Here is a 57,671-nt window from a genome sequence, read left to right on the forward strand (position 1 = left end):
AGTCTGCAAATAAAAAGTCAAGCAGAAATTGATGAACTTTGAAAATTTTATACAGGTTGAAATTAGGGCATAAACGTTAAGCCACCGGTTTACGCTGGCTTAAGAAAAAAGGAAGCCATATATTGTGCCACCTATAAGGGATGTTCACATTTTAATTTTTGAACATAGCCTACAGAACATCGGAATTCCCGGGCAATACGACGCATGGGAATTCCTTGTGCGATACATTCTCTGATAGCATCTTTCTCGCGGTCAGAGAATTTCGGTATCCTTCCGGCATTGCGTGGATTTTCGTTCGCTTTTATGACGGTTCCTCCAATGGACAGGGCATAATCCGCCGCGTCTTTCTCGGAGAAAAAACCAGCCACAACAGGCACGCCTTTGAGGACGAGATATCTGAAATTTACCTCGCAGGGATATGTTTTATATTCCATCCTTCTCCGCCTCCGTGTCGGATGTCTGGGGCAGTGAGGCAAGATATTCCTTTACCCGCCCGTAATAAATACGGAGAAATTTGTTCGCACCAGCGGTCATGTAGACGTAATAAGGTTTGCCCTGCGCCCGTTTTTTATCCATAAAGGCGTAAACGGGATCGTCAGCAGGGGAACGTTTGATGAGCCCGTCCATGATCTGGAACAGGGTTTTGCGCAGATACGGCGAGCCTTTCTTTGTGGTAGGCACACTTTTACGGATGCGCTGCCCGGAATCATCCTTTCCGGGGTCAACGCCGGCAAAAGCAGTCAGAGCCCCGCGGTGTGTAAACCGTGTCACATCCCCGATCTCAGACATGAGCTGGGGACCGAGGGTAGGCCCGACACCATCCATAGCCAGAACAACCGGATATTCCGGCAGCGCGGAAGCAGCCTTATCCATTTCCAGACGGAGGGATTCTACTGTCCGGGAAGCAGTATTAAGCATTGCCACAGCCTGCCAGATGAGCATTTTTGTGTTGTCATCTTTTGGAAATACGGCGATCAGGTCAGAAGAGGCATGGTAGATATTTTCCGCTTTCTGTGCGCTGAAATTATAACCTTTGCGTTTGCACCAGTTCTGGTAATGCTTTTTGAAGGCTTCCGGCGACCTGGAGCGGACACAGTCCACATGCCAGTAGGTATGGACAAAATCCACCCATTTCTGGCTGCCATCGCTGCGCGCAGGGCTGTCAAAGAAGTCATTAGCACCCGGATAAGTCTGGTCAAGCAGGGCAATAAGATTGTTTTTCATGGCAGTTTTCTGTGCCATATAGAAGCCGAACTGTCGGTTCATGGTTTTTAATTGGTTGCGTGTTTTATCCATGATTCCATATTGCTTCAGTTTTGCCCAGCGGTCAAGAGTATAGCGTGCGATTTTTTTGGAATCCGCTTTGTCGGTCTTTGGAGTGCGCAGGGAATCATCCCCGAAGTTCCTGATGAGAATGGGGTTTACGGCGCTAACAAAGATACCGGCGTCAGAAAGCCACATGGCGACCGGCTCGTAGTACCTTCCGGTGTGCTCCATGCAGACCTTCGTCTCCCCGTCAAGCTCCTTTATCTGCCCGATCAGTCCGTTGATAGCGGACTGTGTATGGGGAATGTCGCGGGGAGGCATCAGGACAACGTCGCCAGGCCTGCGGATGGTAACAGTGCTCTTGCCTTTGGAAACATCAATACCAACAGCGTTCATAATGGATACTCCTTTACAATGAATCAGCAATGGTCAATACCAGATTTACTCATTGCCTGTTCAATCTACTGGGTATCACACGAACGCCTGTGGGTTCAACCTGCGTAAAACGAATGCTGCGAATGAGGGCTGGTTGGCTGACTAAATTACGGACGTAAAGTCCTAGTAGAAGGTGGCCAGACCTATTGCCTTACTCATTCTAACAGCTTAAGCAACAAGATGGGTAATTCCTTACTGGCTGTAAGGGGTATTAACCATAAATACATTGTAGTAGTAGAAGGAGGAGACAGACATGAGCAAATTTCAGAAAGGGTTTTTGACAGGTGCGGCGACGGCGGCGCACCAGGTAGAGGGAAACAATATCCACAGCGATTATTGGGCAATGGAGCATATGCAGTACTCCAGCTTTGCAGAGCCGTCTCTGGAGGCGGTGGACCATTATCACCGCTACGAGGAGGATATCAAAATGATGGCGGAGGCGGGGCTGAATGCCTATCGTTTTTCTATCGAGTGGGCGCGGATTGAGCCGGTGCAGGGGCAGTATGACGAGGCGGAGATCGGACATTACCGCAGGGTGCTGGAGTGCTGCAGGGAAAATGGCATCGAGCCGTTTGTGACGCTCATGCATTTCACCTCCCCCAAATGGCTGATCGAAAAAGGCGGTTGGGAAAATGAGGAGACGATCGGGCTGTTTGCCAACTACTGCCGTTATGTAGTAGAAAAGCTCGGCAGTTATATGCATTATGTCTGCACCATCAACGAGGCGAATATGGGACTGCAGATCGCGGCGATCTCCGATCGCTTCAAAAAGCAGATGATGGCAAGAATGCAGCAGGCAAATTCCGTTAAGGAGGCTGCTAAAGATGTAGAGGGCAGCGTGCAGGTTGGCCTGAACATGCAGAAGATGATGGAAAATATGCAGAAGCAGAGCACGGAAAATATGGAGGTGTTCGGCACGGCGACGCCGCAGGTGTTTGTGAGCGCGAGAACGCCGGAGGGCGATCTGCTGGTGGTGCGGGCGCACCAGGCGGCCAAAAAAGCGATCAAGGAAGTCAATCCGAAGCTGCAGGTCGGCATTACGCTTTCCCTGCATGATATCCAGGCAAAGGAGGGCGGCGAGAAAAACGCTGCGAAAGAGTGGGAATCGGAATTTTCGCACTATGTTCCGTACATAAAAGACGATGATTTCTTTGGGCTGCAGAATTACACGCGCTCCGTTTATGACGCCGACGGCATCTGCGCGGCGCCGGAGGGCGCTCCTCTTACGCAGATGGATTATGAGATATATCCGCAGGCGCTGGAAAACTGCATCCGCAGGGTGGCAAAGGAGCTGGATATTCCGATCATCGTAACGGAAAACGGAATTGCGGTGGAGGACGATGCGCTGCGCGTGGATTTTATCGGAAAAGCGACCGACGGCGTGGCGGCGTGCATCCGCGACGGCATCCCTGTAAAGGGCTATATGTACTGGTCTTTGATGGATAATTTTGAGTGGCAGAAGGGCTACAGCATGACGTTCGGGCTGATCTCTGTGAACCGTGAAACACAGGAGAGAATGGCGAAGCCAAGCCTTGCATATCTGGGAAGCCTGCAGGAGGAAGCGCGATGAAATATTATTGTAATCCAATCAATGTGCCTTACCGCTATCAGTTTAATATGGATCCGCGCCAGCACGGAAAGCTTCAGATCGACCGCGAGGGTGCCGATCCGACCATGATCGCGTTTAAGGGGAAATATTATATCTTTGCGTCCATGAATTTAAGCGTGTGGGTGTCGGAGGATATGGTAAACTGGCAGGCGCACAGACTGCCGGAGAACCTGCCGCTTTACGATTATGCGCCGGATGCGCGCGTGTGCGGGGAATATGTGTATTTCTGCGCATCGAAAAAGGGCGAGAACTGTAATTATTACCGGACGAGGGATATCTTAAACGGACCTTATGAGGAAATAAAGGGAACCTTTGATTTCTGGGATCCGAATCTGTTTTTTGACGACGACGGAAAAATTTATTTTTACTGGGGCTGCTCGAATATCACGCCCGTCTGGGGCGTCGAGCTGGAGCCGGAGACGATGCTTCCGAAAACAGAGCACGTAGAATTGCTGTCCGGGGACGGTTTTGCGCGCGGCTATGAGCGGATGGGCGTGGACAACTGCGAGTTTCCGCGCAGCGAGGAAGAGGTGGAGCAGATGTTCCGGGGCTTTGTGAAGCAGGGTGGTATACCAGTGGAACAGCTTCCGCAGCAGTATCTTCCGCAGATACGCGGGATGTTTACCAGACGTCCGTTTATCGAGGGACCATGGATGGACAGGCATGACGGAAAATATTATCTGCAGTACGCCTGCCCGGGCACGGAGTACAATGTGTACGCGGATGGCGTTTATGTGGCGGATTCGCCTCTCGGTCCGTTTAAGCTGGCGAAAAATAATCCGTTTTCCTATCATCCGGGCGGCTATATGCCTGGCGCGGGACATGGCTCCACGATGCGGGACCTGCAGGGAAACCTCTGGCACGCTTCTACTATGCGCATCAGCGTGAACCATCAGTTTGAGCGCCGCGTGGGTATCTGGCGTGCTGGTTTTGACGCGGACGGCGAGCTGTTCTGCAATCAGAATTACGGGGACTGGCCGGTTGCCGTGGACGAGGGCTGTACCGATCCATGGCAGGAGCCGCAGTGGTACCTGCTCAATTATGGATGTCCGGCAATGGCTTCTTCGGAGGCGGAGGGAAAGGGTGCGGATAAGGCGGTCAACGAGGATGCAAAAAGCTGGTGGCGTGCAGGCAGCGCTGACAGCGGACAGTGGCTGCAGATTGATCTGACAAGGGTGATGGACGTGCGTGCGATCCAGATTAATTTTGCTGACGATGCGCTCCCAATCGATCCGCCGGGAGAAATTCGCGGAACGCTCACGCAGCCGCGCTATATCGAGGAGCGCGACCTGCGCACGCGCTGGCTGCTGGAGGGCTCCGCAGACGGAAAGGAATACTTTGTGATTGAGGATAAGTCGCAGGCGGTAAGCGACCTTCCGCACGACTTTATTGTCCGCGAGGAGGGAATCGCCGTAAGATACATCCGCCTGACGATCCTGGAAATCCCTTATCATGTGACGCCGTGCATTTCCGGGCTGCGCGTATTTGGCACTGGCGGCGGGGAAAAGCCGCAGGCGCCGGAATTTTCGGTAAAAAGAAGCGCGGACGGTCTGGATATCCTCGCAAAGATCGAAGGCAGGGCGGACGCTGTCGGCTACAATATTCTCTGGGGACATCAAAAAGAAAAGCTGTATCACAGTTATCAGATTTACCGGGAGGCAGCAGACGTGCAGGAAAAACGCGACGCGGTCATCGAGAAGCGGATCGGCGCGCTGGTAAAGGAGCAGGAGTATTTTGTCCGCGTGGATGCCTACAATGAAAACGGCATTACGAGAGGGGAGACGGTGAAGCTATGAGAGCGGTAAACCTGCGAACGGAGCATATGGTAAATCCGATCGGCATTGATATTGTGCGCCCGTATCTGTCGTGGAACTGCGAGGGCGGCAGAAAGCAAACGGCGTATGAGATCGAGGCGGTCTGCGGCGGACGGCTTCTGTGGAGCAGCGGGAGGGTGCCTTCGGACGTCATGCATGTACTGCCGGACATTGGAGCGAAAAGCCGGCAGCGCGTTTTCTGGCGGGTGCGCCTCTGGGATGAGACGGAAACCGCAGGAGAATGGAGCGACACGGCGTATTTTGAGATGGGATTGCTTGAGAAAACGGATTTTGTTGCAAAGTGGATCAATCCGGAGCTTACCTGCGATCCGCAGGCGCACAAACCGGCGAGCTATCTGAAAACCACGTTCACAGCGCCGAAGGGGGAAAGCGCGCGGCTCTATATTACCTGCCACGGTTTGTATGAGGCGTATATCAATGGAAGCCGGGCGGGAGCGTTTGTGCTGGCGCCGGGCACATATAATTATGAAAAAAGGCTGGCGTACCAGACCATCGACGTGACGGAGCTTGTAAAAGAGGGCGTCAACGAAGTGCAGGTGATCCTGGGAGACGGCTGGTACCGCAGCGTGTCTGGCGTGGACGGCGACCGCAATCTGTACGGCGAGGATATTGCGCTGTATTTTCAGCTTGAGGTAGATGGGAAGGCGGTCTGCATTTCCGACGAAAGCTGGCAGGCGTCTCAGTGCGGACCGATCCGCGAGAACGATATGCAGCAGGGCGAGGTGGTGGACGCCTCCATAGAGGTGATCGACGGGTATCATGCGGTAAAGGTTGAGGATTTTGGCGTGGAGAAGCTGGCCTGCTCAAACTGTGTGCCGATCGTGGAGCGGGAGCGCTTCGAAGGAAAAATCATCAAAACACCGAACGGCGAGACGGTGATCGACTACGGACAAAATCTGGCAGGTTATGTGGAGTTTACGCTGGACGCCCATGCAGGGGATAAAATCGTTCTGACACACGGCGAGACGCTGGATGAAAACGGAAATTTCACACAGGAAAATTTCCAGGACCGGAAGCGCCACAAGGAGGGCGGCACGCATCAGCGCGTCACGTTTATCTGCCGCGAGGGAAAAAATCATTATAAGTCAAAATTCACCATCTGGGGCTTTCGCTATGCCAGGGTGGATACGAAGATTGATCTGAGCTGCGCAAAATTTACCTCGATAGCGGTGTACTCGCAGATGGAGCAGCTTGGCACCTTTACCTGCTCCAATGAGGCGGTCAATCAGCTTGTAAAAAACAGTATCTGGAGTCAGAAATCCAATTTTTGTGATGTGCCGACGGATTGCCCGACAAGAGAGCGCGCAGCATGGACTGGCGATATGGGCGTTTTTGCGGACACCGGGATTTTTCTCGAGGACTGCTATCCGGTTATCCGCAAGTGGCTGGCAGAGTGTCGCCTGGCGCAGCACGACGATGGAAAGATTGCAAATATTGCGCCGCCAAACAATCAGCCCGGCTTCTTTTCCAACCTGCTCGCTGGCTCTGTCGGCTGGGGCGACGCCTGCATCCTCGTGCCGTACACACTGTATAAGCGCTGCGGGGATAAGCGGATCCTGGAGGAAAACTATGAGATGATGCAGCGCTGGTATGAGTTTTTGCAGCGGCGCGCCGCGCAGAAGGGAGAGCCTGCGAAGCCGGATATCTCACAGATACCGCAGCAGTATCGGGCAATGCTGGAGCATATGCCAAAGGAGCAGCTGGAAGAGATGATGCAGAAAATGCTTGCCCGGATGGGCGGCGCGCCGCAGAATCCATACGCGGAATACACCATTGAGACTGGTGTGGATTACGGCGAGTGGTGCGAGCCGGATGTGGAATCAACAAATGTGATGGGTAAGCCGCAGAGTAAGATCGCAACGGCATACTATGCATATTCCGGGCGGCTGCTTTCGGAGATCGCGGCGATTCTCGGCAAAGCGGAGGATGCGAAGCGCTACGGTAAAATTGCAGAAAACGCGAAGCGGGCTTACCGCTTTATTGCTACGGAAAACGGCAGGATCACATCCGACCGCCAGGCGGATTATGTGCGCGCGATCGCCTTTGATCTGCTCGATGAGGAGGAGAAAAAGCAGGCGGCGGCAGATTTAAATGAGCTGGTGAAAGCCGCAGATTATCATTTGAACACCGGATTTCTCTCAACGCCCTCCCTGTGCGGGGCGCTGGCGGACTACGGTTATACGGAAACCGCCTACCGCCTGCTTCTGCAGGATACGATGCCAGGCTGGCTTTATGCCGTGAAAAAGGGCGCGACGACCATCTGGGAAAACTGGGACGGCATTAATGAAAAAGGCGAGGTGAAGGCGTCCCTCAACCACTATTCTTACGGCGCGGTCTGCGGCTGGCTGTTCGAGGGCGTCTGCGGTATTCATCTGCAGGACGGCAAGATTACCATCAAACCCCATCCTAACAAGGCTCTGCAGTACGCGCGCGCCGTCTATCAGTCACCCGTGGGAGAAATCGTCAGCGGCTGGCGATACGATGGAGACGAGGTGATCTACGAGATCAGGACGCCCGCGAACGTGGAGGTGGACTGCCCATTATAGAATAGGCTTTTTTGAAAGAAATTTTTGTTTGACAGGTTATGTGCTGCGTCATACAATGATGATAGAAGGAGCGGAGGTAAAGACGCATTCATGCCAGCCTCTCTTTTTGGTACAGAGATTAAGAGGAAAAAAGCAGAGTAATATACTGTGAGATGTCAGGAGGATAACGGGTTATGGAATGGATAGAGAGACTGAATGATGCGATGGATTATATTGAAAAACACTTAACAGAGGAAATTGGTTATGAGAAGCTCGGGCAGATTGCCTGCTGTTCTTCGTATCATTTTCAGCGTATGTTTGCTTACATGGCGGGGGTGCCTTTAGCGGAATATATCCGCAGGAGGAAGATGTCGCTGGCGGCCGTAGATTTACAGAGCAGACACATGAAAATCATTGATGCGGCAGGAAAATACGGCTATAATTCACCCACCGCATTTAACAGAGCTTTTCAGTCTGTCCACGGAATCGCCCCGTCTGTTGTAAAAAATGAAGGGGTAACGGTAAAAGCCTTTCCTCCTGTCCGGTTTAAAATAACGGTAAAAGGAGTGGAAGAGATGAACTATCGGATTGAAACGAAAGAAGCGTTTCGTATTGTGGGTGTATCCGTGCCGCTGCATAAGGATATTGAGAAAAATTTTGCGGTGATACCGCCAAAGTGGGAGGAGATCTCCATGAACGGGACTCTGCAGAGGCTGATCGGCATGATGGATACCCCGCCTATGGGCGTTCTGGGCATCAGCACCTGCAATGATACGGAACCATGGAGATACTATATTGCGGTATCTACTTCACAGGAAAAAAATGACCTTGAAGAATACATTGTTCCGGCGGCTACCTGGGCGGTGTTTCCCGGAGAGGGGACAAATCAGTCTATCCAGGAGCTGGAGCGCCGTATCGTGACAGAATGGCTGCCAACTTCGGGATATGAGTATGGAGATGCACCCGATGTGGAGGTTTATTTAAACCCGGATCCGCAAAATGCGCAGTATGAAGTCTGGATACCAGTGGTAAAAAAACAGAAAGCCGATTTGTAAACATCACCAGTCACCGATAAAAACCCTAAAACGCAGGCTTTATGCGGCCTGCGTTTTAGGGCTTTTCGATTATTCAATTGTTAAATTCCGGAGCATTTGTTTGCCAAACTGAATTTATGCAAATGTAAAACAATCATTGACTAAAAGACTAAAAAATGTTATATTTTTAGTATAAGAATGTGCAAACGTAAAAACAGGAGGTACAAAATGAACAGTCAGACTTTGCGCGAAGCAAGAAAGTATGAGGAAGCAATGGAAAGGCTGCTTGTGCCGGAAGAGAGACCGGATTTTCACCTGGCTACCCGTGTTGGCTGGATGAATGACCCGAACGGCTTTTGCTATTACAAGAATCAGTATCATATGTTCTACCAGTATTATCCCTATGCGCCTTATTGGGGTCCCATGCATTGGGGTCATGCAGTAAGTAATGATTTGCTGCATTGGGAATATCTTCCGGCGGTACTGGCACCGGATACTCCCTACGATATCGGGGGCTGCTTTAGCGGCAATGCCATAGAGCTTCCGGACGGAAGGCATCTGCTGATGTATACGGGTGTGATGAAGAATCCATACATGGGAGAAGGAAAAGAAGAGCTGCAGACCCAGTGCCTGGCTATCGGAGACGGCATGGATTATGAAAAGTATGAGGGAAATCCTGTACTGGACGGGAATGATCTGCCGGAGGGATGCAGCAGAGCGGATTTCCGCGACCCTAAGCTCTGGAGAAAGGCGGACGGCACTTATTGCTGTATCACCGGAAACCGGCCGGCGGACGGCAGCGGACAGATTCTGTTGTTTAAGAGTAAAGATGCTTTTAACTGGAAATTTGATAAGGTGTTGATCGAGAACCGGAATCGTTTTGGAAAAATGTGGGAATGCCCGGATTTCTTTTCGCTGGATGGAAAACAGGTGCTTCTTGTTAGCCCCCAGGATATGCTGCCCCAGGGCTTTGAGTACCACAATGGAAACGGAACGCTGTGTCTGATCGGCGATTACGATGAAGAGACAGATACGTTTACAGAGCAGTATAATCAGTCGGTGGACTACGGTATTGACTTTTATGCGCCCCAGACAGTGCTCACTCCCGATGGACGCCGGGTTATGATAGGCTGGATGCAGAACTGGGATACCTGCACGCTGCGGAAGCCCTCTCAGACCTGGTTCGGGCAGATGAGTCTTCCAAGAGAGCTGTCGGTGAAGGAAGGGCGCTTGATCCAGACGCCTGTCCGGGAACTGGATATGCTGCGCTGCGACCGGGTAGAGTATAAGGATGTTGCAGTGAGTGACGTGGTCCGTCTGGAGAAAATCAGCGGGCGCCGGGTGGACATGGAAATTACGCTGCGGCCGGATTCCTCCGGGGCTCTGTACAGGAAATTTGCAATTCGGTTTGCGCAGAACGAAGAATATCACACGGCTCTGAGCTTCCGTCCGCACGAGGCGATTCTGAAGGTGGACCGCAAATTTTCGGGGTCACGGAGAGCGATTATCCACCAGCGCCGGTGCAAGGTGGAAGGCAGCGAGAGCGGAGAACTTAAGCTGAGAATGATTTTAGACCGGTGCAGTGTTGAGGTGTTTATCAATGACGGTATCCAGGTGATGACGGCGACCCTCTATACCGATATGGATGCCGAGGGGATTTCCTTCTTTGCAGATGGAAAGGCAAGAATGGACATCGTAAAATACAACTTAAGATAAAAAGACCCTGAAACAGTATGAGAACAGGGGAATCTGCTGCAAATATCATGGCGGATTCCCCTGTTTTGATATATTCGTTTTTACATCTGATTTGGAGTTATGTTTTTCAGAAATTCTCTGTCCGGCGGTTATGAGCCGGAAAGCAGATACCTCAGATAATCTGCCGCCATTTCTTTGCGGGGTGTATTTGCGATGACTCCCAGATACACATCTTCTTCAAAACCGGCGCTTTCAATCAGCGCAGTCTGTGAGAGGTTGACAGCCATAGGATATTCCCGTGTCGTGGAGACATATTCCAGGGATGGATCATAAATCAGCTCCTGGGCATTATCTTCCAGAATTTCGATATTACTCTCCAGATAAGGCCCGGCGGCTCTGTGCAGATCCGGATCGGATGCAAGAAACTGATCCAGATCGCACAGAAAGCCATTCTGGGCAAAGGCGTCAAAAGCCTCACGGTTCATCAGTACCACATCAAGCTGCTGCGCGTCAATGGAAGCAAGTACTTTCATTCTGGAAGCGTAAGCATACTGGTAGTATTCGCTGGAGGAATCATCCGTGAGAAACCATCCGCTGTAAAGTACAAAGCGATTTTGCGAAGTGTCAATATCCATATAGGAAAGAAAATCCTCTGAAAGCTGACCGGTGAGGGTGTCTCCAGCCACGACATTGACAAGTCCGGTGTACAGAACCGTATCCTTGTGAGTGATATGACCGTAAATACTGTATCCTGCAATGTATAAAAGAATGCAGATGACAGCAAGCTCAAGTTTATAGTAATCCCATAGATACTGTATTTTTGCCGTCCCCTTCAGCGTTTTGAAGGCGGGCGCATTTTTTTTCGCAGATTTTTTCATGTTGTGACCTCACTCCTGTCCGGACGTGTCTTCGCGCGGCTCGCACTGCGCCAGAATGTTGGTCAGCAGGTAGGAGCACAAAAAAGCGCAGAAGCCTTCTCCGAAAATGATAGCCGGAGTAAAGATATTGATGACAACTACAGCCATTGCAAAGTAAATCACAGCCATCAGAGCTGTGCAGAGAAGAAAACGCATACCAATCATAATGGAGTTTATAAACATTGCCCGGATGGTATTTTCAAAGCGCGCCATTAAAGGGAATATGTACATGGCAACGATGGCGTAGGCGACTACCGCCACAATAAATATAGCGGTGCCGATGGTCCAGAGCACATTTGTATATCGCATATGATAAAAGATGTAACCATCAATACACATCGCGATTCCAACAGCCAGCATGATCAGCCAGACCCTGGTGGATTGTTTGAAATTTGAACGGAAGGCAGCGAAGAATTGCCTGCCGACGTTGCCCTCCTCATTTTTGGCCATTTTTAAAGTCACATAAAAAAGGGCGGTAGTGGAAGCGCCGATTGTAACAATAGGAATGCAGCATATGAACCAGAGAATATTCAGATACATGCTGTTTACAATTTTGGTAATAAATATCATGACGCGGTTATCTGGACTAAAAATGTTCTGCATGGAAATACCCTCCTTGTACAGGTGCGCTTAATCTCCGGTGGACTCTCTGTAAATCAGAGAGGTCTCGGTGTAAATTGTACGATAATTCAGCTCCGGATTCCGGATGCGGGAAATAAGCAGGTGGACTGCCGAAAATCCCATAATCTGGCTGTGGATATGAATGGTGGTGAGGGGCGGTGTGACGATGTGGGATTCCGGAGAATCGTCAAATCCGCACAGGTATACATCGCCGGGAACCGAAACGCCAAGCTTGCGCAGTGCCTGGAGCGTATCTACGGCCACAAAGTCATTGGCGCAGATAAATACGTCCGGCAGCTCCTTCATAGCATCAAGCTGTTTTAAAATGTAGGCACGGTAATCTTCATAGGAAGGATTTTCGCAGGGCTGTCCGAGAATGCAGTAACGGTCGGAAAAAGGAAGATTCAGCATAACCAGTGCTTCCCGAAGAGCCATGTACCGTTCAAAAAAGGATGTACAGTGAAGATGATCCCCGATGAAACCGATTTTCTTTTTGCCCCGGCGTACCATTTCATTTACAAAGGCGTAAATATTGGAACGGTTGTCCATGAGCAGCCGGTCTGCCTTCAGAGGGCCTCTGTCTGTGTGCACGGGAAAATCCACAAACAGAACGGGCATGTCAAGCTCGCAGATCATATCGCTGTAGGCGGCATTAAACATTTCAAAACAGATGATGGCGTCTGCTGCTTCCTTATGAAAAGAATTGGGCAGCGTCATGCTGTTCAGATTTTCCTGGGTGACCCGGTGCATGACAAGACCGTATCCCAGTGTGGAAAGCTCATTCTGTACTTTATCCAGCATAGTGGAAGAAAAATGCGATGCTCCCAGAAGCATGGTGGAGAACAGAGCGATGGTGCCGCCGGGTTTTGCCGGGGAACTACTCTCTGGAGCGCTGAGGGGCGCTGTAATGACCGCCTGCGGCGAAGCGGGTTCCTGCTGTTTTCCTGCAAGAGACAGGTAGGAAAACTGCTTATATCCCATTTCTACTGCTTTTTGCAGAATTCTTTCTCTGGTGGAATCAGCCAGGATTCCAGTGTTGTTGATTGCCTTGGATACGGTGTTTCTGGAAACACCGAGAGCATCGGCAATATCCTGTATGGTGACTCTTCCTGCCATAATATCCTCCTTTGCACAATTTATAATAGAAATCGGTGGTTATATTACAATTTATTATAATGTGGTTGTGCGGGTTTGTCAAATGTAAAAATGTAAAAATTGAAAAAAAGCTTCATTTTATGATCGGAAGACCTGGAATATTGGACATTTGACAACCAATTCTTAGGGCATATTTTTTATGTTTCGGCATTATAATGGGGCAATCAGAAAAAACGTAAAAATAGTTGTGCAAAAAAATGTAAAAACACATTGACAAATGCACAAACGAGAGATATAATCAAATTACAAAAAAACAAGACACGGTTTTACAAACACACAAACAAAATTGTGCAAATGTAAAATAATGAAAGGTGGGAGGAGGAGCTCATGAAAACAAAAATGGAATCTGTCCCGGCAGCGGGACAAAAGAGCAACAAGGGGAAAGCGCATAACACCCTGGTGTATGTACGGCAGCACTGGCAGCTATATTTGCTATTTTTATTACCGGCGCTGGCTTTGACGCTGATTTTCAAGTATGCGCCAATGGGAGGCATTCTGATTGCATTCCAGAAGTATAATCCGATCAAGGGTATTCTGGGAAGCAGGTGGGTAGGACTGAAACACTTTGAACGCTTCCTTAGATCGCCGGATTTTATGCAGTATCTGGTTAACACGCTGAAACTGAGTATATACGGTCTGCTTTGGGGATTTCCGGTACCGATTCTGCTGGCATTTCTTCTGAACCGGATTGAGAGTAAGGGAATCAAAAAGAAGATTCAGCTGGTACTGTATATGCCGAACTTTGTATCGGTTATCGTGCTTTGCGGTATTGTCAGAATCTTTCTTTCGGTTACGGGACCTATCAATATGCTTCTGGGAACGCAGATAAACTTTATGACCATGCCGGAAGCGTTCCGGTCGATATACATCATAAGCGGTATCTGGCAGGGGGCAGGCTGGGCTTCCATCATGTATACGGCGTCCCTGTCCAATGCATCCCAGGATCTGAAAGAGGCGGCCGTTATTGACGGAGCGAATATTTTCCAGCAGATCAGGGCGGTAGAGTGGCCTGCTATCAAGGATATGGTGGTGATTCAGTTTATCCTTCAGGCAGGAAATATCATGAGCATCGGATTTGAAAAGGCGTATGCCCTGCAGACCGACCTGAATCTGAAAACCTCCGAGATTATTGCCACCTATGTATATAAAAAGGGTCTGATCGACGGGGACTACAGCTTTTCCACGGCAGTAGGTTTATTTAATACGGTCATCAATGTTATACTCCTGATTATTGTTAACAAGATCGTGGCAAAGATGAACGACGGCAAGGGACTATAGGAGGTGTGCGTTATGAAGAAAAAAAGCAGATTTGCCAGATATTCTTTTCAGGACAAGGCGCTGCTGGTAGCGGGTTACATCCTTTTGGGCCTGTTTGTGCTGGCGATTCTTGTTCCGATGACTTATATTGTGGTGGCGTCCTTTATGGACCCGATCGTATTGCAGAATAAGGGCATTACCTTTGATGTGAGCAAATGGACGCTGACTGCGTATGAGCGTGTTATGTCGAATGCGCAGATATGGGTCGGATTCAAAAATGCGGTAGTGTACTCCGTTGTTTTTACGGTTGTATCGGTGGGAATTACCCTGCTTGCAGCATACCCGATGTCCAGGGCGGATTTCAAAGGAAAAGGATTTTTTAACATTATTTTTATCATTACCATGTTCTTTGGCGGCGGGCTGATCCCTACATATTTGCTGATCAGTAAGCTGGGGCTGCTGAACAGTATGTGGGCGGTCATTCTTCCGGGTGCGTTCAGTGTCTGGAATATGATTATTGCCAGAACCTATTACCAGGGAATACCGGGTGAGCTGAAAGAAGCAGCCAGTGTGGACGGAGCGAGTGAGGTTCTCTTTTTCTTCAAAATTCTGCTTCCGGTGTGTACGCCGGTAATTGCAGTGCTGGCTCTCTGGCAGTTTGTGGCAATGTGGAACAGCTATTTTGACGCCATGATTTACTTGAACGATGCTTCCAAGCAGCCGCTGCAGCTTGTACTCAGATCCATTCTGATCCAGAATCAGCCGGAGGCGGGGATGATCGCCGATATGCAAAGCACGGCAGAGAGGGCCAAGCTGGCAGAGCTTCTGAAGTATGCAACAATTATTATTTCCAGTCTGCCGCTGCTGGTGATGTACCCCTTCTTCCAGAAATACTTTGACAGCGGAATTATGGCAGGCTCCGTTAAGGGTTAAAGGATGGATAACATGTAAATTACCGTAGCCAAACAGGTACGGTAAAAAATAAATCAAACACTTTTACAACAAGAAAGGAGATTTTACTTATGAACAGGAACAAGAGATTATTTAACGTTCTGACAGCCGGCGTACTTGCAGCAGGGATGGCAGCTTCCCTTTCCATTACCGGTATGGCAGAGGAGAGCTCCGTATTTCCGCTGGCGGAGACTACCACACTTACCGGTATGATCAGCTATCCGGCTAATACAGAATCTGATCCCAACAAACGCACAATCTTTAAGAGACTGCAGGATGAGACAAATGTGGAAATTCAGTGGACGGCTATTCAGGCCGACCAGTGGGCGGACAAGATTGCCCTGAATATGGCAAACATTTCTGAGCTGACTGATTTCGTATTTTCCGCAGGTTTCAGTGACAGCGACCTGCTGAGATATGCGGATCAGGAGGTAATTATTCCGCTGGAGGATTATATTGACAGCTGTATGCCGAATCTCAGCGCGGTATTTGAGAAGTATCCGGAGTACAGAACTATGTGTACGGACGTGGACGGACATATCTGGGCGCTGCCGTGGATTGAGCAGCTTGGCTCCGGCAAGACTGCGATTCAGACAGTCGGCAACAACATGACTTATATTAATAAGAAGTGGTTAGATTTCCTTGGACTGGAAATTCCGACAACTGTGGATGAATTTAAGGATGTACTGATTGCGTTCCGCGACAATGCAGAGAAGCTCCAGAGTGAGTTTGGTATTGAGGGAAGCATTATCCCCATGTCCTTTATTATGAATGACCAGGATCCCTGCCTGCTGATCAACGGCTTTGGTGAGGGCTATGGAGATCCGGATACCGGCAGACATATCGCAGTTACTGATGATCTGGAAGTTATCTGTACGGCAACGCAGGAGGGCTTCAAGGATGGTCTGGCATGGATGCACGAGCTGTATGAAGAGGGCCTGATCGATCCGGAAGCATTTACACAGGATTGGTCTACCTACGTATCCAAGGGAAAATCCGGACGCTACGGCGTATGTATGTCCTGGGATATTGCAAACATTGATAATCTTGCAGACTGGACGGTTCTTCCGGCGCTGACCGCGGATACGAAAAATGTTACCCCGCAGAACGGTTCCTTCACAGGCGGATTTGAGCGCGGCCGCTGCGTCGTGACTGCTGTTGCGGAAAATCCGGAGCTTGTGTGCCAGTGGCTTGACCTGATGTATGTCCCGTTCCAGTCACCGCAGAACAACTGGGGTACCTACGGCGAAGATGACGATTATGATATCTTTGAACTCAGCGAAAATGCAGAGGGTGGAAAGATGCTGAAGCATGCTCCGCTGGGCGATGCATCTCCTATCGAAGTACGTGAGGCTGAGTTTGTAGGCGGTCCGCTGGCAGTGCTGGACGACTACTATGATGTATATGTAACCTGCCCGGATGACGCACAGTATCGTCTGGACTGGATCGAAGAGTATTATACACCGGACATGAACACCGAGTACGTATACCCGAATGTATTCATGAGTCAGGAAGACACAGAAGACCTTGCAGATGTACAGGATGATATTACAAAGACAATCAACGCTGCAAAGTCTGACTGGGTAATGAACGGTGTGACCGATGACCAGTGGGAAGACTTCAAGGACGATCTTGAGGCGTATGGTCTCAGCGAGGCACTGGAAATTTACCAGAAATATCTTGACGCTTACTATGCAGAATAAGTGCTGACAAAATAACACAATCGTTCTCTTAAAACTGCAGAACCGGCCGCGGCACGCCGTTTTTTGGTGGGCTGCGGCTGATTTTGTTGCCATGCATCCGAAGGAAGCTGCCGGTGGCAGGTCCTGCAGGGTTCATCTTATACTAACACCTTTGTTATTGACGTAACCTTTCGTAATATAAAATGATTCCGAATTCTTTGATTTTGATGTTGTTACTCTCATATAAAAACCCTCTTAATCCTTATTATACAATAGAATAAAACAAAAAGTTGGCGCAAAAAACGCAGGATTTATGTGGCCTGCAAGGTAATTTCTTATTATTCAACTGTCAAACTCCCATCTATCGGCAGCGCCTTTGTTGTTTTATATGCTATTTGACGCCTGCAGTCCAGCGGTATATAATGGAAAATAAAAATTTTGAAATAAGGAGAAGAAGATACATATGAATGAGGTTATTCAATCACTATGGGAACGGAAGTCGACGCGTGTTTATGAGGAATTCCAGATATCGCCGGAAGATAAGCGGCTGATCCTGCAGTCGGCAATGGAAGCGCCGACGGCTGGAAACCAGCAGATGTATACGATTCTGGATATTACGGATCAGGAGGTGAAGGAAAGGCTCTCGGAAAGCTGCGACCATCAGCCGTTTATTGCGAAGGCGCCGATGGTGCTGATTTTCTGTGCGGATTATCAGAAGTGGGTGGATACATTTACAGAGGCCGGTGCACAGCCGCGCAGACCGGGCGCAGGAGACCTGATGTTAGCGGTATGCGATGCGGTGATCGCGGCACAGAATGCAGTCGTTGCCGCTCAGAGCCTTGGGATTGGCTCATGCTATATTGGTGATATTATGGAGCAGTGTGAACTGCATCGGGAGATGCTGAAGCTTCCGGAATATGTGTTCCCGGCGGCAATGGTGGTGTTTAGTTATCCGACGCAGCAGCAGAGGGAGCGCAAAAAGCCGGAGCGCTGTCGGCTGGAGGATATTGTGCAGGAGAATGCATATCGCAGACGGGAGGGCAGCGAGCTTCGGCGGATGTTTGAGAAAGAGACAAAAAATCGCAGTTTCGAGGAATGGGCGCAGGCATTTTGTAATCGGAAATACAATTCCGCGTTTTCGCGTGAAATGACGCGCTCGGTGGAGGAATATCTGAAATCCTGGATGTAGAACCGGGATGAGGGTACGGGAAAGCAAAAGTGTTTTTAGGGAAAGTGTTTTCGTGGAAAGCGTTCTTATGAGAATGGCGTTTTATTGTGAAAAAGATTTTTCAGTACGGTGGAAGCGGACATTTTCTGGAAGCCCTCTGAATCTGTGAGAGCCGCTTTCCCAGAGGTATCCCATCGCATCTGGTCGTAATCGCGAAGGTAGCTGCTGTCGCAGGAGCAGTCCGGGTAGCGGCTGTACCAGTCGGGATAGTATGTGCGCATGTAATAGCCGGCAAGACGGATTGCCTGGCTGTCGGTAATATCTGGAACAGGAGGAATGCGGCTGCTTCCGGAAGTGCGGCAGGTGTCGGATGGATGGCGGGAATTGGAAGCGTGACCGGTACCGGGCGTACCGCAGAGACGGACACCGGGCGGGCTGGAATGAAGCAGGACGATGCTGCCGTCATCGCATTGTCCAACGGCAATCCAGACATGCCCGCGCGAACTCATGATGTCTCCGGCATGATAAGCGGTTATTTGACTGCGCGGTATGAAGGTTCCCCAGCCGCGGGCAGCAAATTCTGCCGCCATCCGGCGTGCGGGCATGACATAGCCGCAGGATACGGCACTATTGACAGAAGAGTGGGTTGTATGAAAAAGATTATAAATGCACCAGCCTACGTATCCGGAGCAGTCGAGCCCGTCGTGAATCTGATAGCGGGTGGTGCGGTAGTCATAGGAGGCGGTCTGTTTTTGGGCAAACTCCTTCCAGCGCGGGCTGACCCCGAGGGTGCAGGCTTCCCGTCCGGCGCCGGTGTCGGATTCGTTCCAGCCGCCGCCCCACACGTACATGGCAGAGCCGACCGGCAGGAGAGCAGTCTGAAGAAAAAATTTTAAGGCAGGGAGCTGCGGAGTGTGCAGCGTTCCTGCCTTTGTGGTTTGAAAAAGATATGTCAAGGAATACCTCGCTTTATTATAGTGACTGGGTCTCAACGAGCCGTATTGTCCTAACCAGCCTTTTGCATGCAAGCGCGACGCGATGCCCACAACAGGCTCCACGAGCCATGCTGTCACTTCGATTCCGCTCGTAAACTCACTTCATCTCAGTGACCGGGCTTCGCCCTATAAGCACACCGCCGTAACCAGCCTTTTGCATGCAGGCATGGCACAGGAGCCGAAACAGGCTCTAACGAGCCATGCTGTCACTTCGATTCCGCTCGTAAACTCACTTCATCTCAGTGACCGGGCTTCGCCCTATAAGCACACCGCCCTAACCAGCCTTTTGCATGCAAGCATGCACGGCTGTTTACGACGCTGTCCTTGCATGGCTCTACTTGCGCATGTTTGCGAATTTGGTGTATTGCGGGAGCCAGGCTAGTTCGATGGTGCCGATGGCGCCGTTTCTCTGCTTGGCGATGATGATTTCCGCTACGTTTGGTTTGGCGGTGTCTTTGTTGTAGTAGTCGTCACGGTAGATGAACATTACGACGTCGGCGTCCTGCTCGATGGCGCCGGATTCTCTCAGGTCCGAGAGCATCGGACGATGGTCGGGACGCTGTTCGACGGCGCGGGAGAGCTGGGAGAGTGCAACGACGGGAACGTTCAGCTCACGGGCAATGGCTTTGAGAGAGCGGGAAATATCGGAAATTTCCTGCTGTCTGGATTCGGAGCGCTTGCTGCCCGTCATAAGCTGTAAATAGTCTATGATGATGATTCCAAGATTATGCTCCAGCTTGTATTTGCGGCACTTGCTGCGCAATTCCATGACGGAGATACCGGGGGTGTCGTCGATGATGAGGTTGGACTGTCCAATCACACCGGCGCCTTCGATCAATTTTGCCCAGTCCTCGTCGGAGAGGTTTCCGGTACGGATGGACTGCGAATCGACGCGGGATTCGAGGGAGAGCAGTCGATTGACGAGCTGCTCCTTCGACATTTCCAGACTGAATACGGCGACCGTCACATTTTCGCGGAATGCCATATGCTGGGCGATGTTGAGCACCAGCGCTGTTTTTCCCATAGAAGGACGCGCTGCCACCAGGATCAGATCGGACGGCTGGAATCCGGCCGTCTTATAATCGAGATCAATAAATCCGGTAGGAATACCGGTAACATTTCCCTTCGTTTTTGAGGCAAGCTCAATCTTGTCCAGCGCGTTCAGAACGACCTCCTTGATGGGCACAAAATCCCCGGAGGTGTTTTGCTGGACAATATCAAAAATGCGTTTTTCCGTGTCGGCAAGAATATCCTCGGTCGCTTCCTTGCCTGCATAACAGGTGTTCGCGATTTCCTCAACTGTACGGATCAGGCGGCGAAGTGTCGCTTTTTCGCGCACGATGTTTGCGTAGTGGCGCACATTAGTGGAAGTATAGAACGTATCCAGCAGATCCCTGGCAAATTCCAGACCGGATATTTCCGGGGGAACATCCTTTTGCAGCAGACGATCCTGCAGCGTGACAAGGTCGACCGGTTTTCCTTCATTATAAAGCTCCACCATCGCATCAAAAAGAACGCCGAACTGCTTTTGGTAAAAATCATCGCTGGTGATAATTTCCGATGCAGTGAGGATGGCATCCGTATCCATTATCATAGAGCCGATGACCGACTGCTCCGCCTCCGGGCTGTGCGGCATGACACGCTTGATCAGAGATTCTTCCATAATAATTTATCCTTTAATGAATAATTTATCCTTTTATGCTTCTTTGACAGTTACCTTCAATTCGGCAGTCACCTGCGGGTGTAGCTTCACCGGAACCGGAGTGGTTCCGAGCGCTTTGATCGGGGAGGCAAGCTGGATTTTCTTTTTGTCGATATCCAGGTTATGCTGAGCCTTTGCCGCCTCTGCGATTTCCTTTGAGGATACGGAACCGAAGGTCTTTCCTCCTTCGCCCACCTTGATCGCAACGACTACTTCCGTTTTCGCAAGTACCTCTGCAAATGCTTTTGCGGCATCAAGCTGCTCCTGCGCCACCTTTGCCTGGTTTGCCTTCTGAAGCTTCAGGTCATTCATATTTTTTGCAGTTGCTTCTATACCGAGCTTTTTTGGGAAGAGCATGTTGCGCGCGTAGCCATCGCTTACGTTTACGGTATCGCCTTTTTTGCCAAGTGTTTTTACATCCTGTAATAAAATTACTTTCATGATCATTTCCTCCTTAAATTGCGCCTTCGCCTTTCATGGTCTGAAGGGTTTCTTTCAGTGCGTCTACTGCCTGCTCCGGCGTCACATCCCTTAGCTGTGCTCCGGCGATGTTCATATGACCGCCGCCGCCCATACGCTCCATAATGATCTGCACATTCACTTCATCAATAGAACGGGCGCTGATATAAATCTGGTTATTATAAGCTGTCAGAACAAAGGAAGCCTTTACTCCGGTAATATTCAGCAGCTCGTTTGCAGCCTGCGCGCCTACCGTGGTCGGGCTGTCAAGCCCGGCGGACGGCAAAATGCTGATCGCATAGTTGTCCAGGTACAGCTCGGCATGACGTACCGCCTCCGCGCGAGCTTTGTAGGACGTCATATCGTTGCGCATCATCTTGCGGACCTTAGTGACATCGGCACCGCAGCGGCGCAGGTAGGCGGCTGCTTCGAACGTGCGCACGCCTGTCTTTGCCACAAAATTGTTGGTGTCCACAATAATGCCGGCATACAGACAATCCGCCTCGATGTTGGTGAGCTTAACACCGTCGTCAAAATACTGCAGGATCTCCGCCACCATTTCGCAGGCGGAAGACGCATACGGCTCGATGTAGGAGAGCGTCGCGTTTTTGATCACCTCGCTGCTCTGACGGTGATGGTCGAGTACGGCGATCGTGTGGGAGCGCTCCAGAAGCTCCGGGTACTCTGAGTTGCTCGGACGGTTGGTGTCAACGACAACCAGAAGGGTATCGTTGTCAACCAGCTCGTCGGCGTCGCGGTGGTTGATAAACATGTCCGACTCGTATTCCCTGTTCTCACGGAACAGGTTTAAATACGGGCGTATGGACGTACTGTTTTCGTCAATCAGAATATAAGCGCGCTTGCCGAGCACCCGCGCCGCCCTATAGATGCCGACGGCAGCGCCGAAGGTGTCGATGTCCGTCACCTTATGTCCCATGATGATGACGTCGTCGCGCGTGCTGATAAACTCACGCAGCGCCTGCGCCTTCACACGCGCTTTCACGCGGGTATTTTTTTCCATCTGCTGCGATTTGCCGCCGTAGTAGGAGATGCCGTCCGGCGTTTTCACAACCGCCTGGTCGCCTCCGCGCCCAAGGGCGAGGTCGATGGCAGCGCGTGAAAACTCATAGGTCTCAACATAGGTAGAGCCGTTTGAGCCGATGCCAATACTTAAGGTAAGCCGCATATCGTTGCCGATGTTGAGCGTCTTGATGTCCTCCAGCAGTGAAAAACGGTTTGCCTTCAGAATATCAAGGTACTTCTGCTTCATGATAATATAGTATTTATCTTTTTCAAGCTTCTTCATGATGCCATGATGATTGCTGATAAATTTGTCGATCTTCCGGTCGACCAGGGCAAGCAGAAGTGAGCGGCGCACATCGTCCGTGCTGTCCAGCACCTCGTCGTAGTTGTCGATGTAGATCAGACCGACCACCAGACGCTGCTCTTCGTTAGCGCGGAGCGCTTTTTTCAGCTCCGTGTTGTCAAAAATATAGATCGTGTGCAGATAGCACTGCTCCTCCGGGATAGACATCAGATCGGTGGAAGCGTGCCATTCGTCGATGCGGATGCGCTTCAGCTCGGCGCGGTAATCGCGGTCATTCATGGAGAACTCAAAGCTGACCGGTTCGCGTGATTCCGGGAACTTATCGATCGTAATTTCCGGGATCAGATTGGTGATGCTTTTGTGGTAGCGGTTGCTCTTTTCCAGCATCATGCGCATATGCTGATTCATCCAGATGATTTTTCCGTCTATATCAAGCACTCCATAGGGGATGGAAAATTCATCGAGCATCTGTTTCTGCACCTGCCCGTACTGGGCGGCAAAAGACACGAGGTCTGTCATTACCTTTGGCTTATATACAAACACCAGGACGATCACCACCGCGATATAGCATAGTGTGAAAATCACGGCGACAATCCCTGCCTTGAGATCCATGAAGCATATGATAAATGATAAGATGCAGAACAGAACCGCCGTAATCGTTGGCCATGCCAGATAGGGGCGCAGTCTTCCACTGTATTTTGCTTTTGGTTTTGTCATAATCATTCCTCGCTGTAAAAGGTAATTGTTATGAAATACACTATACCACATTTTTGTCAAAGAAAAAAGATTATTTTGTGTTACTGTTCATGCCCAATGTCATTTAGTTAAACAAGACATGTTAGAGAATCCCTGCCATAAAACAGCCCTATATTGGAATGATATGGGGATTTTACCAGCTGTACGAAGCTCTATAACCGGATATGTAGTACAATGGGAAGTTTTTGGGTATGGCAAACAGACAGATTGCATATCTGCCTTAAAAATGGTATACTGCTAATGGCAGTTCCGCTTTACACGAAACGGTAAGCGAAACTGGCCGGTACCTGGAACCTTAGCTGGCGGGCATAGGTTCGGTCTGGCCTGATCGGCAGTATATAACGGCTGATCAGGTCATTTATATTTCCGGGACCCATATGGTCTGAAAGGAATGCAAAACATATTTTTATCGCCATAGACAGATTGACCTGATACGCCCATTTCCCCGTTTCCTTTTTTATAGCGGTATCCATGATTATGATGGTACAAAAATTATACAGCGTCATCCGGCAGAGAATCTCAAACTCAATGTATTCCTGGGATTTGGCGTGGAAGTTTGCGGTTCCGATCGTATGTTTTAAGTCACGGAAGGAAGTTTCCTGGTTCCACCGGAGATGATAAATGTGCCTGATCTGTTCTGATGAGAATTCATCTTCCGGAAGGTTCGTGATGACATTTTCATAAACCCCTTCCGCTATCTGGAAACGGACTACGCGCAGACGCATGCGGTATTCGGGACTGCTTTCTGTGATAAAGTCAAAGGAAACCGTCTTGCATATATAGCGGTAAAGGCTTTCCAATTCGGGATGCTGCCTTTTCTTTTTGGCCATTGACCGGGTAAGTATCACCTCTGCCCACCGGTCCATCTGGCTGGGGAGGCTGCCAATCGCAAGGAGACGCTTTATATTGACATCCTTGGCGCGGATGGCAAAGAAACAGCCTTTCTCAAGCGCATGTGCGAAGACGTTATAGCTGGCAAAGCCCCTGTCTGCAACGAAGACAGGGGAGCCGCCATAAATATAGCGGTCTATAAGCTGGCAGAGGGCAGCAAATTCGTTTTTGCGTCTGCCCGGCTGTATGATGGCATCCAGATACCGCTTGGAAAGCAGGTCATACAGGGAAATGGTATGGATGGAGTTGAACCCCTTCTTTGACCTGCCGCTTGTGGGATGGAAGGTGGAAGGGTCCTGCGGATTCCGCGCAATGTTAAATTCACAGCCGTCTGCGGCAATAAGGGAATACTTTCCCCAAAGCTTTTGTGTAGGAAAGCGGAGGTTAAGCTGTCTGAGGATGTGCAGGAAGGTATCAGGGCGGAGCTTTGCGCGCTGCTGGATGAAAGCGGAAGCCGTCGGAACTTCATCGGGCAGAAAATAGAAATATTTCAGCAACTCATGGCTGATGCATCCACTTTCCATGCAAAGGAAGAAACGGACCAGTTGTAGAAAGCCCAGTTTCCGGTCACGAGTAAAATCCTTTTCGGGATTTTTGACAAATTTGTCCATGCTGCTGGTCATGGAGTTGACGATTGCCCAGAGGGTAGATTTAACTTTTTGCGGGAATGACATACGGGTACCTCCTTGAAATTGAAATGATAATTTTAGCTTCAATTTCAAGGGCCGCTCTCGCTACTTCTTAAAATATAATCAGTAGCGAGAGCGGCCGCACATTTTGGATTCTGTGTCAACCCTTTTTCTTAAATTTATTAAAAAATTTAAGTTAGACCTTCAGATTGATCTTTTTCAATTGCCTTAACTAAATGACATTGGTTCATGCCTGATTTGCGAAGGTTACTGCGAACGGAGTGAACAGTAATTATTTTGTTGTGTAATACAGCTTCAGATATTTTTCCAGCACCGGAAACGGTGCCGGACCAATCTGCAGAATTTGTTTGTGAAAATCCTTCAATTCAAAAACATCCGGCCAGCTTTCCTCACAATAGCTGCGCAGATCCAGAAAGCTCAGATATCCGAGATAATATTTCAGATAATTAGCGGGCGCTTCTATAATAGCATCAAAAATAGCGTCGGCGCTGTCCGGGTTTGCAAAACCGAGGCTCTGCAGAAAAGCTGCGGTCTGTTCGCGCGTGTAGCCGCGGTAATGGATGCAGATATCAAGGAGCGAGGAAAGACCGAGCATCACGGAGCGGTTCAGGCGGGCGTATTCGACGCCTGCCCTCGCCTCGTCGGAGGCGGAAGCGGGCAGGGCGTAATCATAGCTGCCCATTTCCACGTAGGTCGCCCACCCTTCCGTATAGCCGCCGAAGGAAAAAAGCGCGCGCACCGGGTCAAGGTAATTCCCGGAGCTGATATTCTGGTAGAGGTGCCCCGGATAGCCCTCGTGCGCCAGTGTGGTGTACAGCTCCAGCGGGGAGGAAACGCCGGCACGGTTAATATAAATGACATTTGCGTCCGGATTATCGATGGGCGGCGTCAGATAAAAGGCAGGACTTAAAAAATCCTCCAGAGATTTATGTACATATTTCACGGAGAAGGTGGTTTTCGGAGCGGCGGGATAGTCGGCGCTCATTTTCTGCTGCAGCTCGTTGAGAATTTCTACAGGCTCCGTCGGAATATCCGTAAGATCGGCGCCGGAAGCGGCAGAAGGGTATTTTGAAAGCAGGTCGCGGCAGGCGAGCACATCGTCGGAAAGCTGTTTGCGGATTCGCCGTTCGATTGCGTCAATGGGGAGGTAGGAGCCGACAGAGCTTACCATCAGATACTCATAGTACGCTTTTCCGGCGGGCAGATAGCAGAGCCCATTCTCATTCTGACCGGTGCCCTTTAGGGATTCCAGCCCCTCGATCAGGAGCTCGTAGGCGGGAATCACATGGTTTGCCACTGCCTTGCGGTTTTCGGCTTTGAGCTGCGCCTTTTCTTTGACAGACAGGAAATTAAGAGCGTCCACTTTTTCATTAAAAATTGTCACCAGGAGGTTGCTTTTTGAATCGCTGGAGCCAATAAACGAGCGGCACTGCGCAAGGATAGCGTCGGTGTTTTTATCGCTCATAAAAAGACCGGCGGCGGAGCGGGCGCGTTCAAATTTTATTATGGAAGAAAAATAAGAATCTGTCTGGGCGATCAGCGCAAGGTATTCCTCGATGTCCGCTTTATCGGAGAAGGCGTATTCTGAGAGCAATACCGGAAGCTGCGCCTGTACGCCGATGGTCGGACCGAGGGGTTCTCTGTACAGCGCAAAGGTTTCCGCGCTTTTTTCATTTTCCAGACCAAGCAGCAGGATGTCATAGGTAATCCGGTTCTGCAGGGAAAGATCGCTGTAGGAGATCTCAGAGAGCATCTGGAGATACTGCTGCGCGGAGCGCGACGCCGAGGCTACCAGAGAGATTTCCTCCGTGTCGCCGAACGTTACCGGATAGTCGGTGATACCGTAGTCGGCGGGATTTTCCAGCGTGTAATGCAGGGAGAGGGTGCTGGCGGTGATTTCCTTCTGGAACATGGATTGCGTGAAATTCTGAAATTCACCGGCAGCCCGGTGCGCGTCAGCGGCATTATGGTAGCGCAGGGCGGCGCAAAGCAGCAGACAGCCGGCGGGAATCAGGGCAAGAGAAAGCTTTTTCATAAGAAATGCTCCGGATATGGTTTGTTTATTTTATGCGTCCGGGCTCCTGTTCATGCAGATAGTTAGAAACAAATATACAATATGATATTAGTATAAATAAAATGATAATTAGTACTTGCAATACAAAACGGAATATGCTATAATGTAGGAGAAGTCGATGGAAAAGTCTTTTCCATATCAATTTCCGGCGGATCCGCCAGAGACTCAGAGAAATGTAAATCAAACAGGGAAAGGAATGTACACAGAAAAATGAAATATTTTATGATGGCCGTATTGACAGGTACGCTTATTCTGGGCGTAGGTGCAGGGGTGTCGTATGCCTATCTGACCGCGCGGGATGACGCGGCGAACCGCTTTGGGGTATCCGCTGTGGATATTACCATTGATGAAAAATTTGAACCGCCCGGGGAGGTAACCCCCGGGAAAGTGATCGTAAAAGCACCGCGCATATGCAGCAGTTCAGATATTGACTGTTATGTGCGGGCAGCCGTTCATTTTACGGACAGCGATGCCAAAGATTACTGTGAGGCGCTTGTGATCAATCCGGGATGGCAGGCGGGAGAGGACGGATACTATTACTGGCAGGAGCGGCTGCAGCCGGGGCAAAAGACCGGCACGTTGTTTGACTGCGTTACCGTCAGGCAGGATGCAGGGGAGATACCGCCGTTTGATATTTATGTGTATGCGGAGGCGGTGCAGTGTGGAAAAAATACAATAAAGGAAGCGTGGGAGGAAATCGCATGAAAAATACAGAAACAAGGAAAACTATGGTAAAAGCATTGGGCATCGCGGCGATGCTGCTGGCGCTTGTGTTTGTCAGCATACAGGGAACGCTGGCGTATCTGACCAGCCGTCAGAGTCTGTCAAATACCTTTACAGTGGGCGATCTGGAAATCGGGCTGCAGGAGCCGGACTGGAACCCGGAGGAAGGAGATGGTGTGAATGTGTATCCGGGCTACAGCGTGTATAAAAATCCGACGGTAAAGAATATTACATCATCGAAAAACGGAGAAGAGCCTTGCTATGCCCGGATGCGGATCCTTCTGGCGGACAGCAGCGGTACGCCGGTAACGGACGCCGGACGTCTGGCGCTGATGAAGACAATGATACGCTATGACAGCACATATACAGGCTCTTATGAGCAGACCGGCACGGCCAAAAAGCTTGTACAGGGGCGGATTCCGGGCTATACGCTTGCGGAGCTTGAGCTGCTGCCTATGATCAATCCGCTTTTTGAGGTCGATGCACAGCGGTCGACGGAGAATGAAATTGTCTGCAATTACATGGGAGAAGATGGCAAGGGCATTTTGAAAATCGGCGGGGAGGCGGTGCTGTTTACGACGCTTGCTCTGCCGACCGAGTGGAAAAATGAGCAGATTAAGACGCTTGGAGATTTTCAGATTATCGTGAAGGCGGAAGCGATACAGGCATCTGGATTTGCCGGACAGAAGGAAGCGCTGGCTGCTCTGGATGAAGAATTGCGTTCAGATGCAGGCTCCGCGTCCGGGAGTGCATAATGTGGAGACAGGTGTATGGGAAGGAAAATCGGAACAATTCTGCTGACAATATTGTTTGCTGTGTCAGTGACATTTATGGGATATGCGTTTTGGACCATTCAGAGCCGGACAGACAATGTGCTCACAATGGCATCCTATAAGGCGCAGATCGTGGAAGAATATAATGTGCCCGCGCATGTAAATCCTTCGGAAACGGTGCAAAAGAAGGTACATGTGAAAAATGAGGGTACGGTGGATATTCTTGTACGCGTTTCGGTGACAAAGGTATTTGGGGTACGGGATGCGGACGGAAAGCTGCGGACGGCGGACGGGCTGAATCCGGATATGATCGAGATCAGCTTCAACAGCCGCTTCTGGGAACAGAAGGATGACGGATGGTTTTATTACAGAGAAATTTTGCGGGCAGGGGAGACGACGCGGGAGCCGCTGATGGAGTCTTTCACGCTTTCCGCGAAAGCCGGAAACGAATACAGGGGAAAGGACGCAGAAATTATTGTCTGTATGGAATCGGTGCAGGCAGATAAGGATGCGGCGTCCATCTGGAAAGTTCGCCTGGAGGAGCTTGGCATTGTCTTTCCAAAGGCTCCGGCAGCGGAAAAGACGGCAGTCACGTATCTTGGTAAAGCGCAGGGATTTACGACAAACAGCAGAAATACAGATTTATTTGCGGCATTTAAAAATCTGACGCCGGGGTGCGGACGCACACAGAAAATAGCAGTGGAGAATAAAAGCATGGAAACAGTGGAAATCTTTCTGCGCGCTGAGCAGACAGAGCAGGAGAGCATGAGTGATGAGCAGATCAGATTGGTGCGGCAGCTTCTCACAAAATATGCGGTGATTGAGATAACAGAGGGCGGCAGGCTGCTTTATCGGGGCGCTGTGTGCGGTTCGCCGGACAGTGCGGATTCGGGCGGTGCAGCGCCGGTGCAGACGAGTCAGGCAGGCGCAGCGCCGGGCAGTGCGTCTATGCTGCAGGATATCAGCCTTGGGCAATTTGCAGCCGGGCGCAGCAGAGATCTGACCGTGAAATTAAGCCTCTCGCCGGAGATGGACAATCGCTTTCAAAAGCTGACCGGAAAGGTGGCGTGGATTTTTTCCGCCCGCGGAGAGGACGGCAGTGTGACAAAGATGCAGGTTCCGGTGACAGCGGACAGCACGCGTATTCTGATGTGGGCGGCGCTGTTTGTCACGAGTGCGTTTGCGGCGGCAATCGCTGTGTGGGCGGAGCGCAGGGACAGGAGGAAGGAACATGAAAGTGATAACGAGGATGATTGATTGCCTGCTGGCGATAACATGTTTGTTCGTGGCGGCGGTGGCAGCGCCGCAGCTTTTCGGACTGGAGGTTTACACAGTACTCAGCGCGAGCATGATGCCGGAGATTCCTGTGGGCAGTGCGGTCTATGTGAAAAAAACAGCGTTTGAAAACATCAGAACAGGCGACATCATCACCTATTGCGCCAGTGCGAGCGGCGTATATGTCACGCACAGGGTTGCCGGAAAGGACGAAGAGGCGCGCGTCCTTGCGGCGAAGGGAGATGCCAATGAGCAGCCGGACGGAAGATTGGTGCATGAGGAGGAAGTGATGGGCGTCGTTCGATTCACCGTGCCCTGTCTGGGCTATGCTGCCATGCTGTTTGGAGGAATTGGGGAAAAGCTGATACTTGCGGGATTGTTTCTCTGGCTCGTACTGATAAAAATGATTCTTGTAAATATACTGAAAATCCGGGAAAAGGGGGTAACAATGCAATGAAAACAGAAAAAGCGGCAGCGGCATTCCTGGGAGTGTCTCTTTTTGCGGCCTCCTCCGGACTGACCAATGCCTATCTGACAGAACATCCAAAGGCGCTTGTCAATCTGATCTCGTCCGGGTCGGTGGATGTTGAGCTGACGGAACCCTCCTGGCAGCCGGAGAACGCGCTTGGACTCGTTCCGGGGAGTGTCGTGCCCAAGAATCCAACCGCAACGAATACGGGGAAAAGCGATGCCTGGATTTTTCTGCGGGTGTCCGTTCCGGTAAAGTGCATTTCCGTGGTAAATCCGCAGACGCATAGGAAGGAGCCGCCGGCGGACATCGGAATCTTTTCTTTCATTGCTGCGGAAGGCTGGGAGCGGATCGCGGCAGAACGCACAGCAGATTCCATAAACTTCATATACGGATACCGGGAACTTGTGAAACCGGGGGAAAAGACCGCGCCGCTGTTTGAGAGCGTGACGCTTGTCAATTACCTGGAGGGCGAGCTGACAGCTTCGGATATCCTTCAGATTCCCGTCGAGGCAATCGCTGTGCAGGATCATGTCTGTGAGTCCGGTGCGGCGCTGACGGAAATCTATGAGGTCTATCTGGCGGAGGAGAGCGGTAACATTTAGTAAAACTGCATTGCAAAGGGGAGGAAGAGAAAACTCTGATTCTACTTTGCCCGGTACTCGTTCGGACTCATCTGATAACGCTCTTTAAATTTCCGGCAGAAATAGCCGGCACTTGTAAAGCCTGTTTCCAGCGCGATCGCGGAGACAGGTTTTCTTGTTGTGTAAAGAAGGTCGGCTGCCTGCGCGAGTCGGTACTGGATAAGATATGACACGGGCGAGCAGTGAATGCCTGTCTGGAAAATTTGCAGCGCGCTGCTCTTGCTGATGGATGCGGCGTCGGCGATTTTCTGCAGGGTAAGCTCCTCCTGGTAATGGTCGTGTATGTACTGCATCATAATCTGAAGACGCGCCTGACGATGATCCAGTTGCGGAAGCGTCCCGGAATTTGCGGAGATGCTGAGGTTTTTAACCAGGATATCCCACAGGTTGAAAAGCAGACGCATTGTGGAAAATTCTGCGCCTTCTTCCTGCTCCTGCATATGATAGATCTGCGAGAGAATATCCAGAATTTCTTTCTGCCAGGTGACCTTTGGGGAGAAAAACTGCCAGGAAATGCCGGAGTGCAGAAGGGGAAGAATGTATTTCCGGTAAATCAGACTGTTTTCCGCAGCCAGCAGGGAGGGCGAAAATACGATATTCGGTATCCAGGTGTTTGCCTGCGCCTCAAAGCGATGCAGAACGCCGCTGTTAATAAACATACCGCATCCGGCGGGAACCTCCAGCCTGTCTGCTCCGGCGCAGCAGATGGCGGTGCCTTCTGTGATGGAGAAGAATTCCAGCTCATGGTGCCAGTGCCAGTCCATGCAGTGAAAATCAAAGTCCCAGATATTTTCCATATAATAAGCGAATGGGTAGTCGGTATCTCCGTGCTGTACACTTTCATTGAGCGTGTCGTCGGTTTTGATCGCTGTCCAGATATTCATGGCGGTTTCCTTTCAGTGCCGGAAGTCATAATGCATTAGCAAATGATTTTGCGATATTGTACCATAAATGTGTGATTTTGTGCAATGATTTTAAAAGAAAAATGAGATATGATGTAGCCGTTCGGGTTACTGTGAATGGAGTGAACAATAGCCCGTTCAGAGATGCCGGATATCCGTCCGGGGAAGGAGAAAGGTTATGAAAAATCAATACAACAAAACGATTACCGCCTGTTTTACGGCGTATATTGTGCAGGCGATCGTAAACAATTTTGTGCCGCTTTTGTTTTTAACGTTCCAGAGAAGCTACAGCATTCCGCTCTCGCAGATCACGCTGCTCGTTACTTTTAATTTCGGCGTGCAGCTTCTGGTGGATCTTTTGTCAGTGGGGTTTGTCGATAAGATCGGCTACCGCGCGTCGATGATCATTGCGCATGTGCTGTCGGCGGCAGGGCTTGTGTTTCTGACGGTTCTGCCGGAGGTAATGCCGTCGCCGTTTGCCGGTATTCTCATCGCGGTAATGATCTACGCAGTCGGCGGCGGATTGCTGGAGGTCCTGGTAAGCCCGGTTGTAGAAGCATGTCCGTCCGATAATAAAGAAAAGACGATGAGTATGCTGCATTCCTTCTACTGCTGGGGACATGTGGGTGTGGTGTTCCTGTCCACGGTATTTTTCCAGCTATTTGGCACGCAGAACTGGAAAATCATGGCGCTGATATGGGCGATCATCCCGGCGTGCAACGCGTATGTATTTACGAAGGTTCCGATTGCAAGCCTGATGGAAGAGGGAGAGACGGGGCTTAAGATGAATGAGCTTTTCAGAATTAAGATTTTCTGGATTCTTCTGATCATGATGGTCTGCGCGGGCGCGAGCGAACAGGCGGTCAGCCAGTGGGCGTCGACCTTCGCGGAGAAAGGGCTGGGCATTTCCAAAACCCTTGGCGACCTGGCGGGACCGATGGCGTTCGCGATCCTCATGGGAACCTCCAGAGCCTTCTATGGAAAATATGGCGATCGCATCAACCTGGATAAGTTTATGATTTACAGCAGCTGCCTCTGTATTCTCGCCTATCTGGGCGTTTCACTCCTGCCGATTCCGCAGCTCAGCCTGGTGGCGTGTGCAATCTGCGGACTTTCCGTGGGAATCATGTGGCCGGGCACCTTCAGTAAGGCGTCCGCGGCTCTTCCGAGAGGCGGCACCGCGATGTTCGCACTGCTTGCACTTGGCGGTGATCTTGGCTGCTCCGGCGGTCCGACGCTGGTCGGCATGGTGTCGAGTGCGCTCGGGGATAATCTGAAAATGGGTATTCTGGCGGGCATCGTTTTCCCGGTGCTGCTGCTGACCGGCGTGTTGCTCTGCCGGAAAATGAGAAAAGCAGGCGTGCAGTGATACGGATTTCGCGATGCTGGTACCCGCAATGTGTCAGGCATGCAAAAACATCCTGTACATGGTTGTGTACAGCGGCAATTACACCATTCCGGGCTGAAAAAAGAAAAGCGGCAAATAACGCTGCCGCAGAGAAGATGAGCGAGCTGAACCAGGGGCAGGAGGAAATTCCTGCCTCTGGTTTGTGTTGCTATGCATACGACAAAAACGTTCGGCGGACGTATTTTAGTGAACTGCGGATAGCCCACGCAGCAGGGTGCCGTGCGCCGGCGAAAAAATCATATTTTAAAAAATAAAATCATATATCATATTGACAATATCACAAAAACATGATATAGTATCCATACATTTCGAAGAGTCCTGGTATTTCGCCACACTTACCAGAAGAGTAAAAACGCAGTCGCTATATTGATGAAGGAGGAAATGACGTCATGAAGTCTGAAAAATTCATGAGACGCCGTATTGCCGCGGGGATTCTGGCGGTGATGACGGCAGTTACTCCCGCCCTCCCTGTGCAGGTGGCAGCACAGGGGTTGGTGGGAATAGGGACAGGAAAGCAAGATGATATCCAGACTGAGGAAAAAGGAGGAATGAAAGAGGAAAGAATACCCAAATGGGAGACGGTTAATACATCAGGAGCATTTGGCATGGAAACGAAGGCTGGCAGTGCGCAGGAAGAAATAGTCGGCACAGAAGAGAACACCGGCAGCGCGTCGGAAGCAGCAGGCACAGAAGGGACGGGCAGCGCGTCGGAAGCAGCAGGCACAGAAGGGACGGGCAGCGCACCGGAAACGGCCGGCACAGAAGGAACGGGCAGCGCGTCGGAAACAGCCGGCACGGAAGGGACGGGCAGCGCACCGGAAATAGCCGGCACAGAAGGGACGGGCAGCATACCGGTAACAGCAGGCAAAGAGGAGGAAAACGACAGCAATCCGGGAAGTTCCGGTGCAGAGCCGATGACAGAGGAGGCATCCGGGGCGGAGCAGGAAAATGACAGCGGGGAATCCGGTACAGAAACACCGGGCTTACCGGATGCGGAAACAGAAATGACAGACACAGAAAACGGGCAGGATCGATGGGAAGATATGGACCCGGACACAGAAATGTCCGATCAATCCGGGAATACAGAGGAATCCGGCACGGAAATGGGAGTTGACGCAGAGCCGGGGGACAGAGTTGTACTTGCGGATACAAATGGCGATACAGAGGTATTTATTTTCTTAAAAGAAGGAGAGTTATTCGCGGAAGACGTGAGCTTCCGGGTACTCTGCATCGCGGATATGATCGGAGAAACGGAAGAAAAAGAAATGCACTGTAAAAAACTGGAAGATGCTCTGCTTGCCGCATGGGATCAGGCGCTTCCTGAGAAAACAGTGGAAAATGTACAGATATTTCTCCCATACTATCTGCTGTTTACGGATGCACAGGGGGCGGAAATAAGTCTTCCGGGCGAGGCAGAGATCCGACTGACGATCTGTGATGAGGATATCTATCAGGCGTTTTGTCAGGTGCAGGATTCTGCCGAAGTTCCAGTCGAAAGCGATTGGATGGAAGCTTTACACATCGCCTGGCAGGGGAAAAATGATGAGTTTCGGGAAATTCCGGGAAAGCGGATGATACTGGACGATGAAAAGCGTTCGGTTACATTTGTTTTTGAAACGGAGGAAACCGGCTGGTTCTCACTTTTGTATGCAGAGGAGGAAGCTGACACGCCGGAAACGGAAAGTCCGGACGGGCAGGCGGAAACGCCGGGAGGAGAGGCTGAATCCGGGATGACGGAGGATCCGTCTGAAGCCGGTACAGAATCTGATACAGAATCCGATACAGAATCCGGGCAGGAAGCAGACGTTGGACTGGAGAGCCTGAAGGGGATACAGCTGCTGGCTGCGCGTGCAGCGCTGCCACCAAGCGGAAATCCGGTGACAGCTTCCGGCAGCGGCTTTCGTCTGATGAGTACTTCCGAGCTGGACGGCGCCTACCGGGCAGCGACCTGGTACAGCGGCATCTCATCCTTTGAACCGTTTAACACTGCAGGGAGCGCAGTAAAAACGATGACGAAATCAGACGGAGATATCTATATCTTCTATCCGACCAACAATGCGTCGGCGGGAAAATTCGGCGGAGTCTATCAGAAGATTTTGTTTAAGGATGGCGTCTGGTATGACCTGAAAATGACTGTTACTGCCTACACAAACAAAACATACGCGGGAAGTGACGGCGCGGAGGTGCCGTCCTATCCGCCTATGGGATTCAGCCGGAGCAAAATTGCGTGGTATTTCATGCCGACTATGGGTGAATATATAATGAAGATGGAATATTTTAAGCACGGAGATGCTAAGCAGAAGGCAGTTGCAGTGAACAGCCGGTTCCAGTGGTGGGAGATCGACAATTCCCAGAGATTTGGTATCCGCACGGAAACCGGCAGCATAGCGAAGAAACTTTACCAGTCGGCGAATTCTACGGTATATTATAAATCACAGGTATCAAAAGCGGACGGCAATACCTACCTGTTTGTGACGGCATCGGGACAGCTTCCGGCAAACGATACGAGGGGAAATGTGGGCTTTGTCCTGAAAAATTGCTCCACCTATTATGTTGCGATAGGGTATCGGGATCATATTCAGGACAGCTCGGATTACCGTGTGAGTAAGGCGAGTATTGCAAAGAGGAACGAATCACTGAAAAACGGCAAACCGGATGAGGTGACGCTTGGCATTGTAAGGCAGTCGGACGTGGATGTGCCGGTTCCGATGGATTCCGCATATCCGAAAAAGTATGTGTCAAATGACGGCGTTTCATGGGAACAGACGAATACATTGCCGAAGATCACCTCGGAATATTACTATAAGATCGAGCAATATATTCCCTGGCAGACACCTAACAATTATTATGAGAAGCTGGTAATTGAGGATGTGCTTCCGGCAGGCGTGGATTATGTGGGATCAATGAAGATCACCTGTCTGGAAAGCGGAAAAAATGCTGCGGGCAGCTTTCAGTGCGTGCAAAAGAATGATACGGTAAGCATCACGCCTGTTAATCTAAAGAGTGCCGCTCTGTATGGGCGGACCTATACCTTTGTGTTTAAGGTGCGGATGGATCCGGAGGAGATAAAGCCTACACAGACAAAGAACACAGCCGTTTATAAGGTGGTAAACACGGCTGCACTTGCCAGCAAACACAGCGGGCAGACGGCTGTTTCAATGACTTCAAATAAAGTGACCACGCAGGCGTCGGTGCAGCGGACATCGTTTTCGGCGCCGGTAAAGGGGCTGGATCAGTCGGAGAGCATGCGGGAAAAACAGCTTTCCGATGCCGGGGAAACAATCGTATTCAGCGTTTTTCAGACAGTACCGCACAATGAAGAAATATGGAAACCGGTACAGATGGTGCTGACGGACGAGCTGGAGCCGTGCCTGGAATACATTTCGGCAAAGGTATTTAGCAATGAGTCGGGAAAGTTTACGGCGGCCTCGCAGTGGACGACATCCGTCTCAGGACAGAATGTTGTGATCTCCTGTGATTTTAAGAAAAATCCGCCCGCACTGGATAATCAGACGCTGCGGTTTGATATTACCTGCCGCCTGAAGGACGGATATGACTGCAGCGCATACGAGCAGATTTCCGGAAACAGGCGCTGGTACGTTGTACCAAACAAAGCGCGGATGAAGACAGTCTGGGCACAGGGCAGCCCGCTGTACGAAGAGAAGGAGACCAATATTGTTACAGTAAAGCTTCCGGCGGGAGCAGTGGAGGCGCAGATTATCCTCACAAAGGAGATCGATGCCGCCGATATTGTGTGGGCGCACGGCAACCCCACCTTCACCTTCTGCGTCAGTGGGGAGGATGTGCTTGGAAAGCGGCACACTTATTATCGGATGGTTGCGTTTATGCAGAGTGATGCACAGAACACCGGCAAAGCCTCGGAATCAGTAAGCCTGACGGTGCCGGCAGGCTGGTATACCGTATCGGAGGAAAAAACCATGCGCTACCGGCTGGAGAGCATTCACAGTATAACAAACGGTATCCTTTCCGGGGAGACGGCCGTTCTGGATGTGAGCAAGGGACAGACAGGAAGCGCCGTTTTCTATAATCAGAAAACAACCGACGAGGGGGAAAGTCACAGCGCTTTTGTGAGAAATGAGATAAAAAAATAGATAAGAACTATTATAAAAAATGGCCAGGAAAATGTACCGGTGAAAAAAATGTTGCAGGATAACTTATTTTCGTGTAATATGAAAAGGAATTCTGGGAATTCCTGCCGACACCGGTTACGAAGATGTACCGCAACCGGTGTCTTTGCATATGAGGAGGTGCTGTTTATGCAGGATGTTGAAATGACAAGTATAGAAGATTTAAAGTGTGACTGGAGCAGGCTTGAGAAAGAGCTTCTCAACGGACACCGCATCGACCCGAACCTTTATGTGGAGTACGATGTAAAGCGTGGTCTGCGCGATTCCGCCGGTAAGGGCGTGCTCACCGGTCTGACGGAGATTTCAGACGTGGTTGCCTACGATCTGGTCGGCGGCCGGCAGATTCCGGCGGAGGGAGCGCTTTATTATCAGGGAATTAATGTTTCTGATATCGTAAACGGACTGCAGGGGCGTAAGTTTGGTTTTGAGGAGACGGTCTATCTGCTGATCTTCGGCAAACTGCCGACGCAGCAGGAGCTGAGAACATTTCTTAATGTGATGCAGGAGATGCAGGAGCTGGGAAGCCGTTTTGTGCGTGATGTGGTCATGAAGGCATCCAACGACAATATGATGAATGCAATGCAGCGCTGCGTACTGACCTTATACACCTACGATGAAAACCCTGAGGATATTTCCGTGAGAAACGTTCTGCGCCAGTGCCTGGAGCTGATCGCGAAGCTTCCGCTGATCGCGGTTTATTCCTATCATGCATATCGTCACTTCCGCAAGGATGATACACTGCTGATCCGCAATCCGAAAAAGGAGCTGTCGCTGGCGGAAAACATCCTGCTGATGCTGCGTCCGAGCGGCGAGTACACAGAGCTGGAGGCGAAGGTGCTTGACATCGCGCTGATCCTCCATGCGGAGCACGGCGGTGGTAATAACTCCACCTTTACGACGCATGTTGTCACATCCTCCGGCACCGATACCTACTCTTCCGTGGCGGCATCCATCGGCTCGCTGAAGGGACCGCGTCACGGCGGCGCAAACCTTAAGGTACAGAATATGTTCGCGGATATTAAAGCGCATATTTCCGACTGGACAAACGAGGAGGAGGTCGCTGCCTATCTGAAGAAGATACTGAATAAAGAAGCTTTCGATCATTCCGGCCTGATTTACGGTATGGGACATGCCGTTTACACGCTGTCTGATCCGCGTGAGGTTATTTTAAAGCGCTTTGCGAAGGATCTTGCGCAGGAAAAGGGCATGATGGAAGAATTTGCGCTTTATGAGCTGGTGGAGCGTCTGGCTGGGCAGCTTATCATGGAGCAGCGCAAGCTTTTCAAAAATGTCTGCGCGAATGTTGATTTCTACAGCGGTTTCGTGTATGCGATGCTCGGCATCCCGCAGGAGTTGTTTACGCCGATCTTTGCGATCGCGCGTATGCCTGGCTGGAGCGCGCACCGCTTAGAGGAGCTGATCAGCGCAAACAAGATCATCCGTCCGGCGTACAAATATGTTGGAGAGCACACGGATTTTGTGGCGGTGGAGGACAGGAAATAATTAAAGTCTTCACTAAAAATACGTCTTGTGTATCATGAAGTGAATTAAAAATGGATATGCGAAGGTTACTGCGAACGAAGTGAACAATAACACGAAGACTATGATGACGGATCGTCAAATAAATATCAAAGTTGACAATAGTTTCTCACTGTGATAAGGTAATAGGGTAAATTAAATATGTGCAGGTTGATATAGCCGGGAGAAAGGCGCGCCTTCCCGAAGGAGTAACACTTACAGGGGTTCGGTGTTCTGACAGCAGAGCATATCGGACGGGACCGGATATGGACTGCACTCTGGAGAATCCCACGAAGAGGTGGGTGCCGAAGGTGCAAAGCGCATTGCGCGAATCTCTCAGGCGAAAGGACAGAGAATGCGATCAGATGATTGGTCTTATTTGAGTGTTTCAGACGGGAGAAGTTGTTTCTTCCGTCTTTTTTTGTTTCCATGGAAAGGAGTTTTCAGATAATTGCTTTCCATGAAAATAAAAGCGGAGGGGCATTTTTGGCAGACATCTGAGGGGATTTTTCGGGGAGGATTATGAAAGAGAGAGGGAGAAAGTATTATGATTGAAACGATTACCAATGTAAACAGTTTTGTAAACGGCATCGTCTGGGGATGGCCGGCGCTGATACTTCTGGGATTTGTCGGCGTTCTGATGACCTGTATGACAAAGTTTTTCCAGTTGTCCCATTTCGGGCACTGGATCAAACACACCATCGGCGCGATCTTCGGCGATGAGCATGTGAGAAAGCACACGCAGGATCGCTCAATATCGCAGTTTCAGTCGCTGTGTACGGCGCTGGCGGCGACGGTCGGTACCGGTAATATTGTCGGCGTGGCTGGCGCGATCGCAGTCGGCGGACCGGGCGCGGTGTTCTGGATGTGGCTGATCGCCTTTTTCGGAATGATGACGAACTATTCGGAGAATGTTCTTGGCATTCTGTACAGAAGGAAAAATTCGAAGGGCGAATGGGCCGGCGGCGCGATGTATTATCTGCGCGACGGTCTGGGAAGCAAAAAGGGCTGCAAGACGATCGGCACGGTCCTCGCTGTTCTGTTCTCCTGCTTCTGTCTGCTTGCCTCCTTCGGCATTGGCAACATGAGCCAGGTAAACAGTATGGTTATGAACGTATACACGGCGTTTAATATTCCGCAGATCGTAACAGGTATCATTTTATTTATAGCTGTGGCTGCGGTGATCCTTGGCGGTTTGAAGCGTATCGCATCTATCACAGAGAAAATCGTACCGTTCATGGTAATCGCATATCTGGTGGGCACGGTTGTGATTATCTGTATGCATGCAAGCGTGATCCCGGCAGTATTTGTTTCTATTTTTAAAGGAGCGTTTGCGCTGAAATCAGCGGCAGGCGGTGTAGTCGGAGCTGGTATTGCGATGGCAATGCAGATGGGCTTCAAGCGCGGTGTATTCTCGAATGAGGCAGGTCTTGGTTCCTCCGTTATGGTACATTCCAGCTCCAACGTAAAGGAGCCGGTTCGTCAGGGTATGTGGGGCATCTTTGAGGTATTTGCGGATACGATCGTGGTATGTACACTGACGGCACTGACCATTTTAAGCTCCGGTGCGGTTGATCTGACAACAGGTGCCCTGACGGAGGCGGCGGAAGCGGTTGGTTCCAGCTCGCTTATGAGCTATGCATTCCAGCAGACCTTCGGAAAGCCGGGCGCATGGTTCATCGCAATCGCGATCCTGCTGTTCGCATACTCCACCGTGCTTGGCTGGAGCCACTACGGTTCCACGGCGTGCCAGTATCTGTTCGGTGAAAAGTCGGTGACGGTGTACCGCATTGTGTTTGTAATCATCGTGCTGGCGGGTTCTGTGATGGAAGCGCAGCTTGCATGGGATATTTCCGATACCTTCAACGGAATGATGATGATCCCGAACCTTATCGGCGTTCTCGTTTTGTCACCGGTTGTTATGAAGTGCACAAAGAACTATGTAGACCGCCGCATACATGGCAAAAAGGTAAAACCGATGCTCTCCATGTTTCCGGATATCCAGGCGGAGCAGGAGCGGACGCTCTCCGCAGATGATTAACAGCATACGGGTGCCGTACAATGACAGAGCCTGCGCAGCAATATGACAAAGCCTGCGCAGCAGGAGGACGGCTCTTCAGAAAATGACAGACTGTACATAAAAATGCCAGAGGCACATGACCTCTGGCATTTTCTCTGGAATTTCTTACCGTTTTTCAATCCGCACCACGCCGGCTCCTGCAGCATTGATCCCTGTGTGACAGGCGATGCTGCAGGACAGCGGACTGTAACGGATGTCATAGTCCGGAAACGCGTTCTGCACGGTCTGCCGCCAGTGCTCGGCGTCCGCCGGATTTTCAAAGGTACCGGCTGTCGCAATGACGAGCTGTGTGTGCGGAATATCTGAAAAACGCGTCTCAATATCTTTCTGCATTGCTTCAATCATTTTCTTTTCGCATAGTTTCATACCGCGCATTTTTGCAAAGGAATCCAGCTTGTCGCCCTGGATGGTGAGCACGGGTTTCAGGTTGATGACCGTGGCAAAGGCTGCAGCTGCGGGCGTGATCCTGCCGCCTTTTTTCAGGTATTCCAGAGAATCCACGCTGATATAAATGCTGGCGTCGTAGGCGTGCTTCTCCAGGCGCTCCTTGATCCTGGCAGCCGAAAATCCGCTTTCCGCAAGATGCTTTGCGTCATAGACGGACGTTTCCTGGGTGACGGAGATGCGGTGATTGTCAACCACGAAAACCTTGCCGTTATAATCCTTTGCGAGCATTGCCGCGCTCTGACAGGAGCCGCTCAGACCGCTGGACATGGGGATATAGACGATCTCATCATAGCCGGAGGCGAGGATAGAATCCCACAGATCGGTCACGAAGCCGGGCGAGGGCTGCGAGGATGAAATATCCAGATGCTGCCGCATCGCGCGGTAAAGTTCAGCGTGCGTAATGGTCTGGTGCTCCAGATACGTATTTTCTCCAATGATGACGGGCATCGGGACGATAAAAATGCCCAGCTCTTTTGCTTTTTCTATGGAAATGCCGCTGTTGGTATCGGTTACAATTGCAGTCCGCATAAATTCTTTTTCCTCCCTGCTGGTGTGAAAATTTGCCGTTACAGTTCACCCCAGCCTCAAACACCTGCTCAAACACCTGCTGCGACGCGAAGCTAGTCCTGTGGGTTTGAGGAGTGAGAACATGACTCAGGTGTGAGCAAATTCCATTCGCGAAGCGAATTGTAAATGGATTTGCGAAGGTTGCTGTGAACGGAGTAAACAGTAACAATTTGCCGCGTGCAAATACGTGGCGCTTTACAGTTTCAAAAAATATGATAGAATAAACGTGAGACAAGTGTATCATGTCGCTTTGGGCTTCGCAAGAACGCGACGTGAGACAATTTCGGGCAAAATGTATCAAGAGTTACTGCGAACGAAGGGAACAGTAATTATCAAAATGTAACGGGAAACTGTCGGGACTGCTGCGTCAGGACGGAGGGGCTATGGATAAGAGAGCACAGGAGAATCTGCGGGTGAAAATGAGTATCGCGGACGCGCTGTTTGATCTGATGCATGAGAAGAGTATTTCAGAGATTACCGTGACAGAGATTATCCGTAAGGCGGGAGTGGCGCGCGCGTCCTATTACCGGAATTATGAGTCGAAAGAGGATGTGCTGGTGACACTGATCCGGGATGTTCTGGAATCTTTCCGCATAACGATGGATTACGATCTGTCTGATGGTATCGATGAGCATCATGTAGAGCGCTGCTTTGCATTTTTTAAAGAATATGGGGAGTATGCACTGAACCTGTACGAGTCCGGGTTTGCCTCCCTGATGCTGGATGAATTAAATCAGTTTCATGAGATGATAGCCGGGAGCATGCCTGTCAGCTCAATTAAGCGCTATGAGCTGTACATGTACATCGGCGCGCTGTTCAACACTGCGATGAAATGGCTGCAGAGCGGGGCAAAGGAAAGCCCCGCAGAGGTTGCGGCGGTATTCTGCGGCAGGTGGAAGGAGGCAGGCATATGACATACCGGATCGCAATCTGCGACGATGAGCCGGAGCAGGCGGAGGCGCTGAAAAGCATTGTTTCCGAGTGGGCAAGGAAAAATCAGAATAGCTGCAGGACAGAGCTTTTTCCGAGCGCGGAAGCATTCTGGTTTGCCTGCGGGGATGACAGCGCCTATGATATTCTGCTCCTCGATGTGGAGATGAAGGGCATGAGCGGCATCGACCTTGCCAGACGCGTGCGCGCGGAGGGCAGCAGGGCGGAGATCGTGTTTATCACCTCGCATTTTGAATTTGTCAGCGAGGGCTATGAGGTGGACGCGCTTCACTATCTCATGAAACCAGTGGCAAAGGAGAAGCTTTTTGCGGTTCTGTCGCGCGCCGCCGAAAGGCTGGCGGTCGAGCCGCCGTCTGTGATAATTTCCTGCGAGGACGGGACGGTTAAGCTTTACGAATCCGATATTTTGTATGTGGAAGCATTTCAGCACTATATTGTAATCCACACGAGGGAAAAGGAATATCGCATAAAGGAAAACATTTCCGCCTTTGAACAGAAGCTTGGCGGGGATTTTTTCCGCACGCACCGCTCTTATCTTGTTAATCTGAAAACGATTATCTGTATCAGACGCACCTCGGTTACGCTGGATACCGGGGCGGAGATTCCGGTTGCGCGCGGAAAGTACGATGATATCAACCGTGCGTTTATCGCGGGAAACTGAGGGGAAACCATGTTGAAACGAACTTATCTGAAGCTTGTAGAAATGCAGGAGGAGCAGGCGAAGCGTCATCTCGATGAGGTTCGCAACATCCATAAAGAAATGCGCGGCTACAAGCATGACTTTCATCATCATCTGCAGGCGCTGAAAGGGCAGCTGGAAGCCGGAGAGGTGGATCGCGCGATTGCCTATATCGAACAGCTTGACCAGAATCTGCAGAGCGTGGATACGCTGCTAAAAACAGGGAATGTGACGGTGGATGCGATCCTTTCCGCAAAGCTTGCGCAGGCAAAGGCGGAGGGCATCGCAGTGACGGTGCAGGCAAATCTGCCGGGAGAACTGCTGCTCTCTGATCTGGAGCTGAGCATCGTTATCGGAAATCTGCTTGGCAATGCGATCGAAGCCTGCCGGGACGCGCGGGGGGAGAAATTCATCCGCCTTTCCATCAGCATGAAGGGCTGTATGATGTATTTTTATCTGCTCAACTCTGCAGGCACGAAGAAAACGAAGGTCGGCACGCTTTTTAAGACCGGCAAGAGGGGCTTTCACGGCTTTGGGCTGCAGCGCGCTGAGACGATTCTGAAAGAACATGGCGGCTGGGTGAAATACAACAGCGAGGAAGGGGCGTTCACCTCGGAGTTTCTGGTTCCGGCAGTGCGACTGTGACGACAGGCTGCCGCCGGATTTGACTGCGATTCGGTTACTGTGAACGACGTGAACAGCAACGCGATTCGTGTACCGACAGATGCGGTTGGTGCACGAATTCTTTTTTTGGAGGAAAACGTGGTATCATGGGAGCAGAAACAAAAGGAGGGATGTGTTTTGAAAAATTTAACGGATAAGAAAAAGCCTTATCGTTCAGCGGCAGGCAATGCGCTCTGGAGCTTTCAAAATATGCTGCGGGACGCGCCGCAGTCCTTCTGGCTGATGGCGGCGGGGATTCCGCTCTCCGTTTTCCTTGCGTGGACGGAAATCAGGCTGCCGGCGCTGGTGGTGTCGGAGGTTGTAGAGAAGCAGAGCTTTTGGCGTGCGGCAGCTGCGGTCGGTATTCTGCTTGGCGCGGCCTTTGCCGCGACAGCTCTGCGGGATTTTTGCCAGAACGTGCGCTCGGCGTATCTCAGCCGGTACCGCTTTAAGCAGTATGTAGCGCTTCAGAGGAAATCTATGCGCTGCTTCTATCAGGAGTATGAAAAGAAAGCGACGCGTGATCTCCACGACCGGGCGCAGGCTGCTCTCTGGTCATATGAGGGCAGGGTAAAGCTTCTGGAGATGCCCGGGCAGAGCATGGCGCTTTTGCAGAACGCGCTCTGTTATCTCCTGTTTGGCACGGTGATATCTTTTGTCAGTCCCTGGCTGGTGCTTCTTTTGACGGCTGCTCCGGCGATCAACTGGCTCTGCGTGCGCGCATATAACCGGTACGAATACCGCACGCGCGCCGCACGGTCTGACCTTAGCCGCAGGCTGAATTACACCGCTGAAAAATCCGGCGATTTTGCCGCCGCCAAGGACATCCGCGTGTATGGAATGGCGGGGTGGCTGAAGCAGATCTACCGGGAGCTGAGCGATAAGAATGCTGCCTGGCAGAAACGTCTGAGCGGACGGCAATTCCTGATAAGGCTTGCCGATCTGGGCGTTATCCTTCTGCGCGACGGCGCGGCATACGCGGTGCTTCTTCAAATGGCGCTTGGCGGCGAGATCACCGTCGACCAGTTTGTGCTGTATTTTGCGGCGATATCCAGCTTTGCCACCTACGTGGGCAATATTATGACTGCGTGGAACGAAATGCAGGCGGCAAGTCTGGCTGTCTGTGACTTTCGCGAATATCTCGACCTGCCGGACTGCGACGGAAACGGAGCGGCGCACGCGGAGGACTTTCTGGGAAAGGCGCCGGAAATTATCTTCGATCATGTGTCTTTTTGCTATGACGGAGCGGAAAAAAACACGCTGGACGATATCAGCTTTACCTTCCGGCCGGGTGAGCGCGTGGCGCTGGTAGGCGCAAACGGAGCCGGAAAGACGACGCTCGTAAAGCTGCTGTGCGGGCTGTATCAGCCCACCGCCGGCGAGATCCGGATCGATGGCATTCCGGCGGGCGATTTTCTGCGCGACGATTATTATCGGCTGTTTTCGCCGGTGTTTCAGGATGTGCAGACCGCGTTTTTCTCGCTGGCGGAGACGGTGGCGGGCGACTTTGGAGAGCGCGTGGATAAATCCCGCGCGGAGGCGTGTATGCGAAAAGCAGGGCTTGGCAGAAAGCTGGATCTGCTGCCGCACGGCATTGATACGTGTCTTGATAAACAGATCAATAAGGAGGGCACCGAGCTTTCCGGCGGCGAGGCGCAGAAGCTGATGATGGCGCGCGCACTTTATAAGGACGCTCCGGTGCTGGTGCTCGATGAGCCGACGGCGGCGCTCGATCCGATCGCGGAAAATGAAATTTATCTCCAGTACCGCGATATGACCGAGGGGAAAACCTCCCTGTTTATTTCGCACCGGCTGGCGTCCACCAGCTTCTGCGACCGGATTCTGTTTTTGCAGAACGGGAAAATTGCGGAGGAGGGAACTCATGAGACACTGCTTGCGCAGGGCGGCGAATATGCAAAGCTTTATGAGATCCAGAGCTGCTGGTATCGCGAGGATTACAGGGGAGGTGTGCAGAAATGACGTTAAAAGAACATCTGAACATGATCTGCCGGGCGGTAAAGCTTTTATATTCATTGAGCCGCCGGTATCTGATCAGTCTGACAGCGGGAAGCATTGTGTCAGCGGTGCTGCCCTATGTGCCGATTTATTTTTCAGCGCGGCTGATCGACGCGCTGACAGCGGGCGCAGGCTTTCGGACGCTTGCGTATTATGCCGTGCTGACGGTTTCTCTTGCGGCGGTTCTGCGCCTTATAGAAGCGTGGCTGAATGCGCAGAAGGAGATCGGAGAAAAGGAGTTTGCGTGCGGCAGAGAATGGCTACCTGCGCAGAAAGCGATGGAGCTTGCCTATTCCGGCATGGAGGACCGGGAAATCGCGCTTCTGAAAGAGCGCATAAAAAGCGAGACCCAGACGGGTTATAATCTGGATATGCTGGCAGGCTGCCTGAAAGAAACGATACGCCACGCGGCGCAGATCATTGCGTCTGTCTCGCTGACGGCTTCGTTTTTTGGGCTGGAGGCAATCGCGCTGTGGGCGAAGCTTGCCTTTGCGGGCGGGGTGCTTCTGACGGCGGCGTTTGACATTTGGATGAACCGGAAAACAGCAGAGGCGCGCATGGGATATTTTGCGGGCATTACAGATGCAAATATCTGGATTGAAAAATATGTGCAGTATCTGGATCACTATACAAGCGGAAAGGACATCCGCCTGTATGCGATGGAGAAGCCGCTTGCTGATCTTGCAGACAGAAAGTATAAGGATATCTGCGGCCAGGAGCGGGCGATGCTCTTTCGCTGCGCGGGATACGGCCTCGTCTCTGTACTGTTAAATTATACGCTGCGGTTTGGCGTTTATCTGCTGCTCATCCGGGCGGCGCTTGGCGGCGGGGTTTCAGTCGGCTCTATCGCGCAGTATGTGTCCTGCGTAATGCTGCTCCTGACGGCGGCTTCCGGGCTTGTAAAGGCGTGGCAGGGCGCGCTGATAAACAACCGCTATCTCAAACGCTATTTCTCATATTTTGATATCCCGAATCCCATGTACCAGGGCTCTTTGTCTGTGGAAAAACGGGACGATAATGAATATGACATCGAGTTTCGCGACGTATCCTTCCGCTATCCGAACACGGAAAGCTACGCCCTGCGGCATGTGAACATCAAGCTTAAAATAGGGGAAAGATTAGCGGTGGTCGGCATGAACGGCAGCGGAAAAACGACCTTTATCAAGCTTCTGTGCAGACTCTACGACCCGACGGAGGGCGTGATCCTGCTGAACGGCGTCGATATCCGAAAGTACGATTACGATGAGTATCTGTCCATTTTTTCGGTGGTATTCCAGGATTTCCGTCTGTTCGCTTTTTCCCTTGGGCAGAATGTTGCCGCAGCTGCAGAGTACATCGGCGAGAAGGCGGCGGACTGTCTCCGTGAGGCGGGCTTCGAGGGACGGCTCTCTAAAATGCTGAAGGGACTTGATACGAATTTATACCAGGACTTTGACCCTGAGGGCGTTGAAATTTCCGGCGGTGAGGCGCAGAAAATCGCGATCGCCAGGGCGCTTTACAAGGACGCGCCGTTTATGGTGCTCGATGAACCGACGGCTGCGCTTGATCCGGTTTCGGAATATGAGGTGTACAGGAAATTCAGCGAGATTTCCAGCGGAAAAACGGCAATCTACATCAGCCACCGTCTGGCATCCTGCCGGTTCTGCGACAAAATCCTTGTGTTCCATGAAGGAAGCATCGTCCAGTACGGCACGCATGAGGCGCTGCTTGCGCAGGCGGGCGGCAAATACGCGGATCTGTGGAACGCGCAGGCGCGGTATTATGTTACTTCACCCCAGCCTCAAACACCTGCTGTTTGAGGCGTGAGAACGTGATTCAGGTGTGAGCAAATCTCATTCGCGGAGCGAATTTTAAATGGATTTGCGAAGGTTACTGCGAACGGAGTGAACAGTAACGGTACTATATATAAGCAAAATGTAAGATGTCCCATTTGACAAATGATGCTCCGCACGGTATGATATTATCATGGCTTGATGTTGGAGGCAAAAGATGAAAATATATAATCACACCTACACGCCGGACTATCCGATATCGGTGAGACCGATGGGGGAAATCGCCGGTTTTCCGGTGCGCCCGGGTTCCTTTGATATCAATGGAGCGACAGCGCTCCCGGTGGGGGTAAATTTTACGATCCACACACATTACGGCACATCCGCGGAGCTTCTTCTTTTTCATAAGGGAGAGGATGAACCTTATGCGGTGCTGCCGTTCCCGGAGGAGTATAAGATCGGCGACGTCTACTCGATGATCGTGTTCGGTCTGGATATCGAGAAATTTGAGTATGCATACCGCATTGACGGTCCGTACGAGCCGGAGAAGGGGCTTTTGTTTGATAAGAGCAAGATCCTGCTTGATCCCTATGCACGCGCTGTCACCGGGCAGGGTGTCTGGGGCTGCCAGAGCGAGCAGCACTATCATGCCCGCGTCGTGAAGGATATTTTCGACTGGGGAGAGATGCGCCAGTCGAACAGAGAGCTGAGCGATCTGATCATTTATGAGCTGCATGTGCGCGGCTTTACGAAGCATGAATCCTCAGGCGTCGAGCATAAGGGTACTTTTGCAGGACTGCGTGAGAAGATCCCGTATCTGAAGCAGCTTGGGATCAATGCGGTGGAGCTGATGCCGATCTTTGAGTTTGACGAGACGATGACGGCAAGAGAGGTGGACGGCAAGCGCCTGCTGGATTATTGGGGCTACAATACGGTCAGCTTTTTTTCGCCGAACAGCAGCTATGCGTCGACCACCGAGTATAACCGTGAGGGAACCGAGCTGAAGGAGCTGATCCGGGATCTGCACAACAACGGCATAGAGGTTATTCTTGATGTGGTGTTCAACCATACTGCGGAGGGAAATGAGCAGGGACCGTCCTTTTCCTTTAAGGGCTTTGACAATAAGGTGTATTATATGCTGACGCCGGACGGAAATTATTATAATTTCAGTGGATGCGGCAATACCTTAAACTGCAATCATCCGATCGTGCGGCAGATGATTCTGGAATGTCTCCGTTACTGGACGGTGAACTACCGCGTGGACGGGTTCCGCTTCGATCTCGCAAGCATTCTGGGAAGAAAAGAGGACGGCTCTCCGATGAACAATCCGCCGCTTCTGGAATTGCTTGCCAACGATCCGGTGCTCAGCAATGTAAAGCTGATCGCGGAAGCGTGGGATGCGGGCGGCATGTACCAGGTGGGAAGCTTTCCGGCGAGCTGCCGGTGGGCGGAATGGAACGGCAGATACCGCGATTCCATCCGCGGCTTCTTAAAGGGGGACTGCTGGGAATGCACGACGGCGGCGTGGAGCATCTGCGGTTCCGGCGATTTATACGGCGGATTTTACCAGGAGCACAACGGCCGCTATGCCGGTTATAATTCCTGCATCAATTTCCTCACCTGTCACGACGGCTTTACGCTGTACGATCTGTATTCTTATAATGAGAAGCATAATGAGGGCAACGGTTGGGGAAATACGGACGGCAGCAACGACAACCGGAGCTGGAACTGCGGCGCGGAGGGCGAGACGAACGACCCGGCGGTGCTGGATCTGCGCTTCCGGATGATCCGCAATGCCTGCGCGGTGCTGATGTGCAGCCGCGGTACGCCGATGTTTCTGGCGGGGGACGAATTTGGCAACACACAGTATGGAAACAACAACGCTTACTGCCAGGATAATGAAATTTCCTGGCTGGACTGGAGACTGCTGGAGAAAAATCGGGATCTTTTTGAATTTTTCTCTTTTATGATACATTACCGCCGGGAACATGCGGTAATCAGCAGGAAGCTCCCGAATGCCGTTTGCGGGATGATGGCGATGCACACGCATGAGACGGATGCGAATAAGGAGACGGTTCTGGACAATGACAGGGCATTTGGTGTCTGTTTTGCAGGATACGACCGCAAAAAGGGCAGGGACGACCTTGTCTATGTGGCGATCAATACGTACTGGGAGGATGTAACGATCACGCTTCCGGAGATCGGAAGGAACCGCGGCTTCTGGTACCTGACGGTCAATACGGCCGGCGATGAGAGAGGGCGTTATTTCTATCGGAAAGAGGAAGAGGTCAGAATCGAGCATGAGTTTATTATGCGTCCGCGTTCTGTAGCGGTGTTTACAGGAAGGACGCGGTAAAGAATAAAGGGAGGATATTTTATGAGAGGTGTTGAAACACGAATCAGGGAGATCCGTCACCGGATTTTCCGCGAGGTAGCGCGTATGGCATACCATACCGAGTGGTCGGTGGAGAAGAGGATCGAGGAGCTGCCGTATGAGATCATTCCGGGGGAGGTCGGGAATTTCCGAAACGATGTTTTCCTGGAGCGTGCGATCGTCGGCGAGCGCCTGCGTCTCGCGATGGGACTTCCGTACCGCAGCGCGTCGGAGCATGCGCCGATTTCTGATAACATTGCGGCGGCGGACAAGGCGGAGACATATTATACGCCGCCTCTGATCAACATTATCAAATTTGCCTGCAATGCCTGTCACGAGAAGCGGGTGTTTGTGACGGACGGCTGCCGCGGCTGCCTTGCGCATCCGTGCGTGGAGGTCTGCCCGAAGGGGGCTGTGACCCTGGAGCGCACAAATGGTCGCTCGGTGATCGATCAGGATAAGTGTATCAAGTGCGGAAAGTGCGCGGAGGTCTGCTCCTATCATGCGATCATCGTGCAGGAGCGCCCGTGTGCGGCGGCGTGCGGTATGGACGCGATCCACACCGATGCGAACGGCAAGGCGGATATTGACTATGAAAAGTGTGTGTCCTGCGGCATGTGTCTGGTAAACTGCCCGTTCGGAGCAATCGCGGATAAGTCTCAGATCTTCCAGGTAATCCGTGCGATCCAGACCGGAGAGCGCGTTTACGCGGCGGTGGCGCCCGCGTTTGTCGGACAGTTCGGACCGAAGGTGACGCCGGGCAAGCTGCGTGCGGCGATGAAGGAGCTGGGCTTTGCCGACGTCTTTGAGGTGGCGATCGGCGCGGATATCTGCGCGGTACAGGAGGCGGAAGATTTTGTGAATGAGGTTCCGGAGAAGCTTCCGTTTATGGCGACCTCCTGCTGCCCGGCATGGTCCACGATGGCGAAGAAGCTGTTCCCGAAGCACGCAAACTGCGTATCCATGGCGCTCACCCCGATGACGTTGACGGCGCGTCTGATCAAGAACCAGAACGAGCGCGCGAAGGTCGTATTTATCGGACCGTGCGCGGCGAAGAAGCTGGAGGCAATGCGCAGCGATATCCGCAGCGACGTGGATTTTGTGCTGACCTTTGAGGAGATGGCGGGTATTTTTGATGCGAAGCATATCGACATTCAAAACCTGCCGGAGGATCCGGATGGCGTAAACGACGCTTCCACGGACGGACGTAACTTTGCGGTATCCGGCGGTGTGGCGCAGTCGGTTGTCAATGTGATCAAAGAAAAGTATCCGGATAAGGAGATCAAGATTGCCAACGCGGAAGGGCTGAAGGAATGCCGCAAGCTGCTGACGATGGCGACGAAGGGCAAATACAATGGCTATCTGCTGGAGGGCATGGCGTGTCCGGGCGGATGCGTTGCCGGAGCGGGAACCATGCAGCCGATCAAGAAATCGCAGACGGCGGTAAATCTCTATGCTGCCAAGGCGAACCACAAGACGTCTAGTGAGACGGAAGCGGTGAAAGAGTTGGAGAAGCTGGTAGATTAAAAAGAAAATGGCACGGTGCTCTGCATATATGCGGACGCCGTGTTTTTTATTGCCATGCATACGACAAAAACATCCGGTGGACGTTTTTTAGTGCGCCTGGCGCGGGAATATTTGAGAAAAGAAAATATACAGGTATGATAAAGAGCCACCCGATTACTGCTTTTTTCATCGAGTGGCTCTTTATGAATTTGTGACTTCCATTGGACTGTACCTTCTCTTTCTGAGATTTTTCCTTTGGCTTTTTGATTTTATCCTTTTCTGATCTGCATTCTTTCAAGATGGCTTATCTTTTCGAAATCACGTATTCTTTCAAGATGGCTTATCTTTTCAAGATCATTTGCCCTTCCCAAAATCGCTTGTCTTTTCAAAAATGCTTATCTTTTTAGGATTATCGTACTTCAGATAAAATCTTTTTATATGTTATTTTTTTAAAAGGTTTTGTTCCTTTTTTAAAGAATTCATCCTTCTTATTGAAAATTCAATTCCTTTTTTTGAAAAACTACCAGCCGATTTAAAATCTGCTTATTCTTTTTGATAACCGATCCTTTTAGGATTTGATTTCATTCTGAAAAACTTTCTGGTTTTGTTCTTCTGAAATCTCTTTTTCTTTTTGAAAGGATTTCCTTCTTTAATTTTCTTTTTTTAAAAGGTGTTCATCCTTTGTCTTTTATTTTTTTAAAAGGTTTGTTTCCTTCTCTGCTTCGTTTTTTAAAAAGGTCGATTTCCTTTTTGAGGGTGTTACTTTAATTCTTCGGTGGTCCGTCCTCCTTTTCTGTAGTATTTATATTTGTTTTTGTTGAGATTATAATAACAGATAAATAAAGGTTTGTCAACATGAAAATTGAAAAAAATTAAATATTTTTCTATTAAGCAGATATGAACTGAAAAAGTGCAAAATTATCAGAAAATAATAAAGAATTCACAAAATACAAAAAATATTTAAAAACAGAGCAGAACGAAGTTAAACGGAAAAACTTAATAACAGGAAAGCGATCAGGCTTTGTTCTAAGCGTAGCTGATCTGCTTTCCTGCTATGTACAGAAGGGTTCATTTGCCAAATGCAGAATTATTGTTTACTGTTTTCTACATCTTCGGCGTATGCTTCGTTGAGCTTATGTTGTATTTTGAGAAATGTTTGTAATTCATCTGCATTGAAAATGCTTAATTTATCAAAGGTGTTTGCCTTACAATTATTTTCGAATTTGGTATGTTCTTTAAAAAGAAGGTATCCCTCATCTGTCAGTTTTAATTTATATTGTCTGTTATTATTTTCGTCACGGGTCTGATCTACCCACTTTTTTGTTCTCAGTTTTTTTACAATCTGTGAGCAGGCGCTTGGTGTTTTGCGAAGAATATGAGACAGATCTGTGACCGTGATATCAGGGTGCAGCGCGATTAGATCAATCATCTCTGCTTCGGCCTGGTGCAAAACAAAGTCTCCATACTGATGAGGCAGAGAATCGTATTCGTTCATCAACGCCCATGCTTCATTTTGAGATTCCCATATCTCTTCCATCAATAGAGTTCTTTTTTTATCCATGATATACCATCCTTTTGTTATTATGATTCTTATTTTTATAGTAACACATATAAGTGCGTTTCCGAAATGGAGTTTTGCATAATTCGTGTTTATTTTGCATTATTTTTTCATATTTTTCAAGATGGAATGTAAAAAATACCAATTTTATTTAACGAGCTTAAATATTTATTGTTTAAAATATCAAGATGCTTATTGACAAAAGAATAAATGCATGGTAATATATAACCAACTTAATAATTAAGCACATTAACAAATGATGGAAAGGGATATGAGGGATGAAATACAGAATGTATGGTGTTATTCCGCCAATGCTCACGCCGTTTAAAAAGGACGGAAATCTGGATGAAGAGGGTATCAGAACGTTAGTTCGCTTTTTGAATGGGAAGGTGAATGGCGTCTTTATCTGCGGATCGTATGGATCAGGGCCGCTGATGTCGGTTGAGGAGAAAAAGAAAGTCATTGATATTGTAATGGAGGAGAAAAAAGAGCTGCAGATTGTTGCACAGACAGGATGCATCACGACTAAAGATACCATAGAACTCACAAACTATGCGAAGGATGCAGGGGTAAATGCAGCTTCTGCGGTAGCGCCTTTTTACTATCATTATGGAGAGGATGATGTTGTTACATATTATAAGGACGTTATAGATGCGGTCGGGAGAGATTTCCCGTTTTACATTTATAATAATCCGAAATTCAGCGGGTATTCTGTCTCGATTAATACCATGCAGAAATTGCAGAAAATTGGTGTGGCAGGGTGTAAGGCGGCATCCTTCGACCTTATGGAGTTTGCAGATTTAATGAGAGCATTCCGGAATACGGATTTTGACCTGGCTCTGGGTACAGAAGCGTTGTGGCTTCCGGCAAGTATGTATGGAGCGAAAGCTTTTATTCCGGGACTTGGGAATGCCTTTCCGGAATTGTGTATGGAGATGTTTGAAACATCACAAAACGGAGAGTATGAAAAATGCCTTGAGATACAGATGGAGATTAACAAGATACGGGATATCATGTATCTGGCTGGTTCAACACAGTTAGCAATATATGCTTTCCTGGAATTGAGAGGCATTATGAGAGCGTATCCGAGAAAACCATTTAATGCTTCGACCCTGGAGCAGAAAGAGGATATTAGGAAAAAACTGAAAGAGATTGGGGTTCTTTAAATGGAGATCAATGTTTTAGACCGAAGAAACACAGACTGCCTGAAGTGGGATGGATTGGATGATGAGCGTGTTCTGCCTATGTGGGTAGCAGACATGGAATTTGAAACACTTCCCGAAATAATAATGGCGCTTCAGAAACGGGCGGGACATGGAGCCTATGGGTATAGTATAGAAGGGAAGGAATATAGAAAAACCGTTTGCGGGTGGATGCTGCGCCGGTTTGGCTGGCAGATAAATGAGGAATGGATTGTACAGGCTCCTGGAAATGTTGCGGCAGCAAAAATGGCTATTCAGACATTTACCAGCCCCGGTGATAAGATATTGATTCAGGAACCGGTGTATTATGTTTTCAGAGAGGCGATAGAAGAAAATAAACGGGTTGTGGTCAGCAGTGATCTGGTTGATCACGGCGGACATTATATGATCGATTATGAGGATTTTGAGAGGACGATCACAGAAAATAATATAAAAACATTTATACTATGCAATCCTCATAATCCTGTGGGAAGAGTGTTTACAGAACAGGAACTGAAAAAGCTGGGGGCTATCTGTGCGAAACACCACGTACTGGTTATCTGTGATGAAGTACACAGCGATTTTATTCTGGAGGGAAAGCATACGCCGTTTGTTGCAGCGGCGCCAGAGTGCGCAGAAAACAGCATTGTTCTTACCGGACCGAATAAGACATTTAATCTTGCGGGATTAAAATGTGCGAATGTAATTATAAAAAATGAGGAAATGCGGGGAAAATATCTGGATCATCTGGATGCCTGCGGCATGTATTCACAGAATCTGTTTTCTTACATCGCATGTGAGACGGCATACCGATATGGGGATGATTATGTGGAGAGTCTCTGCCGGGTAATAAAGAGCAATTACTGTGCATTAAAAGAGTTTACCGAAAAGGAATTCCCAAATGTTACAGTGTATCCGCTGGAGGGCACATATCTTGCGTGGATTGATATAAAAAAGCTTAAAATCCCGGATGATAAGCTGCATGAATTTTTAACAAAAGAAGCGGGAGTTTATTTTGACGAGGGAGAGCTGTTTGGGGAAGCCGGAAGAGGATTTATCCGTATAAATATTGCCTGCGCGAAAACTCAGATTATTGAAGCAATGGAAAGGCTGAAAAGGGCGGCAGTAAAAAATGATTATTGTGTGTGAAGTAACACGCATTAAATAATAACCAAAAGGGAGGAAATGAAAATGAAGAAAGCATTAGCAAAGTTACTGGCGGGAAGTCTGGCGATTGGAATCCTGGGCACGGGCATGGCAGCTGCAGCGGAAGAGGCAGGTGATGGCAACATTGTCTTTGGTCTGTCTATTGGTCTGACTGGCAGCCTTGCTCTGGAGGGAGACCGTGTGGTCAAGAGCGTTAATATGGCGATTGACGAGATTAACAGTGCGGGCGGCGTTCTTGGACGGAACCTGGAGGTTGTTGTTGAGGATGACCAGGGTGATGCAGACATGTCGTTAGTTGTTGCGAAAAAGATGGGCGAAAACAAGGACGTTGTGGCCATGCTTGGGCCGCATATGACCAATAGTGTGCTTGCAGTTGATCAGACAATGAGGGATTATACAATGCCGGCATTTGTCGGCGGTACGGCGCTGAGCATCAGTGAATTAGATAATCCCTATATTTACAGAACACGTTCATCTGACCGCCTGAATGCCGCTGCTGCAGCCAGATATCTGGTGGAAGATCTGGGAGCGACGAATATAGCATTGCTTTACAATAACGTGGATCTTGGTATAGGTGCAAAAGGAATTATAGAAGAGTATCTTGCAGAACAGGGTATGAAGCTTGCGGCTGCGGAAGCGCATAGCCCTGGAGATGTTGATATGACCGGCCAGATCCTGAATGTTAAGAATTCGGGGGCGGATGCGATCATCATCTGGTGCTATCCGGCGGAAGCCGCAATTATTACAAGACAGATCCGCGAGCTTGGCATTGACCTGCCGGTTATCGGAGGAGCTACTTTTACGAGTATAGCTTATTATGAGGCACTGGATGAGAGTATATGTGACGGAACCTATGCGGTAACAGATTTCGTTATTACCGATGAAAATAATGCAGAATTTGTGAACAGGTTTAAAGAACGCTACAATGGCGACGAGCCGGAAAATAGCTCCTTCGAGTACTATGATGCGGTATATATGCTCGCAGCGGCGATTGAAGAAGCAGGGAGCGCTGACAGGCAGGCTATTGCTGATGCAATTCCCAATATTTCAATTGAAGGAAACCAGGGAAAGTTATATGCGGATGAGTACAATGACATGGTTCACAAAGTAATCGTTGCACAGAACAACGGAAAGGAAGCGCAGGCAATTACAGTTATTACTGAATATTGATCAAAATAGGGTGCAGGTGGGATTGCCCGCCTGCATTTAAGAAATCGGGGTACAAATGAATGATAAGTACATTGGCACAATTATTAGTTACGGGAATCGCAATGGGTTTTATCTATTGCCTGGTTGCTATTGAATATACCTTAATATGGAATTCTACAGGACTTGTAAATTTTGCACATGATAAATTTATTACATTAGGGGCATATTTCTTCGGCGGAACGATGTATGTTTTATTTGGCAATAATTTTGTACTGTGCGTGATCGGAACAACAGTTGCTATGTTTTTATATGGAGTGGTTGTTTCAAAGGTGATATTTATGCCTTTAAGCAAAATGCCTACAAGGATATATGCTGTTACCGGAACCCTGATGCTTTCCATTATCATGAGAGAATCTATTCGTATTATCTGGGGTCCCGCACCGTTTACCGTTCCGAAGTGGTTGGTTGGAACGTTTTCAATGGGAACAATTATTATACCGAGAGTAAATATCATCATTATTATAATTTCTGTCATTTTGCTGATTGTCCAGAACCTCTTCTTTAAAAAGACGAAGCTGGGAAAGGGACTGACCTGTGTTTCTCAGGATAAGGAAGTAGCGGCTTTAATGGGAATTGATGTAAACAAAAATATCGCTATTTCAGTAGGTATCAGCTCTATGCTCTGCGGCTGGATCGGTAT

General features: G+C 50.1%; 43 protein-coding genes and 1 riboswitch (1 of these 44 running past the window's edge). Of the genes, 29 read left to right on the forward strand and 14 right to left on the reverse strand.

Going from position 1 to position 57,671, the window contains the following annotated elements:
- Positions 1-131: 131 nt before the first annotated feature.
- Positions 132-434, reverse strand: coding sequence for a hypothetical protein (locus tag ACLU9Q_RS04320; protein ID WP_296928017.1), 303 nt, complete (start codon positions 432-434; stop codon positions 132-134).
- A complete protein-coding gene (locus ACLU9Q_RS04325; protein ID WP_412624635.1) occupies positions 424-1,662 on the reverse strand; it encodes an IS110 family transposase in 1,239 nt (412 codons plus the stop codon). The genes ACLU9Q_RS04320 and ACLU9Q_RS04325 overlap by 11 nt, the downstream gene beginning before the upstream one ends.
- A 292-nt stretch (positions 1,663-1,954) precedes the next feature.
- On the opposite strand from ACLU9Q_RS04325, the gene ACLU9Q_RS04330 reads away from it, so the two are divergent.
- The 5 genes from ACLU9Q_RS04330 to ACLU9Q_RS04350 all read left to right on the forward strand — a co-directional run bounded on the left by ACLU9Q_RS04330 (position 1,955) and on the right by ACLU9Q_RS04350 (position 10,420).
- Complete coding sequence (locus ACLU9Q_RS04330; RefSeq protein ID WP_296831102.1) at positions 1,955-3,271, forward strand: glycoside hydrolase family 1 protein; 1,317 nt, start codon at positions 1,955-1,957, stop codon at positions 3,269-3,271.
- On the forward strand, positions 3,268-5,106 hold the full coding sequence (locus ACLU9Q_RS04335) for a family 43 glycosylhydrolase (protein ID WP_296831100.1): 1,839 nt from the start codon (positions 3,268-3,270) through the stop codon (positions 5,104-5,106). The genes ACLU9Q_RS04330 and ACLU9Q_RS04335 overlap by 4 nt, the downstream gene beginning before the upstream one ends.
- Positions 5,103-7,691: a family 78 glycoside hydrolase catalytic domain gene (locus ACLU9Q_RS04340; RefSeq protein ID WP_296831098.1), complete on the forward strand. Its 2,589-nt coding sequence runs from the start codon at positions 5,103-5,105 to the stop codon at positions 7,689-7,691. Before ACLU9Q_RS04335 ends, ACLU9Q_RS04340 begins: the two co-directional genes overlap by 4 nt.
- Positions 7,692-7,864: 173 nt before the next feature.
- Complete coding sequence (locus tag ACLU9Q_RS04345) at positions 7,865-8,725, forward strand: AraC family transcriptional regulator (protein ID WP_296831095.1); 861 nt, start codon at positions 7,865-7,867, stop codon at positions 8,723-8,725.
- Between the two features lie 207 nt (positions 8,726-8,932).
- Complete coding sequence (locus ACLU9Q_RS04350) at positions 8,933-10,420, forward strand: glycoside hydrolase family 32 protein (protein ID WP_296831094.1); 1,488 nt, start codon at positions 8,933-8,935, stop codon at positions 10,418-10,420.
- 128 nt (positions 10,421-10,548) lie between these two features.
- On the opposite strand, the gene ACLU9Q_RS04355 is transcribed toward ACLU9Q_RS04350, so the two are convergent.
- Genes ACLU9Q_RS04355 through ACLU9Q_RS04365 form a run of 3 tightly spaced genes read right to left on the reverse strand, consistent with a single transcriptional unit; the run spans position 10,549 to position 13,053 of the window.
- Positions 10,549-11,277, reverse strand: coding sequence for a hypothetical protein (locus tag ACLU9Q_RS04355; RefSeq protein ID WP_296831092.1), 729 nt, complete (start codon positions 11,275-11,277; stop codon positions 10,549-10,551).
- A gap of 9 nt (positions 11,278-11,286) precedes the next feature.
- Complete coding sequence (locus tag ACLU9Q_RS04360; RefSeq protein ID WP_296831091.1) at positions 11,287-11,919, reverse strand: YesL family protein; 633 nt, start codon at positions 11,917-11,919, stop codon at positions 11,287-11,289.
- Positions 11,920-11,946: 27 nt separating this feature from the next.
- Positions 11,947-13,053, reverse strand: coding sequence for a LacI family DNA-binding transcriptional regulator (locus tag ACLU9Q_RS04365; RefSeq protein WP_296831089.1), 1,107 nt, complete (start codon positions 13,051-13,053; stop codon positions 11,947-11,949).
- A gap of 378 nt (positions 13,054-13,431) precedes the next feature.
- Here ACLU9Q_RS04365 and ACLU9Q_RS04370 point away from each other — a divergent pair, with 378 nt between their 5' ends.
- From ACLU9Q_RS04370 to ACLU9Q_RS04385, 4 genes are all read left to right on the forward strand, one after another.
- Complete coding sequence (locus tag ACLU9Q_RS04370) at positions 13,432-14,370, forward strand: ABC transporter permease (protein WP_334295188.1); 939 nt, start codon at positions 13,432-13,434, stop codon at positions 14,368-14,370.
- A gap of 12 nt (positions 14,371-14,382) precedes the next feature.
- On the forward strand, positions 14,383-15,282 hold the full coding sequence (locus ACLU9Q_RS04375) for a carbohydrate ABC transporter permease (RefSeq protein ID WP_296831086.1): 900 nt from the start codon (positions 14,383-14,385) through the stop codon (positions 15,280-15,282).
- Positions 15,283-15,428: 146 nt separating this feature from the next.
- On the forward strand, positions 15,429-17,003 hold the full coding sequence (locus tag ACLU9Q_RS04380; RefSeq protein WP_298515530.1) for an extracellular solute-binding protein: 1,575 nt from the start codon (positions 15,429-15,431) through the stop codon (positions 17,001-17,003).
- A 442-nt stretch (positions 17,004-17,445) separates the two neighbouring features.
- Positions 17,446-18,171, forward strand: coding sequence for a nitroreductase family protein (locus tag ACLU9Q_RS04385; protein WP_412624686.1), 726 nt, complete (start codon positions 17,446-17,448; stop codon positions 18,169-18,171).
- Positions 18,172-18,236: 65 nt separating this feature from the next.
- On the opposite strand, the gene ACLU9Q_RS04390 is transcribed toward ACLU9Q_RS04385, so the two are convergent.
- The 6 genes from ACLU9Q_RS04390 to ACLU9Q_RS04415 all read right to left on the reverse strand — a co-directional run bounded on the left by ACLU9Q_RS04390 (position 18,237) and on the right by ACLU9Q_RS04415 (position 26,965).
- Positions 18,237-19,106: a hypothetical protein gene (locus ACLU9Q_RS04390; RefSeq protein WP_296831082.1), complete on the reverse strand. Its 870-nt coding sequence runs from the start codon at positions 19,104-19,106 to the stop codon at positions 18,237-18,239.
- A gap of 373 nt (positions 19,107-19,479) precedes the next feature.
- Positions 19,480-20,808: a replicative DNA helicase gene (dnaB, locus tag ACLU9Q_RS04395; protein ID WP_296831080.1), complete on the reverse strand. Its 1,329-nt coding sequence runs from the start codon at positions 20,806-20,808 to the stop codon at positions 19,480-19,482.
- A gap of 33 nt (positions 20,809-20,841) precedes the next feature.
- Positions 20,842-21,288, reverse strand: coding sequence for a 50S ribosomal protein L9 (gene rplI / locus ACLU9Q_RS04400; RefSeq protein ID WP_296831078.1), 447 nt, complete (start codon positions 21,286-21,288; stop codon positions 20,842-20,844).
- 13 nt (positions 21,289-21,301) lie between these two features.
- Positions 21,302-23,356 (reverse strand): DHH family phosphoesterase, encoded by a 2,055-nt coding sequence (locus ACLU9Q_RS04405; protein WP_296831076.1) that lies wholly within the window; start codon positions 23,354-23,356, stop codon positions 21,302-21,304.
- A 287-nt stretch (positions 23,357-23,643) separates the two neighbouring features.
- The gene (locus tag ACLU9Q_RS04410; protein WP_412624502.1) at positions 23,644-24,954 is read right to left on the reverse strand and encodes an IS4 family transposase; all 1,311 of its coding nucleotides are present in this window, start codon (positions 24,952-24,954) and stop codon (positions 23,644-23,646) included.
- Between the two features lie 247 nt (positions 24,955-25,201).
- On the reverse strand, positions 25,202-26,965 hold the full coding sequence (locus ACLU9Q_RS04415) for a DUF885 domain-containing protein (protein WP_296840024.1): 1,764 nt from the start codon (positions 26,963-26,965) through the stop codon (positions 25,202-25,204).
- Between the two features lie 249 nt (positions 26,966-27,214).
- Between ACLU9Q_RS04415 and ACLU9Q_RS04420 the strand changes: the two genes are divergently transcribed.
- From ACLU9Q_RS04420 to ACLU9Q_RS04440, 5 genes are read left to right on the forward strand one after another with little or no spacing between them, the layout of a single operon-like run.
- Entirely contained in the window at positions 27,215-27,709 is a 495-nt protein-coding gene (locus ACLU9Q_RS04420) for a hypothetical protein (protein WP_296840027.1), read from the forward strand.
- Complete coding sequence (locus ACLU9Q_RS04425) at positions 27,706-28,482, forward strand: SipW-dependent-type signal peptide-containing protein (RefSeq protein ID WP_296840031.1); 777 nt, start codon at positions 27,706-27,708, stop codon at positions 28,480-28,482. The genes ACLU9Q_RS04420 and ACLU9Q_RS04425 overlap by 4 nt, the downstream gene beginning before the upstream one ends.
- 15 nt (positions 28,483-28,497) lie before the next feature.
- Entirely contained in the window at positions 28,498-29,757 is a 1,260-nt protein-coding gene (locus ACLU9Q_RS04430) for a hypothetical protein (protein ID WP_296840033.1), read from the forward strand.
- Positions 29,732-30,232 carry a signal peptidase I gene (locus ACLU9Q_RS04435; protein ID WP_296840036.1) on the forward strand — a complete coding sequence of 167 codons (501 nt, stop codon included), beginning with the start codon at positions 29,732-29,734 and terminating at the stop codon, positions 30,230-30,232. The genes ACLU9Q_RS04430 and ACLU9Q_RS04435 overlap by 26 nt, the downstream gene beginning before the upstream one ends.
- Positions 30,229-30,849 carry a hypothetical protein gene (locus tag ACLU9Q_RS04440; RefSeq protein WP_296840039.1) on the forward strand — a complete coding sequence of 207 codons (621 nt, stop codon included), beginning with the start codon at positions 30,229-30,231 and terminating at the stop codon, positions 30,847-30,849. Before ACLU9Q_RS04435 ends, ACLU9Q_RS04440 begins: the two co-directional genes overlap by 4 nt.
- A gap of 41 nt (positions 30,850-30,890) precedes the next feature.
- On the opposite strand, the gene ACLU9Q_RS04445 is transcribed toward ACLU9Q_RS04440, so the two are convergent.
- Complete coding sequence (locus tag ACLU9Q_RS04445) at positions 30,891-31,772, reverse strand: AraC family transcriptional regulator (protein ID WP_296840042.1); 882 nt, start codon at positions 31,770-31,772, stop codon at positions 30,891-30,893.
- Positions 31,773-31,968: 196 nt separating this feature from the next.
- On the opposite strand from ACLU9Q_RS04445, the gene ACLU9Q_RS04450 reads away from it, so the two are divergent.
- The 4 genes from ACLU9Q_RS04450 to ACLU9Q_RS04465 all read left to right on the forward strand — a co-directional run bounded on the left by ACLU9Q_RS04450 (position 31,969) and on the right by ACLU9Q_RS04465 (position 40,905).
- Positions 31,969-33,159 carry an MFS transporter gene (locus ACLU9Q_RS04450; protein WP_296840045.1) on the forward strand — a complete coding sequence of 397 codons (1,191 nt, stop codon included), beginning with the start codon at positions 31,969-31,971 and terminating at the stop codon, positions 33,157-33,159.
- A 428-nt stretch (positions 33,160-33,587) separates the two neighbouring features.
- Complete coding sequence (locus ACLU9Q_RS04455; RefSeq protein WP_296906560.1) at positions 33,588-37,310, forward strand: isopeptide-forming domain-containing fimbrial protein; 3,723 nt, start codon at positions 33,588-33,590, stop codon at positions 37,308-37,310.
- A 165-nt stretch (positions 37,311-37,475) separates the two neighbouring features.
- The gene (locus ACLU9Q_RS04460; protein WP_296840256.1) at positions 37,476-38,849 is read left to right on the forward strand and encodes a citrate/2-methylcitrate synthase; all 1,374 of its coding nucleotides are present in this window, start codon (positions 37,476-37,478) and stop codon (positions 38,847-38,849) included.
- 283 nt (positions 38,850-39,132) lie between these two features.
- Positions 39,133-39,226, forward strand: a riboswitch (glycine riboswitch).
- A 185-nt stretch (positions 39,227-39,411) separates the two neighbouring features.
- The gene (locus ACLU9Q_RS04465) at positions 39,412-40,905 is read left to right on the forward strand and encodes an alanine/glycine:cation symporter family protein (RefSeq protein WP_296840253.1); all 1,494 of its coding nucleotides are present in this window, start codon (positions 39,412-39,414) and stop codon (positions 40,903-40,905) included.
- Positions 40,906-41,049: 144 nt separating this feature from the next.
- On the opposite strand, the gene ACLU9Q_RS04470 is transcribed toward ACLU9Q_RS04465, so the two are convergent.
- Positions 41,050-41,919 carry a DegV family protein gene (locus ACLU9Q_RS04470; protein WP_296840250.1) on the reverse strand — a complete coding sequence of 290 codons (870 nt, stop codon included), beginning with the start codon at positions 41,917-41,919 and terminating at the stop codon, positions 41,050-41,052.
- A gap of 422 nt (positions 41,920-42,341) precedes the next feature.
- Between ACLU9Q_RS04470 and ACLU9Q_RS04475 the strand changes: the two genes are divergently transcribed.
- The 7 genes from ACLU9Q_RS04475 to ACLU9Q_RS04505 all read left to right on the forward strand — a co-directional run bounded on the left by ACLU9Q_RS04475 (position 42,342) and on the right by ACLU9Q_RS04505 (position 51,937).
- A complete protein-coding gene (locus ACLU9Q_RS04475) occupies positions 42,342-42,872 on the forward strand; it encodes a TetR/AcrR family transcriptional regulator (RefSeq protein ID WP_296830871.1) in 531 nt (176 codons plus the stop codon).
- Positions 42,869-43,570, forward strand: coding sequence for a LytR/AlgR family response regulator transcription factor (locus ACLU9Q_RS04480; RefSeq protein ID WP_296830874.1), 702 nt, complete (start codon positions 42,869-42,871; stop codon positions 43,568-43,570). The genes ACLU9Q_RS04475 and ACLU9Q_RS04480 overlap by 4 nt, the downstream gene beginning before the upstream one ends.
- A 9-nt stretch (positions 43,571-43,579) precedes the next feature.
- The gene (locus ACLU9Q_RS04485; protein WP_296830877.1) at positions 43,580-44,233 is read left to right on the forward strand and encodes a sensor histidine kinase; all 654 of its coding nucleotides are present in this window, start codon (positions 43,580-43,582) and stop codon (positions 44,231-44,233) included.
- 156 nt (positions 44,234-44,389) lie between these two features.
- A complete protein-coding gene (locus ACLU9Q_RS04490; RefSeq protein WP_296830879.1) occupies positions 44,390-46,231 on the forward strand; it encodes an ABC transporter ATP-binding protein in 1,842 nt (613 codons plus the stop codon).
- Complete coding sequence (locus ACLU9Q_RS04495) at positions 46,228-48,066, forward strand: ABC transporter ATP-binding protein (protein WP_298514568.1); 1,839 nt, start codon at positions 46,228-46,230, stop codon at positions 48,064-48,066. Before ACLU9Q_RS04490 ends, ACLU9Q_RS04495 begins: the two co-directional genes overlap by 4 nt.
- Before the next feature lie 190 nt (positions 48,067-48,256).
- A complete protein-coding gene (locus ACLU9Q_RS04500; RefSeq protein ID WP_296830886.1) occupies positions 48,257-50,392 on the forward strand; it encodes a glycogen debranching protein in 2,136 nt (711 codons plus the stop codon).
- A gap of 21 nt (positions 50,393-50,413) precedes the next feature.
- Positions 50,414-51,937, forward strand: coding sequence for a 4Fe-4S dicluster domain-containing protein (locus tag ACLU9Q_RS04505; RefSeq protein ID WP_296830889.1), 1,524 nt, complete (start codon positions 50,414-50,416; stop codon positions 51,935-51,937).
- A 1,066-nt stretch (positions 51,938-53,003) separates the two neighbouring features.
- Here the strand turns inward: ACLU9Q_RS04505 and ACLU9Q_RS04510 are convergent.
- Positions 53,004-53,477, reverse strand: a complete 474-nt coding sequence (locus tag ACLU9Q_RS04510) for a MarR family winged helix-turn-helix transcriptional regulator (RefSeq protein ID WP_296830890.1) — start codon at positions 53,475-53,477, stop codon at positions 53,004-53,006.
- A 275-nt stretch (positions 53,478-53,752) separates the two neighbouring features.
- On the opposite strand from ACLU9Q_RS04510, the gene ACLU9Q_RS04515 reads away from it, so the two are divergent.
- The 4 genes in view from ACLU9Q_RS04515 to ACLU9Q_RS04530 are tightly spaced (at most 59 nt apart) and all read left to right on the forward strand, a layout consistent with a single transcriptional unit that may run on beyond the window.
- Positions 53,753-54,640, forward strand: a complete 888-nt coding sequence (locus ACLU9Q_RS04515) for a dihydrodipicolinate synthase family protein (RefSeq protein WP_296830892.1) — start codon at positions 53,753-53,755, stop codon at positions 54,638-54,640.
- Complete coding sequence (locus tag ACLU9Q_RS04520; RefSeq protein ID WP_296830894.1) at positions 54,641-55,804, forward strand: MalY/PatB family protein; 1,164 nt, start codon at positions 54,641-54,643, stop codon at positions 55,802-55,804. It begins immediately after the preceding gene.
- A 42-nt stretch (positions 55,805-55,846) separates the two neighbouring features.
- Entirely contained in the window at positions 55,847-56,992 is a 1,146-nt protein-coding gene (locus ACLU9Q_RS04525; protein ID WP_296830897.1) for an ABC transporter substrate-binding protein, read from the forward strand.
- Positions 56,993-57,051: 59 nt separating this feature from the next.
- On the forward strand, positions 57,052-57,671 hold the 5' portion of the coding sequence (locus ACLU9Q_RS04530; RefSeq protein ID WP_296830900.1) for a branched-chain amino acid ABC transporter permease. It continues 328 nt past the right edge of the window; only the first 620 of its 948 coding nucleotides appear in the window; its start codon is at positions 57,052-57,054; the stop codon falls past the right edge of the window.

Origin of the sequence: Marvinbryantia sp. (genome assembly GCF_047017445.1) — a bacterium.
In the GTDB taxonomy this organism is placed as follows: domain Bacteria; phylum Bacillota; class Clostridia; order Lachnospirales; family Lachnospiraceae; genus Marvinbryantia.

Excerpts from the sequence above, each read along its gene's own strand:
- ACLU9Q_RS04320 (WP_296928017.1), bottom strand. The coding sequence starts at position 434 with ATGGAATATAAAACATATCCCTGCGAGGTAAATTTCAGATATCTCGTC.
- ACLU9Q_RS04325 (WP_412624635.1), bottom strand. The coding sequence starts at position 1,662 with ATGAACGCTGTTGGTATTGATGTTTCCAAAGGCAAGAGCACTGTTACC.
- ACLU9Q_RS04330 (WP_296831102.1), top strand. The coding sequence starts at position 1,955 with ATGAGCAAATTTCAGAAAGGGTTTTTGACAGGTGCGGCGACGGCGGCG.
- ACLU9Q_RS04335 (WP_296831100.1), top strand. The coding sequence starts at position 3,268 with ATGAAATATTATTGTAATCCAATCAATGTGCCTTACCGCTATCAGTTT.
- ACLU9Q_RS04340 (WP_296831098.1), top strand. The coding sequence starts at position 5,103 with ATGAGAGCGGTAAACCTGCGAACGGAGCATATGGTAAATCCGATCGGC.
- ACLU9Q_RS04345 (WP_296831095.1), top strand. The coding sequence starts at position 7,865 with ATGGAATGGATAGAGAGACTGAATGATGCGATGGATTATATTGAAAAA.
- ACLU9Q_RS04350 (WP_296831094.1), top strand. The coding sequence starts at position 8,933 with ATGAACAGTCAGACTTTGCGCGAAGCAAGAAAGTATGAGGAAGCAATG.
- ACLU9Q_RS04355 (WP_296831092.1), bottom strand. The coding sequence starts at position 11,277 with ATGAAAAAATCTGCGAAAAAAAATGCGCCCGCCTTCAAAACGCTGAAG.
- ACLU9Q_RS04360 (WP_296831091.1), bottom strand. The coding sequence starts at position 11,919 with ATGCAGAACATTTTTAGTCCAGATAACCGCGTCATGATATTTATTACC.
- ACLU9Q_RS04365 (WP_296831089.1), bottom strand. The coding sequence starts at position 13,053 with ATGGCAGGAAGAGTCACCATACAGGATATTGCCGATGCTCTCGGTGTT.
- ACLU9Q_RS04370 (WP_334295188.1), top strand. The coding sequence starts at position 13,432 with ATGGAATCTGTCCCGGCAGCGGGACAAAAGAGCAACAAGGGGAAAGCG.
- ACLU9Q_RS04375 (WP_296831086.1), top strand. The coding sequence starts at position 14,383 with ATGAAGAAAAAAAGCAGATTTGCCAGATATTCTTTTCAGGACAAGGCG.
- ACLU9Q_RS04380 (WP_298515530.1), top strand. The coding sequence starts at position 15,429 with ATGGCAGCTTCCCTTTCCATTACCGGTATGGCAGAGGAGAGCTCCGTA.
- ACLU9Q_RS04385 (WP_412624686.1), top strand. The coding sequence starts at position 17,446 with ATGAATGAGGTTATTCAATCACTATGGGAACGGAAGTCGACGCGTGTT.
- dnaB (WP_296831080.1), bottom strand. The coding sequence starts at position 20,808 with ATGGAAGAATCTCTGATCAAGCGTGTCATGCCGCACAGCCCGGAGGCG.
- rplI (WP_296831078.1), bottom strand. The coding sequence starts at position 21,288 with ATGAAAGTAATTTTATTACAGGATGTAAAAACACTTGGCAAAAAAGGC.
- ACLU9Q_RS04405 (WP_296831076.1), bottom strand. The coding sequence starts at position 23,356 with ATGATTATGACAAAACCAAAAGCAAAATACAGTGGAAGACTGCGCCCC.
- ACLU9Q_RS04410 (WP_412624502.1), bottom strand. The coding sequence starts at position 24,954 with ATGTCATTCCCGCAAAAAGTTAAATCTACCCTCTGGGCAATCGTCAAC.
- ACLU9Q_RS04415 (WP_296840024.1), bottom strand. The coding sequence starts at position 26,965 with ATGAAAAAGCTTTCTCTTGCCCTGATTCCCGCCGGCTGTCTGCTGCTT.
- ACLU9Q_RS04420 (WP_296840027.1), top strand. The coding sequence starts at position 27,215 with ATGAAATATTTTATGATGGCCGTATTGACAGGTACGCTTATTCTGGGC.
- ACLU9Q_RS04425 (WP_296840031.1), top strand. The coding sequence starts at position 27,706 with ATGAAAAATACAGAAACAAGGAAAACTATGGTAAAAGCATTGGGCATC.
- ACLU9Q_RS04430 (WP_296840033.1), top strand. The coding sequence starts at position 28,498 with ATGGGAAGGAAAATCGGAACAATTCTGCTGACAATATTGTTTGCTGTG.
- ACLU9Q_RS04435 (WP_296840036.1), top strand. The coding sequence starts at position 29,732 with ATGAAAGTGATAACGAGGATGATTGATTGCCTGCTGGCGATAACATGT.
- ACLU9Q_RS04440 (WP_296840039.1), top strand. The coding sequence starts at position 30,229 with ATGAAAACAGAAAAAGCGGCAGCGGCATTCCTGGGAGTGTCTCTTTTT.
- ACLU9Q_RS04445 (WP_296840042.1), bottom strand. The coding sequence starts at position 31,772 with ATGAATATCTGGACAGCGATCAAAACCGACGACACGCTCAATGAAAGT.
- ACLU9Q_RS04450 (WP_296840045.1), top strand. The coding sequence starts at position 31,969 with ATGAAAAATCAATACAACAAAACGATTACCGCCTGTTTTACGGCGTAT.
- ACLU9Q_RS04455 (WP_296906560.1), top strand. The coding sequence starts at position 33,588 with ATGAAGTCTGAAAAATTCATGAGACGCCGTATTGCCGCGGGGATTCTG.
- ACLU9Q_RS04460 (WP_296840256.1), top strand. The coding sequence starts at position 37,476 with ATGCAGGATGTTGAAATGACAAGTATAGAAGATTTAAAGTGTGACTGG.
- ACLU9Q_RS04465 (WP_296840253.1), top strand. The coding sequence starts at position 39,412 with ATGATTGAAACGATTACCAATGTAAACAGTTTTGTAAACGGCATCGTC.
- ACLU9Q_RS04470 (WP_296840250.1), bottom strand. The coding sequence starts at position 41,919 with ATGCGGACTGCAATTGTAACCGATACCAACAGCGGCATTTCCATAGAA.
- ACLU9Q_RS04475 (WP_296830871.1), top strand. The coding sequence starts at position 42,342 with ATGGATAAGAGAGCACAGGAGAATCTGCGGGTGAAAATGAGTATCGCG.
- ACLU9Q_RS04480 (WP_296830874.1), top strand. The coding sequence starts at position 42,869 with ATGACATACCGGATCGCAATCTGCGACGATGAGCCGGAGCAGGCGGAG.
- ACLU9Q_RS04485 (WP_296830877.1), top strand. The coding sequence starts at position 43,580 with ATGTTGAAACGAACTTATCTGAAGCTTGTAGAAATGCAGGAGGAGCAG.
- ACLU9Q_RS04495 (WP_298514568.1), top strand. The coding sequence starts at position 46,228 with ATGACGTTAAAAGAACATCTGAACATGATCTGCCGGGCGGTAAAGCTT.
- ACLU9Q_RS04500 (WP_296830886.1), top strand. The coding sequence starts at position 48,257 with ATGAAAATATATAATCACACCTACACGCCGGACTATCCGATATCGGTG.
- ACLU9Q_RS04505 (WP_296830889.1), top strand. The coding sequence starts at position 50,414 with ATGAGAGGTGTTGAAACACGAATCAGGGAGATCCGTCACCGGATTTTC.
- ACLU9Q_RS04510 (WP_296830890.1), bottom strand. The coding sequence starts at position 53,477 with ATGGATAAAAAAAGAACTCTATTGATGGAAGAGATATGGGAATCTCAA.
- ACLU9Q_RS04515 (WP_296830892.1), top strand. The coding sequence starts at position 53,753 with ATGAAATACAGAATGTATGGTGTTATTCCGCCAATGCTCACGCCGTTT.
- ACLU9Q_RS04520 (WP_296830894.1), top strand. The coding sequence starts at position 54,641 with ATGGAGATCAATGTTTTAGACCGAAGAAACACAGACTGCCTGAAGTGG.
- ACLU9Q_RS04525 (WP_296830897.1), top strand. The coding sequence starts at position 55,847 with ATGAAGAAAGCATTAGCAAAGTTACTGGCGGGAAGTCTGGCGATTGGA.